This window comes from Rhodovulum kholense (assembly GCF_003053725.1).
Taxonomy (GTDB): domain Bacteria; phylum Pseudomonadota; class Alphaproteobacteria; order Rhodobacterales; family Rhodobacteraceae; genus Rhodovulum; species Rhodovulum kholense.
Genome location: NZ_QAYC01000006.1, coordinates 1 through 55514, shown reverse-complemented (window position 1 = coordinate 55514; position 55514 = coordinate 1). Strand labels below are relative to the sequence as shown.

At 67.4% G+C, this 55514-nt stretch carries 55 protein-coding genes (1 of these 55 running past the window's edge); 26 read left to right on the top strand and 29 right to left on the bottom strand.

The genetic code is table 11. The annotated features are described in order from the left end of the window. The 3 genes from C8N38_RS09610 to C8N38_RS09600 all read left to right on the top strand — a co-directional run. On the top strand, positions 1-1059 hold the 3' portion of the coding sequence (locus C8N38_RS09610) for a M48 family metalloprotease (protein WP_245895655.1). It extends 285 nt beyond the left edge of the window; the window shows 1059 of its 1344 coding nt (coding positions 286-1344); its start codon lies off the left edge, out of view; its stop codon occupies positions 1057-1059. Next, positions 1056-1790 (top strand): DsbA family protein, encoded by a 735-nt coding sequence (locus tag C8N38_RS09605; RefSeq protein ID WP_108026630.1) that lies wholly within the window; start codon positions 1056-1058, stop codon positions 1788-1790. The genes C8N38_RS09610 and C8N38_RS09605 overlap by 4 nt, the downstream gene beginning before the upstream one ends. A gap of 88 nt (positions 1791-1878) precedes the next feature. Beyond that, entirely contained in the window at positions 1879-2637 is a 759-nt protein-coding gene (locus C8N38_RS09600; RefSeq protein WP_108026627.1) for a DsbA family protein, read from the top strand. 136 nt (positions 2638-2773) lie between these two features. Here C8N38_RS09600 and ispG read toward each other — a convergent pair whose 3' ends face one another. Next, positions 2774-3910: a flavodoxin-dependent (E)-4-hydroxy-3-methylbut-2-enyl-diphosphate synthase gene (gene ispG / locus C8N38_RS09595; protein WP_108026624.1), complete on the bottom strand. Its 1137-nt coding sequence runs from the start codon at positions 3908-3910 to the stop codon at positions 2774-2776. Between the two features lie 220 nt (positions 3911-4130). Next, positions 4131-6263, bottom strand: coding sequence for a methylmalonyl-CoA mutase (gene scpA, locus C8N38_RS09590; RefSeq protein WP_108026621.1), 2133 nt, complete (start codon positions 6261-6263; stop codon positions 4131-4133). A gap of 96 nt (positions 6264-6359) precedes the next feature. Between scpA and C8N38_RS09585 the strand changes: the two genes are divergently transcribed. Then, positions 6360-6821: a DUF4174 domain-containing protein gene (locus tag C8N38_RS09585; RefSeq protein ID WP_108026617.1), complete on the top strand. Its 462-nt coding sequence runs from the start codon at positions 6360-6362 to the stop codon at positions 6819-6821. Between the two features lie 86 nt (positions 6822-6907). Here C8N38_RS09585 and C8N38_RS09580 read toward each other — a convergent pair whose 3' ends face one another. The 9 genes from C8N38_RS09580 to C8N38_RS09545 form a co-directional block, all read right to left on the bottom strand. Continuing rightward, positions 6908-7579 (bottom strand): hypothetical protein, encoded by a 672-nt coding sequence (locus C8N38_RS09580; protein WP_108026614.1) that lies wholly within the window; start codon positions 7577-7579, stop codon positions 6908-6910. Then, positions 7576-8460 carry a restriction endonuclease gene (locus C8N38_RS09575; RefSeq protein ID WP_281258222.1) on the bottom strand — a complete coding sequence of 295 codons (885 nt, stop codon included), beginning with the start codon at positions 8458-8460 and terminating at the stop codon, positions 7576-7578. Before C8N38_RS09575 ends, C8N38_RS09580 begins: the two co-directional genes overlap by 4 nt. A gap of 20 nt (positions 8461-8480) precedes the next feature. After that, positions 8481-10481 (bottom strand): acetyl-CoA carboxylase biotin carboxylase subunit, encoded by a 2001-nt coding sequence (locus tag C8N38_RS09570; RefSeq protein WP_108026609.1) that lies wholly within the window; start codon positions 10479-10481, stop codon positions 8481-8483. A 132-nt stretch (positions 10482-10613) separates the two neighbouring features. After that, the gene (locus C8N38_RS09565) at positions 10614-10817 is read right to left on the bottom strand and encodes a hypothetical protein (RefSeq protein ID WP_075785116.1); all 204 of its coding nucleotides are present in this window, start codon (positions 10815-10817) and stop codon (positions 10614-10616) included. A gap of 352 nt (positions 10818-11169) precedes the next feature. After that, positions 11170-11520, bottom strand: a complete 351-nt coding sequence (locus C8N38_RS09560; RefSeq protein WP_108026606.1) for a hypothetical protein — start codon at positions 11518-11520, stop codon at positions 11170-11172. A gap of 66 nt (positions 11521-11586) precedes the next feature. Beyond that, positions 11587-11712: a hypothetical protein gene (locus tag C8N38_RS22130; RefSeq protein WP_256359722.1), complete on the bottom strand. Its 126-nt coding sequence runs from the start codon at positions 11710-11712 to the stop codon at positions 11587-11589. 198 nt (positions 11713-11910) lie between these two features. Beyond that, positions 11911-12309: a DUF6497 family protein gene (locus C8N38_RS09555; RefSeq protein ID WP_245895652.1), complete on the bottom strand. Its 399-nt coding sequence runs from the start codon at positions 12307-12309 to the stop codon at positions 11911-11913. After that, the gene (locus tag C8N38_RS09550; protein WP_245895650.1) at positions 12309-12638 is read right to left on the bottom strand and encodes a hypothetical protein; all 330 of its coding nucleotides are present in this window, start codon (positions 12636-12638) and stop codon (positions 12309-12311) included. Before C8N38_RS09550 ends, C8N38_RS09555 begins: the two co-directional genes overlap by 1 nt. 30 nt (positions 12639-12668) lie before the next feature. Then, complete coding sequence (locus tag C8N38_RS09545) at positions 12669-14201, bottom strand: acyl-CoA carboxylase subunit beta (RefSeq protein ID WP_108026600.1); 1533 nt, start codon at positions 14199-14201, stop codon at positions 12669-12671. A gap of 188 nt (positions 14202-14389) precedes the next feature. On the opposite strand from C8N38_RS09545, the gene C8N38_RS09540 reads away from it, so the two are divergent. The 3 genes from C8N38_RS09540 (at position 14390) to C8N38_RS09530 (ending at position 17510) form a co-directional block, all read left to right on the top strand. After that, the gene (locus tag C8N38_RS09540; protein ID WP_108026597.1) at positions 14390-14743 is read left to right on the top strand and encodes a DMT family protein; all 354 of its coding nucleotides are present in this window, start codon (positions 14390-14392) and stop codon (positions 14741-14743) included. Between the two features lie 45 nt (positions 14744-14788). Continuing rightward, complete coding sequence (locus C8N38_RS09535) at positions 14789-16024, top strand: multidrug effflux MFS transporter (RefSeq protein WP_108026594.1); 1236 nt, start codon at positions 14789-14791, stop codon at positions 16022-16024. Between the two features lie 82 nt (positions 16025-16106). Then, a complete protein-coding gene (locus C8N38_RS09530) occupies positions 16107-17510 on the top strand; it encodes a helix-turn-helix domain-containing protein (protein WP_108026591.1) in 1404 nt (467 codons plus the stop codon). A gap of 10 nt (positions 17511-17520) precedes the next feature. Here the strand turns inward: C8N38_RS09530 and C8N38_RS09525 are convergent, their stop codons facing one another. The 4 genes from C8N38_RS09525 to C8N38_RS09510 form a co-directional block, all read right to left on the bottom strand. Further along, complete coding sequence (locus C8N38_RS09525) at positions 17521-17766, bottom strand: HP1242/YdcH family protein (RefSeq protein ID WP_108026588.1); 246 nt, start codon at positions 17764-17766, stop codon at positions 17521-17523. A gap of 84 nt (positions 17767-17850) precedes the next feature. Next, positions 17851-18399: a hemerythrin domain-containing protein gene (locus C8N38_RS09520; protein ID WP_158272332.1), complete on the bottom strand. Its 549-nt coding sequence runs from the start codon at positions 18397-18399 to the stop codon at positions 17851-17853. A gap of 65 nt (positions 18400-18464) precedes the next feature. Further along, positions 18465-19382 (bottom strand): DMT family transporter, encoded by a 918-nt coding sequence (locus C8N38_RS09515; protein ID WP_108026582.1) that lies wholly within the window; start codon positions 19380-19382, stop codon positions 18465-18467. Positions 19383-19459: 77 nt separating this feature from the next. Further along, positions 19460-20716, bottom strand: coding sequence for a methyl-accepting chemotaxis protein (locus C8N38_RS09510; protein ID WP_108026580.1), 1257 nt, complete (start codon positions 20714-20716; stop codon positions 19460-19462). A 175-nt stretch (positions 20717-20891) separates the two neighbouring features. Here C8N38_RS09510 and C8N38_RS09505 point away from each other — a divergent pair, with 175 nt between their 5' ends. After that, positions 20892-21182 (top strand): hypothetical protein, encoded by a 291-nt coding sequence (locus C8N38_RS09505; protein ID WP_108026577.1) that lies wholly within the window; start codon positions 20892-20894, stop codon positions 21180-21182. Between the two features lie 56 nt (positions 21183-21238). Here C8N38_RS09505 and C8N38_RS09500 read toward each other — a convergent pair whose 3' ends face one another. Next, positions 21239-21979, bottom strand: a complete 741-nt coding sequence (locus tag C8N38_RS09500; RefSeq protein WP_108026573.1) for a YebC/PmpR family DNA-binding transcriptional regulator — start codon at positions 21977-21979, stop codon at positions 21239-21241. 135 nt (positions 21980-22114) lie between these two features. Here C8N38_RS09500 and C8N38_RS09495 point away from each other — a divergent pair, with 135 nt between their 5' ends. Beyond that, the gene (locus C8N38_RS09495; RefSeq protein WP_108026569.1) at positions 22115-23896 is read left to right on the top strand and encodes an SLC13 family permease; all 1782 of its coding nucleotides are present in this window, start codon (positions 22115-22117) and stop codon (positions 23894-23896) included. 74 nt (positions 23897-23970) lie between these two features. Next, positions 23971-24915 (top strand): endonuclease/exonuclease/phosphatase family protein, encoded by a 945-nt coding sequence (locus C8N38_RS09490; protein WP_108026565.1) that lies wholly within the window; start codon positions 23971-23973, stop codon positions 24913-24915. An 18-nt stretch (positions 24916-24933) separates the two neighbouring features. Here the strand turns inward: C8N38_RS09490 and C8N38_RS09485 are convergent, their stop codons facing one another. Next, on the bottom strand, positions 24934-26133 hold the full coding sequence (locus C8N38_RS09485; RefSeq protein ID WP_108026562.1) for a pyridoxal-phosphate-dependent aminotransferase family protein: 1200 nt from the start codon (positions 26131-26133) through the stop codon (positions 24934-24936). Between the two features lie 119 nt (positions 26134-26252). On the opposite strand from C8N38_RS09485, the gene C8N38_RS09480 reads away from it, so the two are divergent. Genes C8N38_RS09480 through C8N38_RS09465 form a run of 4 tightly spaced genes read left to right on the top strand, consistent with a single transcriptional unit; the run spans position 26253 to position 30267 of the window. Beyond that, positions 26253-26933, top strand: a complete 681-nt coding sequence (locus tag C8N38_RS09480) for a tyrosine-protein phosphatase (protein ID WP_108026559.1) — start codon at positions 26253-26255, stop codon at positions 26931-26933. 1 nt (position 26934) lies between these two features. Then, entirely contained in the window at positions 26935-28677 is a 1743-nt protein-coding gene (locus tag C8N38_RS09475; RefSeq protein ID WP_108026556.1) for an ABC transporter ATP-binding protein, read from the top strand. 38 nt (positions 28678-28715) lie between these two features. Further along, positions 28716-29474, top strand: coding sequence for a CAF17-like 4Fe-4S cluster assembly/insertion protein YgfZ (ygfZ, locus tag C8N38_RS09470; protein ID WP_108026553.1), 759 nt, complete (start codon positions 28716-28718; stop codon positions 29472-29474). Further along, entirely contained in the window at positions 29467-30267 is an 801-nt protein-coding gene (locus C8N38_RS09465; RefSeq protein ID WP_108026550.1) for a fructosamine kinase family protein, read from the top strand. Before ygfZ ends, C8N38_RS09465 begins: the two co-directional genes overlap by 8 nt. A gap of 10 nt (positions 30268-30277) precedes the next feature. Here the strand turns inward: C8N38_RS09465 and efp are convergent, their stop codons facing one another. Continuing rightward, complete coding sequence (gene efp, locus C8N38_RS09460; protein WP_108026547.1) at positions 30278-30841, bottom strand: elongation factor P; 564 nt, start codon at positions 30839-30841, stop codon at positions 30278-30280. Positions 30842-31056: 215 nt separating this feature from the next. Here efp and C8N38_RS09455 point away from each other — a divergent pair, with 215 nt between their 5' ends. Continuing rightward, on the top strand, positions 31057-31377 hold the full coding sequence (locus tag C8N38_RS09455) for a DUF6280 family protein (RefSeq protein ID WP_075785094.1): 321 nt from the start codon (positions 31057-31059) through the stop codon (positions 31375-31377). A 110-nt stretch (positions 31378-31487) separates the two neighbouring features. Here the strand turns inward: C8N38_RS09455 and C8N38_RS09450 are convergent, their stop codons facing one another. From C8N38_RS09450 to C8N38_RS09440, 3 genes are all read right to left on the bottom strand, one after another. Next, on the bottom strand, positions 31488-32060 hold the full coding sequence (locus C8N38_RS09450) for a hypothetical protein (protein ID WP_108026544.1): 573 nt from the start codon (positions 32058-32060) through the stop codon (positions 31488-31490). An 85-nt stretch (positions 32061-32145) separates the two neighbouring features. Continuing rightward, a complete protein-coding gene (locus tag C8N38_RS09445) occupies positions 32146-33522 on the bottom strand; it encodes a TolC family outer membrane protein (protein ID WP_108026541.1) in 1377 nt (458 codons plus the stop codon). A gap of 75 nt (positions 33523-33597) precedes the next feature. Next, the gene (locus tag C8N38_RS09440) at positions 33598-34251 is read right to left on the bottom strand and encodes a protein-L-isoaspartate O-methyltransferase family protein (RefSeq protein ID WP_108026538.1); all 654 of its coding nucleotides are present in this window, start codon (positions 34249-34251) and stop codon (positions 33598-33600) included. A 228-nt stretch (positions 34252-34479) separates the two neighbouring features. Between C8N38_RS09440 and C8N38_RS09435 the strand changes: the two genes are divergently transcribed. Both C8N38_RS09435 and C8N38_RS09430 read left to right on the top strand, forming a co-directional pair. Beyond that, positions 34480-35787 carry a 3-deoxy-D-manno-octulosonic acid transferase gene (locus C8N38_RS09435; protein WP_245895648.1) on the top strand — a complete coding sequence of 436 codons (1308 nt, stop codon included), beginning with the start codon at positions 34480-34482 and terminating at the stop codon, positions 35785-35787. Then, complete coding sequence (locus C8N38_RS09430) at positions 35780-36760, top strand: threonine dehydratase (RefSeq protein WP_108026535.1); 981 nt, start codon at positions 35780-35782, stop codon at positions 36758-36760. The genes C8N38_RS09435 and C8N38_RS09430 overlap by 8 nt, the downstream gene beginning before the upstream one ends. Before the next feature lie 15 nt (positions 36761-36775). On the opposite strand, the gene C8N38_RS09425 is transcribed toward C8N38_RS09430, so the two are convergent. From C8N38_RS09425 to C8N38_RS09415, 3 genes are all read right to left on the bottom strand, one after another. Continuing rightward, the gene (locus C8N38_RS09425) at positions 36776-37261 is read right to left on the bottom strand and encodes a hypothetical protein (RefSeq protein WP_108026532.1); all 486 of its coding nucleotides are present in this window, start codon (positions 37259-37261) and stop codon (positions 36776-36778) included. A gap of 21 nt (positions 37262-37282) precedes the next feature. Beyond that, the gene (thpR, locus tag C8N38_RS09420; RefSeq protein WP_245895646.1) at positions 37283-37915 is read right to left on the bottom strand and encodes an RNA 2',3'-cyclic phosphodiesterase; all 633 of its coding nucleotides are present in this window, start codon (positions 37913-37915) and stop codon (positions 37283-37285) included. A 254-nt stretch (positions 37916-38169) separates the two neighbouring features. Continuing rightward, complete coding sequence (locus C8N38_RS09415; protein WP_245895644.1) at positions 38170-38694, bottom strand: glutathione peroxidase; 525 nt, start codon at positions 38692-38694, stop codon at positions 38170-38172. A 129-nt stretch (positions 38695-38823) separates the two neighbouring features. On the opposite strand from C8N38_RS09415, the gene C8N38_RS09410 reads away from it, so the two are divergent. From C8N38_RS09410 to ptsP, 4 genes are all read left to right on the top strand, one after another. Next, positions 38824-39276 carry a DUF1178 family protein gene (locus C8N38_RS09410; RefSeq protein ID WP_108026526.1) on the top strand — a complete coding sequence of 151 codons (453 nt, stop codon included), beginning with the start codon at positions 38824-38826 and terminating at the stop codon, positions 39274-39276. 11 nt (positions 39277-39287) lie between these two features. Next, the gene (locus tag C8N38_RS09405) at positions 39288-39953 is read left to right on the top strand and encodes an SDR family oxidoreductase (RefSeq protein WP_108026523.1); all 666 of its coding nucleotides are present in this window, start codon (positions 39288-39290) and stop codon (positions 39951-39953) included. Between the two features lie 68 nt (positions 39954-40021). Then, entirely contained in the window at positions 40022-41260 is a 1239-nt protein-coding gene (locus tag C8N38_RS09400; RefSeq protein ID WP_108026520.1) for an aspartate kinase, read from the top strand. Between the two features lie 11 nt (positions 41261-41271). Continuing rightward, complete coding sequence (gene ptsP / locus C8N38_RS09395) at positions 41272-43515, top strand: phosphoenolpyruvate--protein phosphotransferase (RefSeq protein WP_108026516.1); 2244 nt, start codon at positions 41272-41274, stop codon at positions 43513-43515. 299 nt (positions 43516-43814) lie between these two features. Here ptsP and C8N38_RS09390 read toward each other — a convergent pair whose 3' ends face one another. From C8N38_RS09390 to C8N38_RS09370, 5 genes are all read right to left on the bottom strand, one after another. Next, complete coding sequence (locus C8N38_RS09390) at positions 43815-45026, bottom strand: FliM/FliN family flagellar motor switch protein (protein WP_108026513.1); 1212 nt, start codon at positions 45024-45026, stop codon at positions 43815-43817. Between the two features lie 95 nt (positions 45027-45121). Beyond that, complete coding sequence (locus C8N38_RS09385) at positions 45122-47815, bottom strand: ATP-binding protein (protein ID WP_108026510.1); 2694 nt, start codon at positions 47813-47815, stop codon at positions 45122-45124. Then, positions 47812-48096 (bottom strand): hypothetical protein, encoded by a 285-nt coding sequence (locus C8N38_RS09380; RefSeq protein ID WP_108026507.1) that lies wholly within the window; start codon positions 48094-48096, stop codon positions 47812-47814. Before C8N38_RS09380 ends, C8N38_RS09385 begins: the two co-directional genes overlap by 4 nt. 1 nt (position 48097) lies before the next feature. Further along, positions 48098-48466, bottom strand: a complete 369-nt coding sequence (locus C8N38_RS09375; protein ID WP_108026504.1) for a response regulator transcription factor — start codon at positions 48464-48466, stop codon at positions 48098-48100. A gap of 89 nt (positions 48467-48555) precedes the next feature. Beyond that, positions 48556-49866: a helix-turn-helix transcriptional regulator gene (locus C8N38_RS09370; RefSeq protein WP_108026501.1), complete on the bottom strand. Its 1311-nt coding sequence runs from the start codon at positions 49864-49866 to the stop codon at positions 48556-48558. A 223-nt stretch (positions 49867-50089) separates the two neighbouring features. On the opposite strand from C8N38_RS09370, the gene C8N38_RS09365 reads away from it, so the two are divergent. The 5 genes from C8N38_RS09365 to C8N38_RS09345 all read left to right on the top strand — a co-directional run bounded on the left by C8N38_RS09365 (position 50090) and on the right by C8N38_RS09345 (position 55331). Further along, positions 50090-51439, top strand: a complete 1350-nt coding sequence (locus C8N38_RS09365) for a substrate-binding protein (protein ID WP_108027052.1) — start codon at positions 50090-50092, stop codon at positions 51437-51439. 110 nt (positions 51440-51549) lie between these two features. Continuing rightward, entirely contained in the window at positions 51550-52581 is a 1032-nt protein-coding gene (locus C8N38_RS09360) for a branched-chain amino acid ABC transporter permease (protein ID WP_108026498.1), read from the top strand. Between the two features lie 4 nt (positions 52582-52585). Next, complete coding sequence (locus tag C8N38_RS09355; RefSeq protein ID WP_108026494.1) at positions 52586-53797, top strand: branched-chain amino acid ABC transporter permease; 1212 nt, start codon at positions 52586-52588, stop codon at positions 53795-53797. Between the two features lie 12 nt (positions 53798-53809). Beyond that, complete coding sequence (locus tag C8N38_RS09350; RefSeq protein ID WP_075785075.1) at positions 53810-54565, top strand: ABC transporter ATP-binding protein; 756 nt, start codon at positions 53810-53812, stop codon at positions 54563-54565. A 10-nt stretch (positions 54566-54575) separates the two neighbouring features. Then, positions 54576-55331, top strand: coding sequence for an ABC transporter ATP-binding protein (locus C8N38_RS09345; RefSeq protein WP_108026491.1), 756 nt, complete (start codon positions 54576-54578; stop codon positions 55329-55331). The last annotated feature ends 183 nt before the right edge of the window (positions 55332-55514 follow it).

Genomic DNA, 55514 nt, shown 5'->3' with positions numbered 1-55514 from the left:
CTTCAGGCGGTGATCTCGCACGAGCTGGCCCATATCGCGAACGGCCATATCACCCGGCGGCTTGCGAATATCCGCGGCGCCGGGTCCGCCGCCGGCATGGGCCTGCTGATGTCGCTGGCCGTGGCGGCCACCGGCAATGCCGACGCGGCCGCGGGGCTGGCGATGGGCACCTCCTCGACGGCGCAGCGGCTGCTGTTCGCCCATACCCGGGCCGAAGAGAGCTCGGCCGACCAGTCGGGCGCGCGTTACATGGCGCGGGCCGGGATCTCGCCCCAGGCGATGGTCGATGTGCTCGAGATGTTTCGCGGTCAGGAGGCCCTGTCCGAGTCCCGGCAGGACCCCTATGTCCGCACCCACCCGCTGCATGCCGACCGACTGCGCAGCGTGCGCGGCTATGCCAGCGCCTACAAGGGAACGACCCAGCCCGATGCCGAGGCCGATTACTGGTTCGCCCGGGCCCGCGGCAAGCTGGGCGCCTTCCTGCAAAGCCCGCGCTATACCCTGCGCCGGGCCGAAAAGGACAAGACCGCCATCGGCATGATGCGCCGCGCCGTGGCCTGGCACCGGACGCCCGATGCGAAACGGGCCATGGCCGAGCTTGCCCGGCTGGAGGCCGCCCAGGGGGGCGACCCGTTCGTGCAAGAGCTGAAGGGCCAGATCCTGCTCGAATCCCGTCAGTTCGGCCCCGCCGCCCAGGCTTATGCGCGGGCCGTCCAGATGGCGCCGAACGAACCCCTGATCCTCGCGGGCTACGGCCGCGCACTGCTGGCGCTCGACCGTCCGGGCGAGAACCGGCGGGCGCTCGACGCGCTCGAGAAGGCCCGCGCGCGCGATCCGTTCGACCCGCGCATGCTGCGCGATCTGGCGGTGGCCTATGCCCGCACCGGCAATAACGGCATGGCCTCGGTCGCGACAGCCGAGCGCTATGCGATCATGGGGCGGATGGATACGGCGGGCGTCCATGCGCGCCGCGCCGAAGGGCTGTTGCCGCGCGGCTCGCCGGGCTGGCTGCGGGCCGACGACATCGTCGCTGCGGCGGAACGGAGCGCGCGCAAGTGAGAGCCCTGATCGTACTGACCCTTCTGGCCGCCGGAACGCCCGCCCTGGCCGCGTTGACCGCGGAAGAGCGAACCGCCTTCCGCGCCGAGCTGCGCGCCTATCTGCTGGACCATCCCGAGGTGATCCGCGAGGCGCTGGAGGGCGCCGAAGCGCGCCGGATGGCGCGCCACGCGGCCAGCGATCTCGACCTGATCGCCGCTCATGCGGATGAGCTTTTCCACGCGCCGGACGACTGGACCGGGGGCAACCCGAACGGTGACGTGACGCTGGTCAGCTTCATCGACTATCGCGCCGAAGGTGCCGCACGGGCACTGACCGCGGCGCTGGAGACAGCCGCCAAGGACGGGCGGCTGCGGCTCGTGGTCAAGGACGCGCCCGATCCCGGGAACCCGGAGGCCCTGCGCGCCGCACGCTTCGCCCAGGCGGTGCTCCGGCTTGCGGGGCCCGACGCCTATGGCGCGGCGCAGGCCGGGCTCTTTGCGGCGAAAGGGCCGCTCGACCGGGCCGCGCTGGACCGGATCGCCGGGGCGCTGGGGCTCGACCCGGCGACGGTTGCCGTCCGGATGGACGCCCCGGACATCGCGACGAAGCTTGCAGAAACCCGGGCACTGGCCGAGGCGCTCGATCTGGGGGCCTCCCCGGCCCAGGTGCTGGACCGCACGCTCGTCCGTGGCGACGTGCCCGCCGTCGCGCTGTCGCGGATGGTCGAGGCCATGCGCCGCAAGAAGTGACCGCTGCGGCCGCATTTGCCCATTGGCCCGGCACCGGGTATGTGGTCGAAGAGGGACCGACCCGCGTCCTCACGAACGGAGAGAGCCGATGACCCGCATGACCGCCGCCGCGCTGATGGCCCTTGGCCTCGCCGCTCCCCTCGCCGCCCCCGCTCAGGCGTTCGATCTCACCGACATGACCGCCGCCGACCGCGAGGCGTTCCGCGCCGAGGTGCGGTCCTATCTGATGGACAATCCCGAGGTGCTGATGGAGGCCATCGGCGTGCTCGAGCAGCGGCAGGCCGACGCCCAGGCGCAAAACGACGAGACCCTGGTCAAGGTCAATGCCAAGGACATCTTCGAGGACGGCTATTCCTGGGTCGGCGGCAATCCCGAGGGGGACGTGACCCTGGTCGAGTTCACCGATTACCGTTGCACCTATTGCCGGAAGGCCTATTCGGAAGTGACGCAACTGGTCGAGGGCGACGGAAACATCCGCTTCGTGGTGAAGGAGTTCCCGATCCTCGGCGACCAGTCGGTTCTGTCCTCGCGCTTTGCCATAGCGGTCCAACAAGTCGCGGGCGACGCAGCCTACGCCAAAGTGCATGACGCACTGATCACCTTCCGCGGCAATGTCACCGACGACTCGCTGAAGCGTCTGGCCGAGGAAAACGGGCTTGACGCAGCCGCGGTGCTCGAGCGGATGAAGGCTCCCGAGGTGGAGAAAGTCATCTCCGAGAACCACGCCCTGGCACAACGGCTGCAGATCTCGGGGACCCCGACCTTCATCCTCGGCGACCAGATGATCCGCGGCTACGTCCCCCTCGACGGCATGAAGCAACTCGTCGCGGACGTCCGCGCCGACTGAGCCCATAGCTCAGCTCCCCAGGAAAATTCGCGAATTTTCCTGGGGAGCTTTTGTCTTGGTCTTGCCAAGATACGTGCCGGGTTCCGCGCAAAATTCTTCGCAGAAGAATTTTGCGCCCCAGCGGCGACAGAATACCCTATTCCGCCGCTTCCGCTTCGGACGCCGCCCGGGCCGCCTCGATCTCGGCAGCCTTCTTCTCGACCTCCTCGACGATATGCTCGATCATCGCCTCGTTCGAGATCCGGTGGTCCTGCTTGCCCGCCAGGTAGACCATCCCGTTACCGTTGCCGCCACCGGTAAAGCCGACATCGGTCATCAGCGCCTCACCCGGCCCGTTCACCACGCAGCCGATGATCGAAAGGCTCATCGGTGTCTTGATATGCTCAAGCCGCTTCTCCAGCGTCTCGACCGTCCTGATGACGTCAAAACCCTGCCGCGCACAGGACGGACAGGAGATGATGTTGACGCCCCGATGCCGCAGCCCCAGCGCCTTGAGGATCTCGTATCCGACCTTCACCTCCTCGACCGGATCGGCCGACAGCGACACCCGCAGCGTGTCGCCGATCCCCATCCACAGAAGGTTGCCAAGCCCGATCGCCGACTTGATGGTGCCCGGCACGAAGCCGCCCGCCTCGGTGATGCCCAGGTGGATCGGCGCCTCGGTCACCTCGGCGATCCCCTGATAGGCCGCCGCCGCCAGGAACACGTCGGAGGCTTTCACCGACAGCTTGAACTCGAAGAAGTCGTTATCCTCGAGGATCCGGATATGTTCGAGCGCCGACTCGACCATCGCCTCGGGGCAAGGCTCGCCGTATTTCTCCAGCAGGTGCTTTTCCAGCGAGCCGGCATTGACCCCGATCCGCATCGAGCAGCCATGATCGCGGGCGGCCTTGATGACCTCCCTGACACGCTTTTCGTCGCCGATATTGCCGGGGTTGATCCGTAGGCAGGCAGCCCCCGCCTCGGCGGCCTCGATGCCGCGCTTGTAGTGGAAATGGATGTCGGCCACGATCGGCACCGGGCTTTCGGCGACGATCTCCTTCAGCGCGCGCGACGAGTCCTCGTCGGGCACCGAAACCCGCACGATATCCGCGCCCGCCTCGGCCGCCCGCAGGATCTGGCCAAGGGTGCCCTTCACATCGGTCGTGACCGTGTTGGTCATGGTCTGGACCGAAATCGGGGCATCGCCACCGACGGCCACGGGACCGACATGGATCTGACGGGACTTGCGACGGTCGATGCTGCGCCAGGGGCGCACGGCGTTGAGAGACATGGGTCTACCTGTCCGGGCGTTTGTGAATCCACCTTTTGGATAGAAGATTCCCCGCCTCGGCGCAACGCGCGGCCTTGCCGCGCCCCCCCACCGGCAGCGCGGCACCGGCCCGCCCGTCGACAGAACCGCGCGCCGCAAAAACGCACCGGCCCCGCCGCGCAAGGCAACGGGGCCGGTCTGGTGAACTCGCAGCCCGCGCGAACCGGCGCGGGCGCCGGGATCAGGCGCGGGCTTCGCGGATCAGCCGCAGGATGTCGTTCGCCGCGGCCGGGATGTTGGTGCCCGGCCCGAAGATCGCCTTGACCCCCGCTTTCTTGAGGAAATCGTAGTCCTGATGCGGGATCACGCCGCCGCAGATCACGATGATGTCCTCGGCGCCCTGTGCCTTCAGCGCCTCGATCAGCTTCGGCGCCAGGGTCTTGTGACCTGCCGCCAGCGACGAGATCCCGACCACATGTACGTCGTTGTCGATGGCGTCGCGCGCCGCCTCTTCGGGGGTCTGGAAAAGCGTGCCCACATCGACGTCGAAGCCGATATCGGCAAAGGCCGTCGCGATCACCTTGGCGCCGCGGTCATGCCCGTCCTGCCCCATCTTCACCACCAGCATCCGCGGCCGCCGCCCCTCTTCCTCGGCGAAATCCTCGACCGATTTCTGGATCGCGGCAAAGCCTTCGTCGCCCTCATAGGCCGCGCCATAGACGCCCGACAGCGTCTTGACCTCGGCGCGGTGTCTCCCGAACACCTTTTCCATCGCCATGCTGATTTCTCCCACCGTGGCGCGCGCCCGCGCCGCCTCGACCGCCAGCCGCAACAGGTTCCCTTCGCCGCTGGCCGCCGCCTGTTCCAGCGCCTCAAGCGCCGCCGTGCAAGCCGCCGGATCGCGGGTGGCACGGATCTTCTCGATCCGGGCGATCTGGCTGTCGCGCACCTTCATGTTGTCGACATCGAGGATGTCGATCTCGTCCTCCTTCGCGAGGCGGAACTTGTTCACGCCCACGATCACCTCTTCGCCACGGTCGACGCGGGCCTGCCAGCGGGCGGCGGCCTCCTCGATCCGGAGCTTCGGCATGCCCGAGGCCACCGCCTTGGTCATGCCACCCATCTCGTCGATTTCCTCGATGATCGCCCAGGCGGCATCCGCCAGATCGGCGGTCAGCTTCTCGACATAGTAGGAGCCCGCCAGCGGATCGACGACCTTGGTCACCTTGGTCTCGTTCTGCAGGATCAGCTGGGTGTTCCGCGCGATCCGGGCCGAGAACTCGGTGGGCAGCGCGATCGCCTCGTCGAAGGCGTTGGTATGCAGCGACTGGGTGCCGCCCAGAACCGCGCTCATCGCCTCATAGGCGGTGCGGACCACGTTGTTATAGGGGTCCTGTTCGGCGAGGCTCACGCCCGAGGTCTGGCAGTGGGTGCGCAGCATCAGAGATTTGGGGTTCTTCGGCCCGAACTCGGACATGATCCGGTGCCACAGGAAGCGCGCGGCGCGGAGCTTCGCGATCTCCATGAAGAAGTTGGTGCCGATGGCGAAGAAGAAGGACAGCCGCCCGGCGAAGGCATCGACATCGAGCCCGCGCGCCAGCGCCGTCTTCACGTATTCCTTGCCGTCGGCCAGCGTGAAGGCGAGCTCCTGCACCAGGTTCGCGCCCGCCTCCTGCATGTGGTAGCCGGAGATCGAGATCGAGTTGAAGCGCGGCATGTCGGTCGAGGTATACTCGATGATGTCCGCGATGATGCGCATCGAGGGTTCGGGCGGATATATGTAGGTGTTCCGCACCATGAACTCCTTCAGGATGTCGTTCTGGATGGTGCCCGACAGCTGCTTTCTCTCGACCCCCTGCTCTTCGCCCGCGACGATGAAGCTCGCGAGGATCGGGATCACCGCACCGTTCATCGTCATCGACACGGAAATGTCGCCCAGCGGGATGCCGTCGAAGAGGATCTTCATGTCCTCGACGCTGTCGATGGCCACACCCGCCTTGCCGACATCGCCGACGACGCGCGGGTGGTCGCTGTCATAGCCGCGGTGGGTCGCGAGGTCGAAGGCCACCGACACGCCCTGCTGCCCGGCGGCCAGCGCCTTGCGGTAGAAGGCGTTCGATTCCTCTGCCGTCGAGAAGCCCGCATATTGCCGGATCGTCCAGGGGCGGCCCGCATACATCGTGGCCTTGGGCCCGCGCGTGAAGGGCGCCTCGCCGGGGACCGAGCCCATATGGGCGAGCCCCTCGGTATCGGCCTCGGTGTAAAGCGGCTTGACCGGAATGCCCTCGGGGGTTTCCCAGGTCAGGCTGTCGAGCGGCTTGCCGCGCAGTTCCTTTTCGGCCAGAGCGGCCCAGCGTTTGGTCTTGTCCGTCATCGGATCTGTCCTTCTTCTGCTTGGCCCGCGCCGGGCGCGGGTTCAGACTTCGCTTTCCGCCCGCCTGCACCTATATCTGGGCCGACAGGAGGGCTCATGAAAAAATACCTGACGATCTTGGCATGGGCCGCGCTGGTTCCGCTGGCGGGCACCGCCGATGCGGTCAGCGAACCCGAGCCGCTGGCGCGCTGGGAAGCCGACCGCAGCGTGGTGCTGGATGCCGGAGGCGTCCGGCTGTCCGACTTCCACTGGATGGCGCGGCCGGTCGTCGTCTTTGCCGACAGCCCCGCCGACCCGCAATACCAGACCCAGATCCAGCTTCTGACCGACCGCATCGACGAGCTTGCCGAACGCGACGTGGTGGTCATCGTCGATACCGACCCCGAGGCCCAGACCGAGCTGCGCACGAAACTGCGCCCGCGCGGCTTCATGCTGGTGCTGATCGGCAAGGATGGCGGCGTGAAGTTCCGCAAGCCTCTGCCCTGGGACGTGCGCGAGATTTCCCGCTCGATCGACAAGATCCCGTTGCGCCAGCAGGAGATCCGCGACCGGCGCTGAGCCCTGCGCTTGCGCAAGGGCGCGCGCTCGCCTATACTTGGCGAGGCCTCAAAGGAGATGTTCGATGGCAAGTCCACGCAACACCCCTATTCCGGTGACCGGCCGGACCGGGCCGCGCCCGGGTTACTGATCCGCGACGCCGCCCTGGCGGCGGCGCCTGCCGTGTCGATCCCGGCCGCAATTTCCCTTGTAATACGGGCTTCTTCGTCCATCGCGCCTTTGCGGCCGTCCCTGGCAAAGGCCTCGATCATCCGCAACGCGAAATGGCCGTCATGGAAGGCCTGCACCTTCAGCGCGATGTAATCCTCGTACATCGCGATCCGCCGCTCGGGCTCGAGCGCGCGAAACCGTTCGCCGCGCATGTCGGCGATCATCGCCTCGATGGCGAAAAGCTGGCTGTAGTAGGAGACGACCGGGTCGATGGTGACGCGCGGCAGGATATGGATCTCGGCGACCAGCGCCCGGAAGACGGTATCGTTCCTTTCGCGCGGGATCAGCGGCACGAAACCCGCATCCTCCCGCATCCGTGCCGCCATCGCGTCGCGATAGGCGGCCAGAGCCTCGGGGCTTTCCAGATTGGCCAGACAGGACGCGATCTCGGCATAAAGCGCCCGATGCACGTCCCGCGTCCGTTCGGCCCGCAGCGCGGCCGCCACCCGCCGGTTCTGCCAGCCATTCACGATCCAGCCGATGGCCACGAAGGCCCCGGCAACGATCGCCTGCCAGATCCGGGCATCGAGGACGGCCGGAGGGGTCATTCGAAGTACTCCTCGTCGATCTCGTGCACGGGGAAGACCTGCCGGACCCGGCAGCCGACCTCGTAGGCGATCATCAGATCCGCCAGTCTCGGGCCATCGACCAGAACGATCCGCGCCCCAAGCTTTTCGGCCGTCGCCTCGGCCGAGGGCGAGAAGCGCGCGGTGGTCACGAAGACGCCCCGGCTGACATCCTTGAGGCTGAGCGCCCCGAAGAAGTCGCGGATCTCGCCCGACCCGACGGTCGTGCCCTCGCCATAGCGCTTGGCCTGCACATAGACCTGATCGACGCCCAGAGGGTCCTTGTCGATCACGCCATCGACGCCGTTGTCGCCGCTTCCGCCGAGGATCGCGGACCGGCCTCCGGGCCCGCCATAGCCCATGGCGATCAGCAGGTTGACGACCGTTTCCTCGAAGAACCGGGGCGATCCTTCGCGCAGCCGCCCCAACAGCTCGGAGGCAAGCCCGTCCCGGATCTCGTCATGCGCGGCCGCAAGAACCTCCTCCGGGGTGGCAGCGGCAGAGTCGCCGGGCTCTTCGGTGAGGGCCGCCTCGTCTTTCGGCCCCCTCGTGCGCGACTGAAAGTCGAGGAAGGACGGAAACCTCTTCAGATAGGCGACCGTGATGCGGTCGGGCGCTTCGGCAAGCGCTGTCCGTCCGTCTTCGGTGATCTCGAACCAGCCGCGCCGCGGAGAGCGCACCAGTCCCGCCTGCTTGAGATAGCTCCGGGCCCAATGGACCCGGTTCGCCATCCGGCTCTGCCGACCACTCGACAGCATCTCGGAACGCTCCTCGGGCGTCAGCTCGAAAAGCGCGGACATCTCTTCCACGACATCGGACACGCGCCGTTCTCCAGCCACTGCGGACTGGAGAACGGGACGCATCAATGTCTGGAAGTCGGGGATCATTCGAATTCCATGATCACTTCGTCGACGGCGAGGCTTTGGCCCGGACCGGCATTGATCCTGGCAACGATGCCCTTCTTCTCGGCGCGCAGCGTGTTCTGCATCTTCATCGCCTCGACCACGCACAACGCCTGGCCTTCCTGGACCTCCTGGCCTTCCTCGACGTCGATGGTCACGATCAGACCGGGCATCGGGCAAAGCAGCAGTTTCGAGGTATCGGGCGGCAGCTTTTCGGGCATCAGCGCGGCCAGTTCCGCCTGGCGGGGGGTGAAGACCTGCGCCTTGATCTCGGCGCCGCGGTGACGGATCACGAAGCCATGCGACGTCGGCCCGACCTTCAGCACCAGGGGCTCGCCGTCGATATGCAGCACCGCCAGCGGCTGGCCGGGACGCCAGTCCGACGTGACCCGGTGATGATCGCCACCCTCGAACTGGATCGTCGCGCCCTCGTGGTCGGCTGCCACCGTCAGCGGGAAACTTTTGCCCTGGGCCACCACAACCCACTCGCCGCCCACGGTGCGTTCGTGATTGTCCATCCGCCCCGAAATGCGCGCGCGCCGGATCTCGACCACGCGGAACATCGCGGCGGCGGCGGCGGCCACCTTGCGCAACTCGGGCTCGGGCAGCGCGACGCCCGCAAAGCCGTCGGGATATTCCTCGGCGATGAAGGCGGTCGTGATGTCGCCCGCGCAGAACTTGGGATGGTCCATCACCGCCGAGAGGAACGGCAGGTTGTGACCGATGCCCTCGACCTCGAAGGCGTCGAGCGCGGTCCGCATCTCGTCGATGGCCTGCGCCCGGGTCGGTGCCCAGGTGCAGAGCTTGGCGATCATCGGGTCGTAATACATCGAGATCTCGCCGCCTTCGTAGACGCCGGTATCGTTGCGCACGACGGCCGCGTCATGGGCGGATTCCGCCGGCGGGCGATAGCGGGTCAGCCGCCCGATCGAGGGCAGGAAATTGCGGTAGGGGTCCTCGGCGTAAAGCCGGCTTTCCATCGCCCAACCGTTGATTTTCAGGTCCTTCTGCGCGAAGGGCAGCGTCTTGCCCGCGGCGATGTTGATCATCTGTTCGACGAGGTCGATGCCGGTGATCAGCTCGGTCACCGGATGTTCCACCTGCAGACGGGTGTTCATCTCGAGGAAATAGAAGTTCTTCTGGCCGTCGACGATGAACTCGACGGTGCCCGCGCTGCAATAGCCCACGGCACGGGCCAGCGCGACCGCCTGTTCGCCCATGGCCTTGCGGGTCGCCTCGTCGAGGAAGGGCGAGGGCGCCTCTTCGATGACCTTCTGGTTCCGGCGCTGGATCGAGCATTCGCGTTCATGCAGATAGACGCAGTTGCCGTGCTTGTCGGCCAGCACCTGGATCTCGATATGGCGCGGCTGGGTGACGAATTTCTCGATGAAGATCCGGTCGTCGCCAAAGCTGTTGGCGGCCTCGTTCTTCGAGGCCTGGAAGCCCTCGCGCGCCTCCTGGTCGTTCCAGGCGATTCGCATGCCCTTGCCGCCACCGCCGGCAGAGGCCTTGATCATCACCGGATAGCCGATCTGCTGACTGATCTTCACCGCCTCGTCGGCATCCTCGATCAGGCCCATATAGCCCGGCACGGTCGAGACACCCGCCTCGGCTGCGAGCTTCTTCGAGGTGATCTTGTCGCCCATCGCCTCGATGGCGCTGGCGGGCGGGCCGATGAAGGCGACCTCGGCCTTCTCCAGCGCCTCGGCGAACAGCTTGTTCTCGGACAGGAAGCCATAGCCCGGATGCACCGCCTGGGCGCCGCTTTCCTTGATCGCGGCCATGATCTTGTCGATCACGATATAGGACTGGTTCGCGGGCGGGGGACCGATATGGATCGCCTCATCGGCCATCTGCACATGCAGCGCATGCCGGTCGGCGTCGGAATAGACCGCCACCGTCTTGATACCCATCTTGCGGGCGGTCTTGATGACCCGGCAGGCGATCTCCCCCCGGTTCGCGATCAGGATCTTGTCGAACATCTCTGTCCCTTCCAGCGTTCCGCCCGGACGAGCCCGCCCCGGCGCTTACAAAGCAAAGGGCCACCGGGGCGCGCCGCCCCGATGACCCTCACAAATTCTCGTCCGAACGGGCCAGCGGCCCGCCGGTTCAGATCAGCGGCACACGCCCGCGTCGTCGCACATGGCGCCGCCAAGCGCGCCGATCGCGGCACCGGCCGCCACGTTGGTGTCAAGCACATCCGCGATGAGCGCGCCGCCGAGGCCGCCCGCGACAGCGCGCTGGCTGTCATTGGACATGTTGCATCCGGCCAGCATGCCTGCTGCGGCCAGCAGCACGAGAAACTTTGGACTGGGCATTCTACTCCGCCTCCACGGATCTTGTTGTTGCGCGCGCAAGATACCGGCAAGCGCCGTGCGGCGAAACGAAAATGCGCAGGACTGTTGCCGCGGAACGACGCAATCGGCGCAGGAAGGCGCGCGCGGGACCGGCGTTGCGGGAGGGTCGGCCTGACCCGGAAAATTGGGTCAGGCCTGGGGGTTGGGGAAGGGTAACGGTAAAAATAAGCAGATTGCGCTAGGGGTAAATCGCCAACCTGCCGGGTATCACTGTCACCGGAACCGGAACAAAAGAAAAGCGCACAACGCAGGGGAGAGCGGGTTTGAGCAATTTCCCGCCGATCCCGAAACGCGCTGGGCAAATTCGTGCGCATCATTGCCCCCCGAAGAGCTCTGGGAAGGTCGCCATGGCCCGGTCGAGATCGACGCGCAGCAGCGCCTCGTAGCTTTCGGGATCGAACGGCTCTTCCGCCGGCACCACCTCGCGGCCCAGAAGCCAGGAGAGTCGCCCCGCATCGAGATTGCCGCGTTCGAACGGCGCGTCGCCGAACTGCTCGATCAGCGCGGCCAGAAACCCCGCATCGGCGCGGCGGTCGGCCGGGCGCCGGTCGGCGAAGCGTTCGCGCGCGATCAGGCGGGAGGCCCCGTCCTTGTTCGCGCGGCGGATGGTGAATTGAAAGTCCGTCCCGGGCAGACGGGACGGGAATCCCCGGTGTTTCAGCATGGCGCGCCTCCGTGGGGACCGGGGCGCGGCGAAGCCGGGGCGGGCCGCGCCCGCCCCTCGCCCCGATCAGTACTTGTTATAGGTCGGTTCGGGCTGAACCGGTTCGACATAGACCACTTCTTCCTTCTGGGCGCAGGCCGCAACGAAGGCGACGAGCGAGAGGGCGAAAAGGGTCTTGACGCATTTGGACATAGGACACTCCCGTCTGGTTTCGGCGCGGGCCGCGACCCGGCGCCTGACTTATGGAAGGCCGCCCGCAGGCGACCTTCGGGGAGGATAGAGCAATCTTCGGGCTTTGCACATGCCGCCCCGGCGACACGTGCCGGTTGTGGCGAAAAAGGGGCTGGCGGACACACTGCGCCGGTCGGGCGGACGGAAATCGGCATCGTCTCAGAACCCTTCCCAGATGCAGTGCCCCGCCTCGGGACGGTAGGCCTCGAAGAACTGCGTGGCCTCGGGATCGGACTGCCCGAAGGGCACCGGGCGGTCCATCAGCGTGATGACGATCTGTGCCGGCTCCGGCCCCGCCCCGGCCAGACGCGACAGCGCGAAATGCTCGCACAGATAGTCCATGTCGCCCTGGGCCTTTTCGGGCGTCAGCGTGCCCCCCTCGCGCCCGATCTCGGGGGCGAGAAACCGGAACCGCACGGTCAGCCCGGCCGGTCCGGGTTCGCCGGTGACAGTGTCGAGATGGGTCACCGACTGGCCCGACGGCACATCGACCACCGTGCCGGTGCCGCCCAGCACCAGCACCGCCGCCGCCAGAAGGAACGCGCGCCCGGCCGCCATCACGCCAGGCCTTCGATCCAGGCCCGGGCCAGCCAGCGGCTCCGGTGGACGGGGCTGGTCAACAGGGCGGCAATCCGGGCCTCGCAGTCAAGACGCGGGAAAGGGGCTGCGGCGCGACCTCCGGCGCTTACCCGCAGCCCCTGCCCCTCCTCCTCGACTCGAATGACCGGCGAGAACCCGCGCAGGTCCTGAAGCATGCGCCACAGATCCTGGCGGATCTGCAGGGCCAGCCGACCCTTGCGGGCGGGCGGGAAGGCCGCGCTTGCGCAAAGATCGAAGCGCACGGGCAGGTGCCGCGCCATCGTCAGCGCGCCCTCCTCCCGCAGCATGTGCCAGCCCCGCATCGCCATTCGTCCGGCCTAAAGCGGAATGTTGTCGTGTTTCTTCCAGGCCGTCTCGCGGCGCTTGCCCCGAAGCGAGGCAAAGGCGCGGCAGACCCGGCGGCGGGTCGAGCGGGGCTGGATCACCTCGTCGATGAAGCCGCGTTCGGCCGCCACGAAGGGGTTGGCAAAGCGGTCCTCGTAATCCTTGGTGCGCCGCGCGATCTTGTCCGGATCGCCCAGTTCGGACCGGTAGAGGATCTCGGTCGCGCCCTTGGCCCCCATCACCGCGATTTCGGCCGTGGGCCAGGCGTAGTTGAAATCGCCCCGCAGGTGTTTCGAGGACATCACGTCGTAGGCCCCGCCATAGGCCTTGCGGGTGATGACGGTCACTTTCGGCACCGTCGCCTCGCCATAGGCGAACAGCAGCTTGGCGCCGTGCTTGATGACCCCGCCATATTCCTGGCCCGTCCCCGGCAGGAAGCCCGGCACGTCGACGAAGGTCAGGATCGGGATCTCGAAGCAGTCGCAGAACCGCACGAAGCGCGCCGCCTTGCGGCTGGAATCGATGTCGAGACAGCCCGCCAGCACCATCGGCTGGTTCGCCACCACGCCGACCGTCTGGCCTTCGAGCCGGATGAAGCCGGTGATGATGTTCTTGGCGAAATCGGCCTGGATCTCGTAGAAATCGCCCTCGTCCGCGACCTTCAGGATCAGCTCCTTCATGTCGTAAGGCGTGTTCGGGTTGTCGGGGATCAGCGTGTCGAGGCTGGCATCGACCCGACCAGGCTCGTCGAAGAAGGGCCGCACCGGCGGCTTCTCGCGGTTGTTGAGCGGCAGGAAGTCGACCAGCCGACGCACCTGGTAAAGCGCCTCGACATCGTTCTCGAAGGCGCCATCGGCGACCGAGGATTTCTTCGTATGGGTCGAGGCGCCGCCCAGTTCCTCGGCGGTGACGACCTCGTTGGTGACGGTCTTCACCACATCGGGGCCCGTCACGAACATGTAGGACGAATCGCGCACCATGAAGATGAAGTCGGTCATGGCCGGGCTGTAGACCGCGCCGCCCGCGCAGGGCCCCATGATGACCGAGATCTGCGGGACCACGCCCGAGGCCTCGATATTGCGCTGGAACACCTCGGCATAGCCCGCGAGCGAGGCGACGCCTTCCTGGATGCGGGCGCCGCCAGAATCGTTCAGCCCGATCACCGGGGCGCCGTTCTGCACCGCCATGTCCATGATCTTGCAGATCTTCTGGGCGTGAGTTTCGGACAGCGACCCGCCGAACACGGTGAAATCCTGACTGAACACATAGACCATGCGGCCGTTGACCGTGCCCCAGCCGGTGACGACGCCGTCGCCATAGGGACGGCTTTCCTCCATCCCGAAATCGGTGCAGCGATGGGCGACGAACATGTCGAATTCCTCGAACGAGCCCTCGTCCAGCAGCAGTTCGATCCGCTCGCGCGCCGTCAGCTTGCCCTTGGCGTGCTGGCTTTCGATCCGCCGCTCGCCGCCGCCCAGGCGAGCGATACTGCGGCGGCGCTCGAGTTCGTTGAGGATATCTTTCATCGGCGATGCCCCTTACGGAAATTTTCGGCAACCTAGCCATGTGGTCAGCTTCATCAAAGTGTTAAACGGTAAATTTGCAAACTATTTCCCGCCTCCATGGTGCATATTGTAAATTCGCAAATGTCATGGACGGATCGCCCCTTTATGCCATATCGCCAGAGGCGCTGCCCACCCTCCGGAGCCCCCTCATGCCCGCCCTGCCGGTGCCCGTCGTCACGATCGGCCTTCTCGTCCTGTCCAATATCTTCATGACTTTCGCCTGGTACGGGCATCTCAAGTTCAAGGCGGCGCCGCTGGCCGTGGTGATCGTCGCCAGCTGGGGCATCGCCTTCTTCGAATACCTGCTTCAGGTGCCTGCGAACCGGATCGGCCACGGGCATTTCTCGGCGGCCCAGCTGAAGACGCTGCAGGAGGTCATCACCCTGACCGTCTTCAGTGGCTTCTCTGTGCTCTATCTCGGAGAAGAGCTGCATTGGAATCATGCGCTTGGCTTCGTCTTCATCGGGCTTGGCGCGTTCTTCATCTTCCACCGCTGGTCCTAGCCGATCCCGCTGGACAAGACCCGCTTTGCCCCCTACCCGGAAGTCATGATGCCGCAGCCCAAAGTCCGTTTTCTGGACCGCACCACCCCACCCCATGTGCTGACGCTGGTTTTGCTGGCCGGCCTGCCGGCCCTGACCATGAACATCTTCCTGCCGTCGCTGCCGCAGATGGCCGCGCATTTCGCCACCGACTATGGCGTGATGCAGCTGTCGGTCGCGGCCTATCTGGCAGTGAACGCGGTGCTGCAGCTGATGATCGGGCCGATCTCGGACCGCTACGGGCGGCGGCCGGTACTGCTGATCTCGACCGCGCTTTTCCTGGTCGCCACGCTGGGCTGCATGCTGGCCCCGACGATCGAGGTCTTCATGGCCTTCCGGATGGCCCAGGCGGTGATCGTGACCGGCATGGTGCTGAGCCGCGCGGTGGTGCGCGACATGGTCGCCGACAGCCAGGCGGCTTCGATGATCGGCTATGTCACCATGGGCATGGCACTGGTGCCGATGATCGGCCCGACCATCGGCGGCGTGCTGGACGAGATCTGGGGCTGGCAATCGACCTTCGCCGCCCTGGTCGTGGCCGGGCTCGGCGTGCTGGCGCTGGTCTGGGCCGATCTGGGCGAAACCGCCGCGCCGCGGGATGTCAGCCTGCTGGGCCAGTTCCGGCAGTATCCCGAACTGGTGCGGTCGCGCCGCTTCTGGGGCTATGCGCTGACCGCGGCTTTCTCGTCGGGCGCCTTCTTTGCCTATCTCGGCGGCGCGCCCTTCGTGGGCAGCCATGTCTTCGGGCTCTCTCCCTCGACGTTGGGGCTTTATTTCGGAATCGTGGCGGTCGGCTACATGGGGGGCAACTTCCTGTCGGGGCGCTACTCGGTCCGGGTCGGCATCAACGGGATGATCTTCTGGGGCACGCTGATCGCGCTGGTCGCGCCGGGCGTGTCGATGGCGCTGTTCGGCCTTGGCCTCATGCATCCGCTGGCCTTCTTCGGAGCGATGTCGCTGGTCGGGCTTGGCAATGGCATGGTGCTGCCCAATGCCATTGCCGGGACGCTGTCGGTGCGTCCGCATCTGGCGGGCACGGCCAGCGGGCTGGGCGGGGCGATCATGATCGGCGGGGGCGCGGCACTTTCGGCGCTGGCGGGCGCGTTGCTGAAACCCGGCACCGGCGCCTGGCCGCTGCTGATCATCATGGCCGCAACCTCGGCTGCCGCGGTCGTCGCCGTGCTTTACGTGCGCTGGATCGACAGCCGCGAAGGCCCCATCGCGTCGATGCCGAAAGGCTGAACCTGGATTCGAGCCCCGGCTTGCGCGACCGCTTTGCAAAGGCTACCACAACGGGTGGCAAATCCGCAAAGCGAGGCCCGCCATGGCGACACGCAAACTCTATGCCGGCGTCAAGCTGCGCGAGACGCGGACGCGGCTGGGACTGACCCAGAAGGACTTCGCGGCCCGGCTGGGGATCTCGCTGCCCTATCTGAACCAGATGGAGAACAACAACCGTCCGGTCTCGTCCTCCGTGCTGCTGGCGCTGGCCTCGGAATTCGGCTTCGACGTCACCGAACTGTCCGAAGGCGATGCCGAACGCCTGGTCAGCGACATGCGCGAGGCGCTGGCCGACCCGGTCTTCAGCGACCTGGCCCCGCCGCTGGCCGATCTCAGGCTTGCCGCCTCGAACGCCCCGGCGCTGGCCCGCGCCTTTCTGGAACTGCACCGCGCCTATCGCCAAAGCCATGAACGGCTTGCCTCACTCGACGAGGCGCTGGGGCGTGAAGATGCGTCCCTGGGGCCGTCCCCTTGGGAGGAGGTGCGCGACTTCTTTCACTATTGCGACAATTACATCGACGCCATGGACCGCGCAGCGGAACGTTTCGCACGCGGACCGGAAGGCGGCCCCGACCCGGAACAGCGCGCCCTCGCCGCATTGGAATCGCAGGGCATATCTTTGACCTTCAAGGATATTCCCGGGCTTCGTGCCTATGACGAAGACAGCCGCACGCTGACCCTGTCCAGCCATCTGCGCGGCCCGACCCGGCGGTTTCAGCTATTGCACCAGATCGCCCTTCTGACACAGTCGCAACTGCTGGAAGCCACGCTGGACCTCGCCCGGTTCCAAAGCCCGGCGGCCCGCGCCATCGCCCGGATCGGCATGGCCAATTATTTCGCGGGCGCGGCACTCCTGCCCTATAACCGCTTCCTCGAGGCGGCGCAGGAAACCCGCCACGATCTGGAACTGCTGGCGGACCGCTTCGGCGCCTCGATCGAGCAGGTGGCCCACCGGCTTTCGACCCTGCAGCGCCCCGGCGCCAAGGGGCTTCCCTTCTTCTTCGTGCGGGTCGATCAGGCCGGAACGATCACCAAGCGCCACTCGACCACGCGGCTGCAATTCGCGCGGTTCGGGGGCGCCTGCCCGCTCTGGAACGTGCATCGCGCCTTCGAGACGCCGGGACGGTTCCTGCGCCAGCTGGCCGAGACGCCGGACGGGCTGCGCTATGTCTCGCTGGCCCGCGACGTGTCGAAACCGGGGGGCGCCTGGCGTGCCCCGGTCCGCCGCTATGCCATCGGGCTGGGCTGCGAGGTGCGCCATGCCGATCAGCTGGTCTATGCCGACGATCTCGATACCGGCAATTCCGCCGCCTACGAACCCATAGGGATCTCGTGCCGGATCTGCGAACGCCGCGACTGCCACCAGCGCGCCGTGCCGCCGCTGGAACGGCGCCTGACGGTCGATGCCAACCGTCGCGGCCTCTTGCCCTACGAGGTCGCCGACTGAGGGCGCGGCGTCAGGCCGAGGCTTGATTTAGGATGCGGACCAGTTCGTCCTTCAGATGCATCCGGGTCTTGCGCATCTCGGTCAGGTGCAGGTCGTCGGTCGGTTCGACATCGCTCTCGGCCCGGTGCACCGCGCCGTTGATCTCGTGATATTCCTGAAAGAGGCGCGCGAAATGGGCGTCGCTGTCCTTCAGCGCCTCGATCAGACGCGCCTTGTCGGGAAAATCCGCGGCAAGCTCGTGCGGCGTGTGGGTCATCGCCTCCTCCTGTACTCCCATACCTGAACCGAAGCCTAGGAGCCTGGGATCTGCGCCGTCCTTGACACCGATCAAAGGGGCGGCTCAGCCGACAAGCCCTTCGCCGTGCCGCAGAAGGATCGGCACGACGATTTCTTCCTCGTCAAACAGGTGACGGTCGAGGAAGCCGCCGAACCGGTCCAGCCGCGCCTGAAGCCGCCCGGCCGCGTCGTGCTGCGCCTCGGGCTCGGCCCCGATCAGTGTGCCCACCGCCGTCGCGAGGGCGTCGAGATGCCCCTCAAGGGCGTGGTGATCGGCATCGAGGATCTCGAAGCCCGCACCCAGCCGTGGCTCGAGCGCGGCCAACTGCGGGAAGTAATGCAGATCCTCGATCTTGTGATGGCCGTAAAGTTCGCTGAGCAAGATGGCGGCCTGGCGCCGGACGGCGCGGATCGCGGGCTCCGGCGGCGCCGCACCGGCGTAAAGGTGGCGAGCCTCGTCTTCCATCTGCGCCAGAAGCGACCGGAACATGATATGCCGGTCGAGCCAGAAGCGGGTCACACCATCGGGGGGCACGGTGCTGTCCCAGAGATCGCGCGGATAGTCCGCAAGAAGGACCCTCAGCGTGTCGGGAAGCCCGGTTCTCAGGGCCAATGCCCAATCGTCTTTCATGGATCTGACGCTAGCGCGGCGGCCCGCCCGCTCAAGCCCGGCTGACGCTACGTTTCCGGCGCATGGGCCGGCGGCGTCACCGCACGCCTTTTATGGACCGCTTCGCGCCAGGTGATGAAGACGACCGATCCGATGATCATGCCTCCGCCCAGCAGCACCCAGCCATCGACCGCCTCGCCGAAGGCAAGCCAGCCGACCAGCGTGGCCCAGACCAGTTGCAGGAAGGTGATCGGCTGGGTCACGGTCAGCGGCGCGGCGCGGAAGGCGCGGGTCATGGTGTAATGCCCGGCGGTGGCGAAAAGGGCGACCAGGAACAGCCCCGCCACCTGATCCCAGCGCGGCGTGACCCAGACCGCCAACGCGACCGGCGCCAGCACGACGGTCACCGCGATCGACATCATCGCCACCACGACTGCCGCATCGTCGCGTTCGCTCAGCAGCTTGGCGGTCAGATAGGAGATACCGAAAAGGAAGGCCGTGAACAGCATCGCGACATGGCCCTCCGAGATTTCGCGAAAGCCCGGGCGCAGGATCACCAGCACCCCCAGAAAGGCGGCGGCAATGGCCAGAATGCGCCGCGCCGCCAGCCGCTCGCCGAACAGAAGCGCGGCGCCCAGGGTGACGTAGATCGGGTTGAGGTAGTTCATCGCCGTGACCTCGGCGACCGGGATCCGGGTCATCGCGAAGAACCAGCAGATCACGCCCAGCGCATGGGCCAGACCGCGCCCGCCGTACAGCATCAGCCGGCCCCGGTCCATCCGCAGGCGCAGAAGCCGCCCCAGCACCGGCAGCAGGAAGACAAGACCCAGAACATAGCGCAGAAAGGCCGATTGCGCCGCCGGGATGCCCTGCCCAGAGAGCTTCACCAGCGCGGTCACCGCCACAAAACACACCCCGGTCACCAGCATCCAGAGAATGCCCGCGACCGGGTTCTGGCCCCTTGCGGGCACCGACTGCATCGCCATGTCTTCCCGCTTGCCACGGCGGGGACCGCCTTGCAAGCGCGGCCGCGTAAGACATCGCTGGCATCGGGTCGGGCGCCTCAGACGGGGACCGAGCGCTTTTCGGGAAGGGTCGCGGGCGCGGCCTCGGCCAGATCGGGGCGCAGGCGCTGAACCAGAGTGCCGCCGGTCTCGATGATCAGCTTCATGCGTTCTTCCATGCGAACCATGTCGGCGATGGCCCCTTTCAGCGCCTCGGTCTCGTCGCCGAGCCCCGCGAGGCCTTCGAACAATCGCTGGCTGGCCGCGATCTGCGCCTCGGCATTGGCGATGACCGCAGACAGATCCGAGACCAGTTCGGCCGCCTGCGGCGCCTCGCCCGCCCGAGCGAGTGCCGCATCAAGATCGGCGACGGCCCCCCTGATCGCATCGAACCAGGCCTGCGACAGCAGCGGTTCGCGCTTGGCACTCAGCATCGCGTCGCGTTCCAGCCGCCGGACGCCCCCGACCAACCGGTCGACCTGCCCGCGCAGCGCGCCTTGCACCGAGACGATGTCGTCATTGACCCGCACCACCCGGCGCAGCACCGCGTTCAGCTCGTCGATCAACCGGCTGATGCGGTCGAGAAAGAGGTTCAGATCATGGGCGAGCGCGCCGAATTCGTCGGCGGTGCGCACCTCGGCCCGTTCGCTGAGCGTCCCGAAGGCGCGCGCAAGCCCCGCCACCGTGCCTCGCAGCCGCAAAAGCGGCTCCATCCGGGCCCGGAGGATCAGGAACAGCAGGATCGAATGCAGCACGATCTTGCCCACGGCAAGTCCCGCGCTGAGCGTCACGTCGTCAAGCCAGGCGGCGAAGTCCCGTTCCAGATAGTCCCGCACCGTGACGCGGCCCAGAACCTGCCCGACCTCGGCCTCGGCATGGCAGGTCAGGCAGAAGGTCTCGGCGGCGATCTCGACCTCGGCCTCGCGGAACCGGCCGTCGGGCCAGTCGCCAAAAGGGATCCCCTCGGGGGTAAAGCCGAACAGCGCCTCGATCGAGCGGACCGTGACCGGCGACGGCGAAATGGCGATCTTGTAGCCCAGGTCGTCCCAGTTGCGTTCGAGGATCGGGTACATGGTGCGCGCCGCCACCGGCCCGCCCTCGTTGCGCATGATGGCGCGGATGTTCTCGGCCAGATCCTCGGCCACGGCCCGCGCCTGTTCCTGCCCGCGCGTCTCGAACTTGTAATAGACAAGCGCCGCCTTCAGCGCGAATTCCAGCACCGTCACCGCCAGAAGGACCAGGAAAAAGTCCTTGATCATGTGGATCAGGAACGACTTGTCGAAACGTCCGATCGCGTGGCTCGCGGGCTCGGCCATGGACACCTCCTGCAGCGCCGAAGCCCCGGCGCGGGGTCAGTCTAGGGCCCAGCCCAAGCACACGCCAAGCGGGAAATGCGCCGGGTCAGCACATCGGATCCGCCGGAATGGATGCGGGGCGCGGCCGCGCGGGTTATGATCGGCGGGCAAAGCATCCGGGCAAGGGGGACGGGGGATGGAAATCTGGGCGATGTATCCATGGGTGATCCTGGGCGTGGCGATCAGCGTGGTGTTGCCGATCGTGCGCCATGCCCTGCCCGCAACCCCGTCCGGGACGCTGGAGGCTGCGGCCCCGCCGGTCTGGGTACGGATCTGGCGCGAGGCCCGGCCCTATCTCGCGCTGGGGCTTTTTTCCTGCATCGTCGGGCTTCTGGTGCTGGCCGCGATGGGCGAGCAGATCCTCGACTGGCGCGCCGCGCTGCTGGCGGGCTATGCCTCGGACTCGACGCTGCAGAAGCTGAAATGAAAACCGCGCGCGCCCGTCACCGGACCCGCGCGGCCTGAAACTGCGCCCCCAAGGGCTCAGAGCTGTTCCAGCACCTCGTCGCTGGCCGAGAAATTGGTGGTGACGTGCTGCACGTCGTCGTCATCCTCGAGCGCGTCGATCAGCTTCATCAGCTTCTGCATGCCCTCGAGATCCATCTCGGTCGTATTGCCGGGCTTCCAGATCAGCTTGGTGGACTCGCTTTCGCCCAGCTCGGCTTCCATCTTGGTGGCGACCTCGTTGAGGTCGGTATCGGCGGTGTAGATCACATGCTCGTCATCCGAGCTTTCCACATCCTGCGCGCCCGCCTCGATGGCGGCCATCATCACCGTGTCGGCATCGCCCGCCGAGGCCGGATAGACGATCTCGCCCATCCGCTCGAACATGAAGGCCACGGACCCGGTCTCGCCGAGATTGCCGCCATATTTGGTGAAGGTCGAGCGCACGTTCGACGCGGTCCGGTTGCGGTTGTCGGTCATCGCCTCGACGATCACCGCCACCCCGCCGGGGCCGTAGCCCTCGTAGCGGATTTCCTCGTAATTGTCGCCCTCGCCGCCGATCGCCTTCTTGATCGCGCGCTCGATATTGTCCTTGGGCATGGACTGCGCCTTGGCTTCCTTGATCGCCAGGCGCAGGCGCGGGTTCTTGTCAGGGTCCGGGTCGCCCATCTTGGCGGCAACGGTGATCTCCTTGCTGAACTTCGAGAACAGCTTGGAGCGCGCCGCATCCTGCCGCCCCTTGCGGTGCTGGATGTTCGCCCATTTGGAATGGCCTGCCATGGAACCCCACTTGGCTTTCTGAATTCGACGGGGCTCTCTATATGTCAGGCAGACGCGGACCTGCAAGCCTGCTCGGGGCGTTGGGTCGGGTGAAACCCTCCGGCGCCCGGGCGCCGGACAGCCGGGAGACCCTGATTGACCCAGGACCAGTTCATTCTGTTCTCGCTTTTCGCCACCGTCTTCGTCGCCCTGATCTGGGGCCGGTGGCGCTACGATCTGGTGGCCTTCGCGGCGCTGATGGCGGCCGTGCTGCTGGGCGTGGTGAAACCTGACCGCGCCTTCGAGGGCTTCGGCCATCCCGCGACGCTGGTGGTGGCGCTGGTGCTGGTGGTCTCGGCCGGGCTGGTGCGGTCGGGCGCGGTCTATCTGATCACCCGGACGCTGGTCGACAGCGCCCGCAGGCTCGGGCCCCATATCGCGATCATGGGGGGCATTGGCGGGCTCTTGTCTGCCTTCATGAACAATGTGGCCGCGCTGGCCCTGCTGATGCCGGTCGATATCCAGACCGCACGCAAGGCGGGCCGCGCGCCGGGGCTGAGCCTGATGCCCCTGTCCTTCGCCACCATTCTGGGCGGCATGGTCACGCTGATCGGCACGCCGCCCAACATCATCATCGCGGCCTTTCGCCAGGACGCGACCGGCCAGTCCTTCCGCATGTTCGACTTCGCTCCCGTGGGGGGCGTCGCGGCGCTGGCGGGCATCGCCTTCGTCGCACTGGTCGGCTGGCGGCTGATCCCGAAAAGCGCGGGCCTTGAGGCCTCGGCCGACCCGATGTCGGACTATTCCTCCTATATCGCCGAGCTGACGGTGCCCGAGGGCTCGAAGCTGATCGGCCAGCGGCTTGCCGATCTCGACCCCGAGGCCGAAGCCAATGACGTCGCCCTGCTGGGACTGGTCCGGGGCGGCAAGCGGCTTTACGGGCTGCAACGCGGCACCGCGCTGGCAGCGGGCGACTCGCTGGTGATCGAGGCAAGCCCCGAGGCGCTGGACGAGTTTCGCGCGGCACTCTCGCTCGATTTCGCCGAGGGCGCCAATGAGGAACGGCTGAAGGCCGAGGGCGCGGGGCTGACCGTGGTCGAGGTCGTGGTGCCCGAACAGGCGCGCATCGCCGGGCGGTCTGCCCAGCTTGTCGGGCTGGCCTGGCGGCGGCGCACGGTGCTGCTGGGGATCTCGCGGCAGGGCCGTCCGATCCGCCAGCAGATCCGCAAGACCAGAGTCCGGCCCGGCGACATCCTGCTGCTGCTGACGCCGCAGGACGTGGCGCAGGACGTGGTCGACTGGCTGGGCTGTCTGGCGCTGGCCGATCGCGGGCTGGCGGTGACCGACACCCGCAAGACCTGGGTCGCCATCGGACTCTTCGCGGCGGCGGTGGCGGCGGCAAGCGTCGGGCTGGTCGATCTGACCATCGCCATCGGCCTCGTCGTGATCGGCTATGTCGCGGCCCGGATCATCCCCATCGCCGAGGTCTATTCCCATGTCGAATGGCCGGTGGTGGTGCTGCTCGGCTCGATGATCCCGCTTGGCGTGGCGCTGGAGGAAAGCGGCGGCACCCGTCTGATCGCGGAAACGCTGGTCGGGCTGACCGGCGACATGCCGCCCTGGGTGATCCTGACCGCATTGATGGTGGCGACCATGTGCCTGTCGGATGTGCTGAACAATACCGCGACGGCGGTGGTCGCGGCCCCCGTCGGCATCCAGATGGCCCAGGCGCTGGGGGTCAGCCCCGACCCGTTCCTGATGGCGGTGGCGGTCGCGGCCTCCTGCGCCTTCCTCACCCCCATCGGCCACAAGAACAACACGCTGATCCTCGGCCCCGGCGGCTATCGCTTTGGCGACTATTGGCGGATGGGCCTGCCGCTGGAACTGATCGTGATCGCGGTCTCGGTGCCGATGATCCTTCTGGTCTGGCCGTTCTGAACCGCCCCCGCAGCCCGGGCTTGACGGCCCGCCCGCGCTCGGCCAGTCGGAAAGAGGGCAGCGGGAGGCGGGCGGTGATCTGGAAACCTCAGACGGCCGGGGCGCTGGCCATGGCATCGGCCCTGGCCCTTCTGGCAGGGACAAGCGCGCGCTTCATCCCGGGGGGCAGCGCGGCCGGGCCGCTGGCGCGCATCCTCGACGCGCTCGCGCCCTGGCTTCTGGGCGGCGCGCTGGCGCTTGCCCTGGGCGCGGCGGTGCTGGGGCTGCGCCGTGTCGGCCCCATGCTGGCGCTGGCCGCGCTGGCCGCGCTGGCCGGGCTCGGGGCGCTGCACCTGCGCCAGAGCCTGCCCGCGCTGCCCGACCGCGCCCCCGATCTGCGCATCCTCTTCTTCAACGCCTATTCCGGCAATCGCACCCCCGCCGAGACCATCATCCGCGCGGTGATCGACACGGACCCCGATATCGTCCTCTTCGCCGAAGCCGAGGCCGTTGCCGCGGGCCTGCCGCTTTTGCGAACGCACTACGCTTTCGTCTCGCCTTGCAGCCCCGGGGCCTGCCAGATCGTGCTGGCGGCGCGCACCGCGCCCAAGCGGTTCTGGGCGATGTCGCTGAACCCGGTCTGGCCCCGCCGCTATGCCGTGGCCGAGATCGAGACCGCCAGCGGCAAGCGGGTCTTTCTGGCCGGGCTCCAGCTTCTGAAACCCTGGATGTCGGGCCTGGCCGAGACCGAGCTGGGTCGGCTGACCGCCCAGCTTGGCTGGCTGCCCGACCCGGCGGTCGCCATCGGCGATTTCAACGCCGCGCCCTGGAGCCGGACACTGTCGCAGATCAATGACGCGACCGGCATGGCGACCGCGCGCCTGCCGGTCGCGACCTGGCCGGTGGCCGCGGGGCGCTTCGGGGTGCCGGTCGATCAGGTGCTGGTCGGGGGCGGCGCGCGGCTCGTGCGCCTCGCCCCCTTCGGCGCCGATCTCGGATCGAACCATCGCGGGCTTCTGGCCGAGATCGCCCTGCCCTGACCCCTGTGCCCTGACGCGTCAGCGCCCGGCGATCACCCCCGCCGCGGCCTCGAGCGCGCCCGCGCCATGGGCGACGCCCAGCGCTTTGAACCCGGCCTCCATCGTGCCAAGCGCGCCGAGGATCATATGCGCGTTCACATGGCCCATATGGCCGATCCGGAAGAACCCGTGCCAGGCCGGATCGCCCGGCGCCGCCATGCCAAGCCCGATGCCGAGGGTCACTCCCGCGGTCTCGCTCAGCCACTCGCGCAGCGCCGTGCCATGGGGCGGATCGATCCGGACCGAGGTGACGGCATGGCTGCGCAAGGCCGGATCGGTCATGTTCAGCGCGATCGGCCCGCCCTGCCCCCAGGCCTCGATCGCGGCCCAGATCGCGCGGGCCAGTCGGGCGTGGCGGTCCCAGGCCGCCTCGAGCCCCTCTTCATGCACCAGCATGTCAAGTGCGGCCCGCAGGCCGTACAGGTGATGGGTCGGCGCGGTGCCCCCGAAATACTGATAGAATTCCTGCGGGTTGGCGCGCGGCGTCCAGTCCCAGTAGGGCGTGGCCAGATCGGCGCGCGCCCGTGCCTCTTCGGCCTTCGGCCCAAGGAAGACGAAAGCCAGACCCGGCGGCACCATCAGCCCCTTCTGGCAGGCGGCAACCATCACATCGACGCCCCAGGCGTCCATCTCGAACCGGTCGCAGGCCAGCGAGGCGATGCAGTCGGCCATCAGAAGCGCCGGATGCCCGGCGGCCTCCATCGCGGCCCGTACGCCCGCGACGTCGTTCCGCACGCTGGTGGCGGTGTCCACATGGCTGACCAGAACGGCGCGGATCTGGTGGCCCGTGTCGGCCCGCAGCCGGTCTTCGACCCGGCCCAGATCGACCGTCGCGCGGTTGCCGAAATCGAGGATCTCGACCTCGGCGCCCATCGCCCGCGCGGCCTCGGCCCAGCCATGGCCAAACCGCCCGGTGGCCAGCACCAGCACCCGGTCGCCCCGCGCCAGCACGTTCGCCAGCGACGCCTCCCAGCCGCCATGGCCGTTGGCGATGTAGATCGCGACCTTGTGCCGGGTCCGCGCCACCGCCTTGAGATCGCGCACGACGCTTTCGACAAGATCGACCAGCGGGCCGCCATAGATGTTCGGGGCGGGCTGGTGCATCGCCTGCAGCACCCGGTCGGGAATGACGGACGGGCCGGGAATGGCGAGGTAGGGGCGGCCGTATCTGAGGCTCATGGGGGACTCCGCACTTGACCCAAGCTCTGTTATGCCTCGCCCGGGAACCCGTCAATTGCTTGTCAGAGGCGGGGTTTCGGGCTATCTCGCGGCCTCGTGTTTCCGCGCCAAGGCCCCAGATGTTCGACCTTCTGAAAACCCGTTTCGAGGCGTTCGAACGCCGGATGACCCGGCGCCACGGCACCGATCTGACCGCGCCCGGCGCGCGGCGGGTGGCGCTTTTGCATTTCCACCTGATGGATCACGCCTTCCTGCGCATCCTATGGACCAATCTCGAAGAGATCGCCCCCGGCGTCTGGCGGTCGAACCACCCGTCGGCCGCGCGGCTCCGGCGCTATCGCGAGATGGGCATCCGCACGGTGATTTCGCTGCGCGGACCGCGCCAGGACTCGCACCGCCTGCTGGAGGAAGAGGCCTGCGCCGCGCTGGGGCTGCGCCTTGAAACCGTGACGCTGAAGGCCCGGCGGCTGGTCCCGCGCGAGAACCTGCTGGCGCTGCTCGACCTCTTCGACCGGGCCGAACGGCCGATGGTGATGCATTGCAAGTCGGGCTCGGACCGGGCTGGCTTTGCCTCGGCGCTGTATCTCATCCACGCCGAGGGCGCGCCCGTCGCAAGGGCGCGGGAGATGCTGTCCTGGCGCTTCCTGCATTCGCGCCGCTCGAAGGCGGGGGTGCTCGACGCGGTGCTGGACCGCCTTGAGGCGGATACCGCCGAGGTGCCCATGACCCTGCGCGACTGGATCGCCAGCCGCTACGACCCCGCCGCCATCGAAGCCGCCTTCCGGGCGGGGCGGCGCTAGCATGGCGGGCGGCGGACAGATCTTCGGCTGGCTCTGGCGCGGCTACCTGCGCCGCCATTCGGCCACCATCGGCATCGCACTCGCGCTGATGACGGTCGAGGGCGCCTCGCTCGGGCTGCTCAGCTACAGCTTCAAGCCGATGTTCGACCGGATCTTCGTCGCCGGAGACCGGGGCGCGATCCCGATCGTGGCGGGCGCGGTGCTGGCGATCTTCCTGGCCCGCGCGCTCAGCGGCTTCGGCCAGCGGGTGCTGATGGCCCGCGCCGGGCTGGCGATCACCGGCGATCTGCAGAAGGACATGGTCGATCACCTGCTCGACCTCGACGGGTCCTATTTCCAGCGAAACCCGCCGGGCGGGCTTCTTGAGAGGGTGCGCGGCGACACCACGGCCGCGGCCAATGTCTGGAACACGGTGCTGACCGCGGCGGGCCGGGACCTGGTCTCGCTGGTGTCGCTGCTGGCGGTGGCGCTGTCCATCGACTGGGTCTGGACCGCCATCACCATGGCGGGCGTACCGCTGCTGGTGGTTCCGCTGATGATGCTGCAACGCTGGATCCGGCGCACCGCCCGCAGCGCGCGCGAAGAGGCCGCGCGGATCGCCGGGCGGCTCGACGAGATGTTTCACGGCATCGTCACCATCAAGCTGAACCGCATGGAACGCCGCGAGAAGGGCCGCTTCGGAGATACCGTCTCGCGCTTCATCGACGTGCAGCTGCGCGCACAGGCCGGTCAGGCGGGCATGCCGGCGCTGGTCGATCTGGTCGGCGGCGTGGGCTTTGCCGCGGTTCTGGTCTTCGGCGGGCTGCAGATCATCGACGGCGGCAAGACCGTTGGCGATTTCATGGCCTTCTTCACCGCCATCGCGCTGGTCTTCGAACCGCTCCGGCGGCTCGGCAATGTCTCGGGCGCCTGGCAGGCGGCGCTGGCGAGCCTCGAGCGCATCCACGCGGTCTTTTCCGAACGCGCCACCATCCTGCCCCCCGCGCGGCCGAAATCCCTGCCCGCCCCGGCGCCAAGCTGCGACGTGGTGCTGGAGAACGTGCATCTGTCCTATGGCGAGACGCCGGTGCTGCGCGGGCTGAGCCTGACCGCCAAAGCGGGTGAAACGACCGCGCTGGTCGGGCCTTCGGGCGCGGGCAAGTCGACCGTCTTCAACCTGCTGACCCGGCTCGTCGAGCCGCAATCGGGCCGTGTCACCGTGGGCGGGGTCGAGGTTCGCGACCTGGCGCTGACCGAACTGCGCGATCTCTTCTCGGTCGTCACCCAGGACGCGCCGATGTTCGACGACAGCCTGCGCGACAACATCTGCCTTGGCCGCGACGTGCCCGAGCCGCGGCTGCGCGAGGTGATCGAGGCGGCCCATATCGACGAGTTCCTGCCGGGCCTGCCCGCCGGGCTCGACAGCCCGGCCGGGCCGCGCGGCTCGAACCTGTCGGGCGGCCAGCGCCAGCGCGTGGCCATCGCCCGGGCGCTGCTGCGCGATGCGCCGATCCTGCTGATGGACGAGGCGACCTCGGCGCTGGACGCGCAATCCGAACGCGCGGTGCAGGAGGCGCTGAGCCATCTGGCCAAGGGCCGCACCACACTGGTGATCGCCCACCGGCTGGCCACCGTTCGCGACGCTGCCCGGATCGTGGTCATGGAGGCCGGTCAGGTGCGCGAAGACGGGCGCCACGAGGACTTGCTGGCGCAAGGCGGGCTTTATGCGGGGCTCTACCGCTTGCAATTCGCCGCCGAGTCCTGACACCTTCGGGCCGGAAACGGCATAGCGGGAGGCGGACCATGACGGGCGAGCAGGCGGCGGACAGGACGGTTCTGAAGATCACCGGCGCGGATCGCGCGAAGTTCCTGCAGGGGCTGGTCACGAACGACGTCTCGGCGCTGGAGGGGCGGCTTGTCTATGCCGCGATGCTCAGCCCGCAGGGCAAGTATCTGGCCGATTTCCTGCTGACCGAACGCGACGGGGCGATCCTGCTGGACGTCAGCGCGCAGATCGCCGAGGCGCTGGCCCGGCGGCTTTCGATGTACAAGCTGCGCGCCGACGTGCAGATCGCGCCTTCGGGTCTGAACGTGCTGCGCGGGCTTGGCCCCGCCCCCGACGGCGCCCTGCCCGACCCGCGCCACGAGGCGCTGGGCTGGCGCGCCTATTCCGACACGCCCGGCACCCCGCCCGTCACCGACTGGGACGCGATCCGCGTGGCGCACTGCATCCCCGAGACCGGGATCGAGTTGATCCCCGACGCCAGCTATATCCTCGAGGCCGGGTTCGAGCGGCTGCATGGCGTCGATTTCCGCAAGGGCTGCTATGTCGGCCAGGAGGTCACCGCGCGGATGAAGCACAAGACCGAATTGCGCAAGGGGCTCGCGACCGTCGGCATCGAGGGCACGGCCCCGCCTGGCACGCCGATCGAGGCGAATGGCAAGGAGGCCGGTACGCTCTTCACCCGCGCTGGCGATCTGGCGATTGCGCATCTGCGCTTCGACCGGGTGGCGCCCCGGATGACGGCGGGAACGGCGACGGTGCTTTGGCCGGATGGCTGACCGCGCGGCGCTCGAGGCGCTGCTGGGCGCCCCTGTCGCCCGGGTCACACCGCTGCAGGGTGGCGATCTGTCCGAGGTGGTCCGGGTCGCCCTGAGTGACGGCCGGCAGGTTGTGGCCAAGACCGGCCCGCGGGTCGCGACCGAGGCCCGGATGCTGGCGGCCATCGCCGCGACCGGCGCGCCCGCGCCGCAGGTCATCGCGGCGACCGAGGGGCTTCTGGTCTTGGAGCACTTAAGCGAAACCCGCGCCACGCCCGACGGCTGGGCGGCCCTGGGCGACGGGCTCGCCCGGCTCCATGCGACGACGGGCGCGGCCTATGGCTGGCCCGAGGTCTATGCCTTCGGCCCGGCCGCGATCCCCAACGGTGCCTCAGGCGACTGGCCGGGCTTCTGGGCCGAGCGGAGGCTTCTGGCCTGGCCCGAGGCGCTGCCCGCCGACATCGCCCGCAGGGTCGAAGCGCTGGCCCTGCGGCTGAGCGGCCTGGTCCCGGCAAACCCTCCGGCCTCGCTCCTGCATGGCGATCTGTGGTCTGGCAACGTGCTGTTCACCGGGGAAGGCGCGGCACTGATCGACCCCGCCTGCTATCATGGCGATGCCGAGGTCGATCTGGCGATGCTGGATCTGTTCGGCCCCCCGCACCCGGCCTTCCGAGAGCGTTATGGCGCCCCTGCACCGGGCTGGCCCACGCGGCGGGCGGCCTATCAGCTTTGGCCCGCGCTGGTGCATATGCGGCTGTTCGGCGGTGGTTATCGCAGCTTGGTCGAACGCTGCCTGACCGCGCTGGGCGCGTAAGCCAGCGCCCTCAGGCCCGGGCGGAATATTCCATGGTTTCGGTGTTGACGATGATCTCTTCGCCCGGCCCCACGAAGGGCGGAACCATCACCCGCACGCCGTTCTCCAGCAGCGCGGGCTTGAAGCTTTTCGCCGCGGTCTGGCCGTTCACCACCGGCTCGGTCTCGGCGATCCGGCAGGTGACCTTGGGCGGCAGCGTGGCGTTCAGCGCCTCGGCCTCGTAATATTCGACGACCACGGTCATGCCGTCCTGCAGGAACGGACGGCGGTCGCCCAGAAGATCGGCGGGCAGTTCGGTCTGTTCGTAGCTGTCGGTATCCATCACCACCAGCATGCCCTCGGATTCATAGAGGAACTGCTGGTCCTTCCGCTCCAGCTCGACCCGGTCGACCTTGTCGGCGCTGCGGAAGCGTTCGTTCAGCTTGGTGCCGATGCGCAGGTTGCGCAGCTCGACCTGTGCGAAGGCCCCGCCCTTGCCGGGCTTGACATGGTCCACCTTCACCGCGGCCCAAAGCCCGCCGTCATGGTCCAGAATGTAACCGGGACGGATTTCGTTGCCGTTGATCTTGGCCATGCGGGAACTCTTAAGAGAAGGTTGATCGCCATTCGGCGGCACCTATATCTTGTCGGTGTCGAGCTGGCAAGGCGACTAGATCCGGTCTCTTCTGCGCGCGAGCCATGCGCTGAGTGCATGGCCGGTCTGCCAAATGGAGAATACCGAATCGCAGCAAAAGCGTCATATTCGGCCGCACGCCCGAAATGCAAGAGCAAGAATAAAAGGACGACGAGATGGTCGATTTCGTTGATGGCACGGCGTTCAATCACGAACAGGGGCATCGTGCCCGGAAATTGTTCGCTGCTGTGGTGCTCGCCGCGTTGGATGACGCAATCGCGGACGACAAGAAATATGGCAACGGCCCCGAGCAGATCGCCCGCTGGGCGCGGTCTCGCGACGGTCGCGAAGTCCTGTCCTGCGCCGGGATCGATCCGAATGAACGGGTCGTTCGCGGTCTGATGGAATTCGTGTCGCGCGGCGTTCGGACCTCTGTTGCCTTGTCGCGCGAAGAAAGCGAACGCCGTCACAGCCAGGAGCAGGCCGAAGCCGCCTGACCCGCCGATGCCGGTTTACACCGAAATGCGCGCCCAAAAGGGTGCGTTTTTCGTTTTCGGGGATCTGTGATCCGCGCCGCCATCCGCGGCGTGCAGGGGCAGAGACCTGGCTAGTCGAGATCGCGTTCAGCCAAAGCCCGGGCGATTTCGCGGCGCACCATCTTGCGCAGATTGCGGCTGATGCCCTCGCCCAGCGCCCCGCGCAGTTCCTGCCGGACAACCTCGGCGACCAGCGCCCGGACCGCAGCCGCATCGGCCAGAGCCCCCTCGGACTGCCCCGCCGCGCCCGGCACGGGGCCGGGACGGGCCCATCCGGCATCGAGCCAGCCCTCGTCGGTCTCGGGATCTTCCCAATCGGCCTCGACCCCCGCCATTGCCGCCTCCAGCTCGGCGATCCGGCGTTCCAGCGAAGCCGCCTCGCGCCGGTTGGCCTCGGCCAGATCGGCCACGGCAGCGGTGCGCTTGCGCGCGGCGCCCGGGTCCACATCGGGCGCCGTCTCGCAGGCCAGCGGCCCGCGCAGCAGGACCGGAACCGGGCGTGCCGATCCGGAGGTCTCGGTTTCGGCCCGCACGCGGAGGTTGGGGGTCAGCACCAGGCGCCCCAGACGGGGGCGCGACGGCTCCTGGGCCATTGCCGTTGGCCGAAGACTGGCGGGATCGACGATGCTGCGCGTTTCGGCCATGGAACGGCTCCGTACCGGAAAGACGGTTAACCTTACGGGGCGAAAGCCTAGCCCCTTCGCCCCCCGGACACAACCGGCGGGCGCGTCAGTTGCGGCCGATGCTTTGCAGAACGCGGTCGAGCTTGCCGCCCTGAAGGCTTTTCGGCGGCGCCGAACTGACCGCGTTGTAATAGGCATTCGGATCGTAGGTCGGAATGCCAAGCCCCAGATGCTTGGCGGTCAGCAGGCCCATCGAGGACAGCACGCTGTAGACGGCCGTGTACTGGTCGGCCTCGGCCTGCACCCGTGCGGTGCGGGCGTCGAGCAGATCCTGTTCGGCGTCCAGCACGTCCAGCGTGGTGCGAGCCCCCAGCCGGGCTTCTTCCTTGGTCCCGTCGAAGGCAAGCTGCGCCGCCTCGATCCGCTGGTCGCTGGCGCCAAGCTGGGCCCGCGCCACGGCCAGACCCGACCAGGCATTGCCCACGTCAAGCTCGACCAGCCGCACGGTCTGCAACAGCCCGGCCCGGTTCGCCTGCACATTGGCCATGGCCTGACGCTCGGCCGCATAAAGCCGGCCGCCGGCATAGATCGTCTGGGACAGCTTGACCTGGCCGGTCACGCCTTCATCGGAATTGTCATCGCGCTGGTAGCCCACCGAGGCGGTCACGCTGGGTCCCTGCGCGGCCTTGGCGCGCGCGAGGTTCAGCTCGGCCACTGTGACGTTGTGCTGAGCCTGGATGATGTCGGGATGGGTCTGCACGGCCACCGCACGCGCGGCCTCGGGCGAGGTGGGCACGCTGGGCAGGTTCGGGATGCCGCTGAGCGTGTCCGGATAATGGCCCACCGCCAGCTTGTAGGATTCGCGCGCCGTCGCCAGCGCGCCCTGGGCCGCAACGAGGTTCGACCGCGCCTCGGCCAAAGCCGACTGCGCCAGCGACACATCGGTGCGGGTCACTTCGCCGACCTCGAACCGGTCCTCGGTGGCGCGCAGCTCTTCCGAGATCAGCCGGGTGTTGTTCTCGGCAAGGCTGACATTCTGCAGCGCCGCGAACACGTCCATATAGGCCTGAACCGCCGAGAGCAGAACGTCCTGTTCGATCCCGATCAGCGCCGAGCGCGTGGCCAGCACGGTTTCCTTGGTGGCATCAAGCGCCAGCCGGTTCTGCCCGCCGTCGAACACTGTCAGCGTCGCCGTCAGTTCGGCCGAGGCGCTGGTATTCTGGCCTCCGTTGGCCGCCGAGGCCGGGTCGGTATAGGCCCCCGACATCGCGAAGGCGAGCACCGGGCGCAGGGTCGCCAACGCCTGGGCAACATCCTCGTCCGCCGCGCGCAAGAGCGCCCGGTTCTGGTCAAGCAGATGCGAATTCTTGTAGGCCGCGATCAGGGCGTCGGTCAGGGTCTCGGCCTGGGCCGCCCCGCACGCCCAGAGCGACAGAGAGGCCGACAGAGCCGTGCCGGCGAAATATCGAAGGAAACTGCTCATATCCGTGCCTCGTTTGGCTTTTTGCCTTTGTCAGGCCGCCCTTCTTCGATGCGGCTCTTTTATGTCTCCCACGTGTCAGAACTGAAATTCCGTCGCGCGGATAAACCCCGGCATCACCGGGGCGCTTGCATTGAACAGAAACCGCCAGCTCAGCGCGCCTTCGACCTTCCAGGCGATGCGCACCACGCCCAGGGCGCCTTCCATGAAGACCGCGACGATGCGGCCGCCCTCCTTCAGCTGATCGACAATGGCCTGGGGCAATTCCTCGATGGCCCCCTCGACCACGATGACGTCATAGGGGCCATGCTTGGGCGCGCCCTCGGTCAGCGGGCCGACCTCGACCGCAACATTGTCGACGCCCAGTTCGGCCAGGGTCGCCTCGGCCTCGCGCGCCATGGTGCCGTCTTCTTCCAGCGCCACCACCGCATCGGCCATCCGCGCCATCACTGCCGCCGAATAGCCAAGGCCCGTGCCCAGATCGAGCACCAGATCGCCGTCCGTAAGATCGACCGCCTCAAGCATCTTGGCGAAGGTGCGCGGGTCGAGCAGCACGCGGTCATGGGCCAGGGGAAGGTTCTCGCCGATATAGGCGGCCTCGCTCAGGCGGGCGGGCACGAAGGCCTCGCGGGGCACGGCCAGCATCGCCTCGATGATCGGCAGACGGGTGACGTCCGCGGGGCGGACCTGAGTATCGACCATCGCTTCGCGGCGGGCAGCGTAATCGGCCATGCGGCTGAACTCTCCAGTTCGAAATCTTCCAGATCCGGTGATGCCACAGAAGTCTGCGCGCGGCAATGGCCTGACACCCCATGGCCGGGAAGGTATGGCAAGAGGGAAACAGGCCGCACGCGCGGTGCCTTGCCAGTCCGGCATCGGGCACGTAACCCTTTGCACACCGACCCGTATCGCCCTGTTCCTGCTGTCCCAGGCACCCCAACCGTCCGCTCCGGAGGCCTCGTGTCGCCCCCCGCCCGCCCCTCTCGATCCGTCGCCTTCCAGGGCTACCGGCTGCTTCTGATGCTTGCGGCCCCGGTGCTTGCGCTGCGGCTCTGGCGCGAGGGCGCGCAGGCAAGTGACCGGCTTGGGCTGGCCGGGCCGCGCGGGGCGCGCACGCCGACGGTCTGGCTGCATGGGGCTTCGAATGGCGAACTGGCCTCGGCCCGGCCGGTGATCGAACGGCTGCTGGCGCGTCGGCCCGACCTGGCGCTGGTGGTGACCTGCAACACCCTGACCGGCCGCGCGCTGGTCGCGGGCTGGGACTTGCCCCGGGTCGCGGTGCGGCTTGCCCCTTACGACTATCTTTGGACTCTGCGGCGTTTCGCGGCCCGCTGGCAGCCGCGCGCGCTGATCCTGATCGAAAGCGAGCTTTGGCCGAACCGCCTGTCCGAGATGGCGCGGCAGGGCCGCCCGGTGCTGGTGGCGGGCGCACGACTGTCGGCGCGCAGCGCCGCGCGCTGGGAGCGGCTGCCAGGGCTCGCGCGGCGGCTGACCGGGGCGATCAGCTATCTGTCGGCGCAGGATGCCGGGTCGCGCGACCGCTTTGCCGCCCTTGGCCTGCCCGCCGACCGGATCGGCCCGGTAATCGACCTCAAGGCCTTTGCGCCCGCCCCGGTGCCCGATCCGGACGCGCTGGCACGTCTTGCGCCGCTGCTGCCCCGGGCGCAGACATTGCTGGCGGCCTCGACCCATGAGGGCGAAGAGGCCCCCGTGCTGGCCGCCTTCGCCGCACGGTACCGCGCCGATCCCGGCGCCCGCCTGATCCTGGTCCCGCGCCATCCGCGCCGCGCGCCCGAGATCGCCGCGTTGATCGCCCGGGCCGGGCTCGATCATGCCACACGTTCCAAAGGCGACCCCCCCGGCCCGGCGCGGCCGGTGCTGCTGGCCGACACGATGGGCGAGATGGCGCTTTGGGTCGCGCTGGCCGGGACCAGCTTCGTCGGCGGGTCGCTGGTGCCGAAGGGCGGTCATACCCCCTTCGAGCCCGCGGCCGGGGGCTCGGCGATCCTGCACGGCCCCCATGTCGCGAATTTCGCCGACACCTATGCCGCGCTCGACCGCGCGGGCGCCGCGATCCCGGTCGCCGGGGCCGAAGATCTGGCCGCCGCGCTGGCCGCGCTTGACGGTGCCGAACAGACCCGCCGCGCCGCCCTTGCCCAACGCACGATCGCGGCGCTCAGGGCCGAGGCCCCCGGCCCCGATACGCTGGTCGATGCGCTCGACCGCCTGCTGACTGCCTCTGATGCAAAGGACACCTGCGATGGCTGACCCGCTCTTTTCGCTCGACGACCTGGAAGAGGCCGCCCGGCTCGTCCATGCCCGGATGCAGCCGACGCCACAGTATGCATGGCCGCTGCTGGCCGAGGCGACAGGCACCGAGGTCTGGGTCAAGCACGAGAACCACACACCCACCGGTGCCTTCAAGCTGCGCGGCGCGATCACCTTCATCGACTGGCTGGCCCGCACGCAACCCGACTGCCCCGGCATCGTCACCGCGACCCGCGGCAATCACGGACAGGGTCAGGCGCTGGCCGCCCGCGCCGCCGGCATGACCGCGCGGATCTACGTGCCCGAGGGCAATTCGGTCGAAAAGAACGCCGCGATGCGGGCCTTCGGCGCCGATCTGCGGATCTTCGGCGCCGATTTCGACACCGCCCGCGAAGAGGCCTTTCGCGTCGCAGAAACCGAAGGGCTGATCCCGGTGCCGCCCTTCCACCGCGAGCTGGTGCGCGGCGTCGCGACCTATGCGCTGGAACTGTTCACCGCCCAGCCCGACCTGCACACCGTCTATGTGCCGATCGGCTGCGGGTCGGGCATCTGCGGCACCATCGCGGCGCGCGATGCGCTGGGGCTGTCGACCCGGATCGTCGGCGTGGTGTCGGAAAACGCCGATTGCGTGCTGCGCTCGATGGCCGCGAGCGATCTGGTCGAGACCCCCACCGCGCGCACCTTCGCCGACGGGCTGGCGGTGCGAGTGCCTGTGGCCGAAGCTTTCGCGATCTATTCGGCGGGCGCCGAACGCATCGTCGCGGTCTCGGACGAAGAGATCGCCGACGCGATCAGGCTATATTTCCGGGCGACCCATAACGTGGCCGAGGGCGCGGGTGCCGCGCCCCTGGCCGCGCTGATGCAGGAACGCGAGATGATGGCGGGCCGCCGGGTCGGCGTGATCCTCTGCGGCGGGAATATCGACAGCGCCTGGTTCGCCGAGGTGCTGGGGGGCGGCGTCCCCCAGCCCTGAGCCGCGACCTGTCCGCTAGAGAAAGCTCACCAGCTCGTGCTCTGTCTCGCAGGACAGGCCGCAGGCGCCGGGCATGTAGATCGTCACGCTCCGCTCGTCGTGATATTCGGCGTCGGGACGGAAGAAGCACTTGTCATGCGCGTCGAAGAACCCGCCCAGCAGCAGGCCCGCCTTGGGAAAGCACAGCTGTTCCTGGCAAAGCTGGGCGGCCCCCAGCCGGGTTTCCATCAGCCGCACGATGGCCTCGGGATCGGTGTCGAAGATGTTCGTTCCCTGAAACCTGACCCCCGCCACCTTGCGTCCGGCGATGATGCAATTCAGCCCTCCGGGGCCGTATTCGCAGATTGGCACGGCAAGGCCACGATATTCCATGACCCGGCCGCGGCTGCCGCGATAGACATGCCCGGGCCTGCCAAGGCCCGGCTGCGCTTTCACGTCTTCGGGGGTCATCCCAAAGGACAATGACCCGAGCCCGTGCCCGGGGTGAACGGTCCAGAACATGTCTCCTCCCTTTTTACGGTATTATGGCTCAGGAAATGCAAGCTGCGAAGAGAATAACGCATATTGGGCCAATTCCGTGTGAACCGCCCCATTTCGCCCAAGCTCGGACCGATAAAGTCCGAAAGACTCGACCGGAAAGGGCCCGGCCCGAAAGTCCGAACCTGCAATCACGGCCCGTTCCAGTCGCCCCGGATCGCCCTGCCCCGGCCGCAGCGTGGCCAGCGTGACATGCGGGGAAAAGCGCCGCCGTTCCGGCGACGCGCCCGCGCGTCGCGCAGCCGTTTCCAGCCGCGCCTGCAAATGGCAAAGCGCTACGCTTTCGGCCAGGCAGGCATGCAGATTGCGCGGTCGCGCCCCGCCGAAAAGCCCCAGCCCCGACAGCGTCATATCGAACCGCTCGGCCCGGATTGCGGCAAAGGCCAGATGAACGTCCTCAAGCACCGGCTCGGGCAGCTCGCCGAGAAAAACAAGTGTGAGATGCAGGTTTTCCGGCGGCACCGGGCGCCCCGAAGGCAGCCCGGCCTGTAGCCGCACGAGGCTTTCGCGGATCTCTGGCGGCAAGGCGATTGCGGCAAAGGCGCGGATCATGCGAAGGCTCCGGGAACGGTCAAATCGGCACTCGCGAAAGATGGCCTCCAAAGCGCCGCATTTCAACCCGCGCGTGTTTCTCAACCTGCCCGCGCCTATTACGATTTACCTTTCAGGGTCATGTGTTGCAGGTCGAAACGGAATTTCTTCCCGATAACCGACGCAATCATGAAACCGTACTTAAAACCGCTCCAAACACCCCTGCAAAGACGGCACGCCGGAAGACCCAATCGACGACGGGGCGCTTCGCGTTCGGCGCCGCGCCTCGATTTCTGACAGTTTTACGACAGCCATTACGGCGGTCGGCCACCGTTTCGATCCTATTCCGGCAAAAGGCTTTCGATCCGCGCGGTCAGCTCCGCCGATTTCGGCGTCGTGAACGCGCCATAGGTCGCGACCGGGTGGCCTTCGCCGTCCAGCAGCACCTTGTTGAAGTTCCAGCCGGGGGTGAACCCGTGCGCCTCTGCCATCCAGCGGTAGAAGGGATGCGCCTCGGGGCCCTTCACATGGGTGATCTCGGTCATCGGCAGGGTCAGCCCGAAATTGACCTCGCAGAACTCCTTGACCGCGGCCTCGTCGGCCAGTTCCTGTTTGAAATCATCCGAAGGCACCGCCAGCACCACCAGCCCGCGCGGGCCGTACCGGTCCTGAAGCGCCTGCAACCCGTCATATTGCGGGGTGAAGCCGCATTGCGAGGCGGTGTTGACCACCAGCACCGGCTGCCCATGAAAGGCCGCAAGATCGATCTCGCCACCGTCGATCGAGGCGAACCGAAAGCCGTCTGCCGCGCCCGGACCGACGCACAGGAGAACAGCCGCGACAACCGGAAGCATGGTGGGACGCATCAGGGATCATCCATGTGCTGTATTCGTTCGAAACTGCACCTATTCCGTCGCGCCCTCGGGTCAAGCGCGGCGTTGCAATCCCGGCCCGGGCGCATAAGTATCGCCCTGTCCTGCCAACAGGATTTTCGAATGATCCGCTATGCTCTCACCTGTGCCGACGGGCACCGCTTCGAAAGCTGGTTCCAGTCGGCCTCGGCCTTCGACACGCTGCTGTCCGGCGGCCATGTGACCTGTGCGGTCTGCGGCAATGGCACCGTCTCGAAGGCATTGATGGCGCCGAACGTCGCGACCGACCGGCCCGGGGCCGACCCCGCCCCACCCGAACGGACGCAATCGGCGCCGACGCTTTCGGCCCCGGCTCACCCGGCCGAACAGGCCCTGGCGGATCTGCGCAAACGCATCGAGGAAAAATCCGACTATGTCGGGCTTCGCTTCGTGCAGGAGGCGCGCGACATGCATGCCGGTCTCAGCCCCGAACGCCCGATCCATGGCGAAGCCCGCGCCGACGAGGCGCTGCGGCTGATCGAGGACGGGATCCCGGTCGCCCCCCTGCCCTTCCTGCCCCGCCGCAAGACCAATTGAAGGACCCCGCCATGACCCCCCTGATCACCGGCGCCAACCGGGGCATCGGCCTCGGACTGCTTCAGCTTTACGCCGAACGCGGCCTCGCACCCATCGGCACCGCCAGGACCGAAGATCCGCCCCGGGTCGAGGGCGCGCGCTGGATGCCGCTCGATGTGACCGACCCCAAGGCGCAGCGCGGGCTGGTCGAAAGCCTGGGCGACGCCGCGCTCGACCTTCTGGTCTGCAACGCGGGCGCCTTTCTTGACCGCAACCAGACGCCGGACGACGGCTATCCGCCCGAGATGTGGGCGCAGATGTTCGCCACCAACGTGACCGGCGTCTTCCTGACCGTGCAGGCGATGCTGCCCCTGCTAAACCGGTCGGACCGGCCGCGGATCGCCATCATCTCATCGCAGATGGCCTCGGACGAACGTGCGCCCGGCGGGTCCTATATCTATCGCGCCTCGAAGGCGGCCGCGCTCAATCTCGGGCGCAACCTCGCCGCCGACCTGAAACCGCGCGGCATCGCCGTCGGAATCTACCATCCGGGATGGGTGCGCACCGACATGGGCGGCGAAGGCGGTGATATCTCGGCCGATGAAGCGGCAGAGGGGCTGGCCGCCCGGTTCGAGGCGCTGAGCCTCGAGACGACCGGCTGTTTCGAGACCTGGGACGGGCGCCCCCATCCCTATTGATCTTGCCCTCCGGCGCGCCTTCCCATAGAGCATCCCGGAACGAAAGCGCAGGGACGAGACGGGCGACGATGCCGGTTCTGGTGATGAAATTCGGGGGCACCTCGGTGGCCGATCTCGCGCGGATCAGGAATGCCGCCGAGAAGGTCAAACGCGAGGTCGAGCAGGGCTATGACGTGATCGTCGTGGTCTCGGCCATGTCCGGCAAGACGAACGAGCTGGTCGGCTGGGTCGAACAGACCTCGCCGCTGTTCGACGCACGCGAATACGATGCCGTCGTGAGTTCCGGCGAGAACGTGACCGCCGGGCTGATGGCGCTGACGCTGCAGGAAATGGACGTGCCCGCGCGCAGCTGGCAGGGCTGGCAGGTGCCGCTGAAAACCACCTCGGCGCATTCGGCGGCGCGAATCGAGGCCATTCCGCGCGACAATATCGACCAGAAATTCGCCGAGGGCATGAAGGTCGCCGTGGTCGCGGGCTTTCAGGGCATCAGCTCCGAGGGCCGCATCACCACGCTGGGCCGGGGCGGGTCGGACACCACGGCCGTGGCCTTCGCCGCCGCCTTCGACGCGGTGCGCTGCGACATCTATACCGATGTCGACGGGGTTTACACCACCGACCCGCGCATCGAGGACAAGGCGCGCAAGCTCGACCGTATCGCCTTCGAAGAGATGCTGGAACTCGCGAGCCTCGGCGCCAAGGTACTGCAGACCCGCTCGGTCGAGCTGGCGATGCGCTACAAGGTGAAATTGCGGGTGCTTTCCAGTTTCGAGGACACCGACGAAAACTCGGGCACGCTCGTCTGCGACGAGGAGGATATTGTGGAACAGAACGTGGTTTCCGGCGTCGCCTATTCGCGCGACGAGGCCAAGATGACACTGATCTCGGTGGCCGACCGCCCCGGCATTGCCGCCGCGATCTTCGGGCCGCTGGCCAAGGCGGGCGTCAATGTCGACATGATCGTGCAGAACATCTCGGAAGAGGGGCGCACCGACATGACCTTCTCTTGTCCGGTCAATCAGGTCGCGCGCGCCCGCGAGGCCATGAACAAGACCAAGGACGCGGGCGAGGTCAATTTCCGCGAGCTGGTGGCCGATACCGATGTCGCCAAGGTGTCGGTCGTCGGCATCGGGATGCGCAGCCATGCGGGCGTCGCCTCGACCATGTTCGATGCGCTCGCCGCCGAAGGAATAAACATCCGGGTCATTACAACTTCCGAGATTAAGATTTCCGTCCTGATCGACCGGAAATATATGGAACTTGCCGTGCAAGCTCTCCATGATGCGTTCAAATTGGAAAACGCAGGCTAATACGGGGGCAAATGCCCGACCCGACTGAAAGCGCAAGCCGTAGGCTGCTTGTTCGCCTGCGCGAAACCCTCGCCGAGCCGGCGGCGGGCCAGGAACGGCTTGACCGGATCACGGCGCTGATCGCCGAGCAGATGGGTACCCATGTCTGCTCGATCTATCTGTTTCGCGATGCCGACACCCTGGAACTGTGCGCCACCGAGGGCCTGAAACCCGAATCGGTGCACCAGACCCGGCTGCGCGTCGGCGAGGGTCTGGTGGGCCGCGTCGCCAAGACCGCCCGCCCGATCAACACCGGCAACGCGCCCCAGGAACGCGGCTTTCGCTACATGCCCGAGACCGGCGAGGAAATCTTCTCGGCCTTCCTCGGCGTGCCGATCCAGCGGCTGGGCGAACGGCTGGGCGTGCTGGTCGTGCAGTCGAAGGAAGCCCGGCAATATTCCGACGACGAAGTCTATGCGCTGGAAGTCGTGGCCATGGTGCTGGCCGAGATGACCGAGCTTGGCGCCTTCGTCGGCGAGGGCGAGGCGCTGGCCGCGCTGCACCAGCGCCCGGTGATGTTCCAGGGCACGGTCGGTCAGGAGGGCGTGGCGGTCGGCCATGTCTGGCTGCACGAGCCGCGCGTCGTCATCGCCAACCCCATCGCCGACGACTTCGAGACCGAGATGCGGCGTCTACACGAGGCCGTAGACCGGCTGCGCGTCACCGTTGACGAAATGCTGAACGCGGCGCCCAGCGGCGACAAGGACCAGCTGCAGGTGCTGGAAGCCTACCGCATGTTCGCCAATTCCCGCGGCTGGAAGCGGCGGATGGAAGAAGACATCGCCCGCGGCCTGTCGGCCGAGGCGGCGGTGGAAAAGGAACAGTCGGCCGCGCGCGCACGGATGCAGACCGTGCCCGACCCCTATCTGCGCGAGCGGCTGCACGATCTCGACGACCTGTCGAACCGGCTGTTGCGCATCCTGACCGGCCAGGGCGAACATACCGGCGCCGAGCGCCCCGCCGACCCGATCCTGATCGCGCGCAATATCGGGCCGGGCGAATTGCTGGATTACGGCCGGTCGCTGCGCGGCGTGGTGCTGGAAGAGGGCTCGGTCGGCAGCCATGCCGCCGTCGTCGCCCGCGCGCTGGCGATCCCGCTGATCGTCAATGCCCAGCGGATCACCACCGAGGCGCTGAACGGCGACCCGATCCTCGTCGATGGCGAACAGGGCATCGTGCATCTGCGGCCCGAGGAAACCGTCGCGACCGCCTTCAACGACAAGATCGCGATGCAGGCCAAGGCGCAGCAGCGCTATGCCACGATCCGCAAGGAACCGGCGCTGACGCTGTGCGGCCAGCGGATCGCGCTGCACATGAATGCGGGCCTGATGGCCGACCTGCCCTCGCTGGAAAGTTCGGGCGCCGAGGGCGTTGGCCTCTTCCGCACCGAATTGCAGTTTCTCGTCCGCTCGAAAGTGCCGAAGCGCAGCGAGGTCGCGGCGCTTTATGCCCGGGTGATGGATGCGGCCGAGGACAAGCGCGTGGTGTTTCGCACGCTCGATATCGGGTCGGACAAGGTGCTGTCCTACATGAAGCCGCAGGACGAACCGAACCCCGCGCTTGGCTGGCGCGCGATCCGGGTGGGGCTGGACCGGCCCGGCGTGCTGCGGATGCAGCTGCAGGCGCTGATCCGGGCCGCGAACGGGCGGCCGCTGTCGGTGATGTTCCCCTTCGTCGCGCAGCTCGAAGAATTCCGCATCGCGCGCGACCACCTGATGTGCGAGATCGACCGCGAGGGGCGGCTGGGACGCCCGCTGCCCGAAAAGGTCGAGATCGGCGCGATGCTGGAAACGCCCTCGATGGCGTTCTCGCCCAGGCAATTCTACGAAGAGGCCGACTTCATCTCGATCGGCGGCAACGACCTGAAACAGTTCTTCTTCGCCGCCGACCGCGAGAACGAGCGGGTGCGGCGCCGGTACGACACGCTGAATGTGAGCTTCCTGAGCTTCCTCGAACAGATCGTGAAGCGCTGCGAAGATACCGGCACACCGCTGTCCTTCTGCGGCGAGGATGCGGGCCGGCCGGTCGAGGCGCTGTGTTTCGCGGCCATCGGCCTGCGGTCGCTGTCGATGCGCCCGGCCTCGATTGGCCCGGTCAAGCACATGCTGAGGCGCAGCAACCTGGCCGAGGCCCGCGCGGTGATCGACACGGCGCGCGCCAGCGGGGCGCAATCGGTCCGCCCGGCGATCATGGACTGGCTGAGACGCCGCGACTGATCCGGACCGCTCAAGGGATTGCCCCCCGGCCCCGCGCCGACGGGACGCTACCGATACACCGGCACCGGCATGGACGGGCCTCTTCGGGCGGTCGAGATCGCGCGGAGCGCCTTCGGAGCTCGCGCGGTGGGCGACCCGGGCCAGTGATGGCCGTCGCGGCAGGGCAATCCGACGCCGTTACCGCTGACGGACGCTGCGCGCCGCTGACCAGGCGCGCGCACGGGGCAATCCGGGCCGGTTCGGAGAGGCGCGCGGCGCTTCCGATCGCTGCGGGGCATCACCGGAGACCAAAGCGCGATCTAGGCCGAAGCGGCGGGGAATTCCTCGGACAGATCGAGCGGCGCCGAACCGAACCCGCTCAGGTCGAGGTCGTTCTGCAGCGCGTTTTCCAGATCGCTGTCGAGCCCGCCCGGGTCGAACGGGAACTCTTCGCCGCCCAGGTCGAACCCTCCGGCGCCCCCCGCCTCGGCCGCGAAGTCGAGCCCCCCCTCTTCGGCCGCCTCGCCGAAGGGAAAACCGCCATCCTCCATCGGCAGGTCGGACCCAATCTGCAGCGGATCGCCCCCGGGCAGACCCGTGCCCAATCCGCCCTGATCCGGCATGCCGCCCCCGAAGCCGGGATCGTCTGCCGCACCGGCCTCGCTGTCGAGCTTGATCGCGCGGTCGCCATGGGCCTGACCGAGCCGCCCGCCCGCGACCACCACGCCCCCCGGCCCTTCAAGCTGGACCGCGCCCAGCGCCGCAGCGGGCAGCGACAGCAGAGCACCGGGCTTGAGCCGCGCAACCCCGGCCGCCGACATCCGGGTCCGCCAGAGCACCGCGTTCAGCGACAACTCGGCCCCCAGCACACCGGCGCGCAGCGCTTCGGGCCAGGGTCGAGCGATCTTTTCGGCCGCCTTCGGTCGCGCCACCGGCGCCGCCTCGGGCAAGGCGATGATCAGGCCGCCGCTGCGCCCGCGCCCGGCCAACAGTTTCAGCCGGTACAGCCGGTAGCGCCCGGCCGCCATGAGCAAGGGCACATGACGCGGGTCGTCGATCCGCGCGCCCTGGGCAAAGCCGCTGGCCCAGTCGGCGCCGCTGGCCTCTTTCATGGCGCGCGCGAAGCGGGTAAGGATCGGGTCGGTCAGGTCGGCCAGCACCGCCGCGTCGGTGGCGGTCAGCGCGCGGGCGGGCGGCGCGGTTTCGGACAGGAAGCCCACCAGACGCCATTCCAGAAGCGCCATCGCCAGATCGGCGGAATAGACCACGAGGCCAAGCCGCCCGTCGGGGCCGCGCAGCAGGATCGCCAGCGAGTCGTCGGTCACTTCGGCCTCGATCTCCGGCAAGCCGGTCCGTTCGGCCTTGCATTCCTCGACCAGGGCGGTCAGCCCGAAGGACTCGCGCGTGGCGCGTGCCGTTTCGAGCCGGAGTGCTGCGACCCCATCGCTGCCGCCGCCCCGCGCCCCGCCAAGCGACACCCGGTCTTCACCGAGGATTCGCCGCAGGATTGCCTGATGTCCGTTCTCTGCCATGTCGCGCCCGTTCTCGATCGCCGTTCCCGAAGGGTTCTTCCCGGTGATAGACCGCTCAAGGTTTAGAAAGGGTTGCCTCTAAAATGCGACCGATTTCAGGCCGCCTCGGCACAGCGGCTCGGAAGCGTCACGCGGAAGGCCGCCCCGCCCCGACCCGGCAGATAGACGATGGACCCGCCGAGCCGCACCATGATCTCGCGGCAGATCGCAAGCCCCAGCCCCGCGCCGCCCGCCTTGCGCGGATCGGACAGGCGCGAGAATTTCTCGAAGATGATCGACTGGCTGCGATCAGGGATGCCGCTGCCATTGTCGACGAAATCGACCGCTACGCGGCCCTCGACCTCGGTCACCGAAATGGTCAGGACCGGATCGGCGGCATCGCAATATTTCTGCGCGTTCGACACGAGGTTGATGAAGACCTGGCTCAGCCGGTCGCCATCGGTGACCAGATCTACCCGCTCGGCCGCCGGATCGCGGCGGATCGCCATCGGCGCCCGGCCCGACCGCCCCCCTGCCGCCGCGACAGACCGGTCCAAGAGATCGGACAGGCTGACTGGCTGCGGATGCAGCGACACCTGGCCGTTCTCCAGCACCGACAGATCCAGCAGATCGTCAAGCAGCCGCGTCAGCCGCATGCTTTCCTGATGGATGATCCGCGAGTAGTCGGCCAGACGCTCGGGCGGCAGCGCATCGTCTTCCATCAGGATCTCGGAGAATGCCCGGATCGAGGTCATCGGCGTGCGCAGCTCGTGGCTGATCTGGCTGAGAAAGGCATCCTTCTGCACAGAAAGCTCGGTCAGCTTTTCGTTGACCTCGCGTAGCTGCCGCGCGGTGCGGGCCAGTTCCTCGGACTTGGCTTCGAGCTGGCTGGAATATTCCATCATCTGTGCGGTTTCGTCGGCGACCTTCATCAGATCCTCGACAGAGACCGACGACCGCCCGACGATCTGGCCGACCATCGCATGGGCCGTGGCCGCCCCCACCGACCCGGCCAGCTTGCGTTCCAGCCCGCGCAGGAATTCGGGGGTCGTGTCGGGCAGATAGCCCTGCTTGCCCTGATCGGCCGCGGCGCGCTGGAACAGCCTTTGCGCATCGTCCGCGCCAAGGATGCGTTGCGCCATCAACAGCAGGTCCTCGGCCTCGGCGCGGCCCTGGCTCCAGCCCTGCCCGGCGGGCGAATGGTCGAACACGTTGACGAACTGCGCCGCCTGCAGCCGCTCCATCGGGCCGGGGAAATCGAACAGCGAAACCAGCGTGAAGGCCAGCGCATTGGCCCCCATCGAGAACACCACCGCATGGACCAGCGGATCGAGCCCGTCGAGCCCGAAAAGCCCCTGCGGCCGCAGCCAGCCGATGCCCCAGGGGCCGTCGGCCAGCAGCCCCGCGCTCATCACCGCGCCCTCGCCGAAGCTGGGCAGGAACAGCGTATAGGCCCAAAGCGAAAACCCGACGGTCAGCCCGGCCAGCGCCCCGGCCCGGGTCGCGCCGCGCCACAGGATGCCGCCCAGAAGCGCGGGCAGCACCTGGGCCACGCCCGCAAACGAGATCAGCCCGATCTCGGCCAGCGCCTCGCTGCCGCCGGTCAGCCGGTAGTAAAGATAGCCCAGCAGCAGCACCCCCCCGATCGAGAGCCGCCGCGCGCGCAGCACCAGCGTGCGGACATCGCCCGACATGGTGGCGCCCGACCGTGTCCAGTGCAGGAAAAGCGGCATGACGATATGGTTCGAGACCATGGTCGACAGCGCGATGGCGGCCACGATCACCATCGAGGTGGCCGACGAGAACCCGCCCAGGAAGGCCAGCGTCGCCAGCCCGTCCCGGCCCTGCGCCAGCGGCAGGGTCAGAACGAAAAGATCGGGATTGGCACCGGGCGGCATCTCGGCCAGCCCGATCGCGGCGATGGGCACCACGAAGAGGCTCATCAGGAAGACATAGCCCGGAAAGGCCCAGGCGGCGGTCGCCAGATGGCGTTCGTCCTCGTTCTCGACCACCAGCACCTGGAACATCCGGGGCAACGTCAGGATCGCGGCGCCCGCAAGGAAGGTCAGCCCGATCCAGCGCCCCGGCGCCACCGGCATGCCCGCCAGCGGCGAGGCCTCGATCCGGTCCAGTGTCGCCTGTGCACCGCCGCCGATGCCCCAGACCACGAAGATGCCGACCGCCAATAGCGCGATCAGCTTGACCACCGCCTCGACCGCGATGGCGGTGACGACGCCGTGATGGCGTTCGTTGGCATCGAGATTGCGGGTGCCGAAGAAGACGGTGAAGACCGCAAGCCCGATGGCGACGCTGAAGGCCGCGGCGTTCAGGTCGACCAGCTGCCACGGCCCCGGCGCACCGGCGGCGGCAAAGACCGCGAAGGATAGCGTCACCGATTGCAGCTGCAGTGCGATATAGGGCGTCGTGCCCACGACCGCGATCAGGGTGACAATCACCCCCAGCATGTTCGACTTGCCGTAGCGCGACGAGATCAGGTCGGCGATCGAGGTGATCCGCTGGGTCTTGCCGATCCGAACCAGCTTTCTGAGCGTCCACCACCAGCCGATCAGCACCAGCGTCGGCCCCAGATAGATGGTGACGAATTCCAGCCCCGAACGCGCCGCGTAGCCGACCGCACCGTAGAAGGTCCAGGCGGTGCAGTAGACCGACAGCGACAGCGTGTAGACCAGAGGCGAGCGCAGCCAGGCATTGCTGCCGCGCCTGCCGCCGCGCTCGGCCAGGAAGGCCACGCCGAAGAGGATCGCCACATAGAAAAGACAGATCGCGACGAGCATGTCGAAGGCGATCATGACGCCTCCTCGGGCGGTTCGGCGGCGGGCTCGGCGGAGGGGTCCGCGCCCTCGGACGGGGCCGCGCGCGCAAGCCGGGCAGACACGAAGGCCGAGGCGAGGATCAGTCCGAACCAGGCGCTGAACAGATAGATCAGCATGCCCGACCCGAGCCCGTCGCGGGCATCGAGCGCGGGCACCAGGAACAGCGCCGCTCCCAGCACCGGCAACAGCCGCGCCATGTCCGCGAGCCGCCGCCGCCGATACCCCTCGCGGGCCAGGAACAGCGGCGCGCGGGCCATCTCAGGCGCCCGTCAGTTCCCGCACCGAGGCCAGAACCTCGGTGTTCGAGAAGGGCTTGGCCATGAAGCGGCTCGCCCCCATGCGTTCGGCCAGATCGCGGTCCTTGACCTGCCCCTTGGCGGTCAGCATCAGCACCGGCAACCCGCCAAGCCCGGCATCCGCGCGAATGTCGCGCAGGATATCGAAGCCCGACCGGCCGGGCAGCATCACGTCGAGAATGACGATATCTGGCCGGGTCTCGGCGACCCGGTCGAAGGCGGTGGTGCCGTCGGCATGGGTATCGACGCGCCAGCCGTCGCGGGCGAGGATGAACCGGATCGCCTCGATGATGTTCGGTTCGTCCTCGATCAGCAGGACACGCTTGTCCATCCCCGGTCTCTCCCCTCCCCGTGCGGGCGTTCGTGCCCCGCTTGTCTGTCGACTATCATCCCAAAGCCTGTCCCTGTCAAAACCCGACATCAGAAGCCGTCGGCCAGGATCGAGGGCTCGCGCCGCGCGACGCAGCCGCGGCGCGGGCAGATCCGGCAGGAGGTGCCGACCGGCTGCGCCGCCATCCGCGGCAGGGCGACGGTGCCCTCGGGCAGGATCAGCATCGCCGCCTCCAGCACCTGCGGCCCGTCGAATCCCGCCGCCAGAACCGGCTGGCAGATCGCATAGGTCAGGAAGCGTTGCGGCGTCGCGCCGCCCAGCTCGACCACCGCGCGGACCGGCGCCATCGGCCGCGACAGCGCCTGATAAAGCGGCCAGAGCGGACAGGCCGCGCCGAAGCGGGGCAGCGAAAACCCCTCGACCGGCTTGCGGAAGGTCAGCGTGCCCGAGCCGTCGCAGGCCACCAGCCCCACGGACCCGCCCGCGCGATCCTCGGGCAGCGCGGCCAGCCGCCGGAACGCCGCCCCCGGATCGACCCCGAAAGCCTGGGCCAGCGCGCCCGGGTCGAGTGCCGCCCCCCGCGCCGCCTCGGAAAACCGCTGAAGCGGCATCAGCTCGGCATCGCGCCGGTAGCGTTTCAGATGCGCCAGCGCCAGTTCCCGCGCGGGCCCCGAGGTCAGCTCGCGCGCCTCGGCCACGATCCGCGCCGGATCGGGCGGCAGGCTGCGTTCCAGTTCCGGCATGTGCCAGTCGCGGGCGCGCAGGAAGGCCTCGACCTCCTCCTGCGGCGAGGATTGCACGCCCGGATCTTCGGTGCCCTCGTCGAGATAGGCGACGAGCGCCTGCGCGCCTTCGGCCAGACGGCGGCTGTCGTCGCTGAGGTTGCGGTGAAAGCGGCGCTGCCAGTCAGGGTCGATATCCTCGGTATCGGCCAGGATCGCCGCGGTCGAGCGGATCGCGGTCACGGCCGAGATCACCTCGTGCAGCGAGGCCGACAGGAACGGGTCATGGGTCATGCGGTCGGTCAGCATCTCGACCGTGCGTTCGAGCTCGCGCACGCGGCGGTGCCTCTCGGCGATCAGCCCGGCCCAGCCCGGAAACCGGCCCGCGAATTCCTCGAGCCGCGGCAGGTCGGCTTCGGCCTCGCCATGGCCCGCGGCGGCCTCGCGCAGGGTCTCGATCAGGGCGGCGCCCGCGCCCTCGGTCAGCGCCGAGGCCTCGACGCCCAGGTTGCGAGCCAGCTCGACCAGAAGCTTTCCGCCGATTCTGCGACGATTGTGCTCGATGAGATTCAGATAGGACGGGGATATTCCGGCGAGACGGGCCAGATCGGCCTGGCGCATGCCGATCATCGTGCGGCGTTCGCGAATCCGGGTGCCGGTCAGCGCGCTGCGGGGCATCGCGATTTCCTGTTGCCCGACAAGGGCTTTCTGCACCTGCAAGACAATTAATTGACTCCCCTCCCAAGGCCCCTGTGTAATTGTTTACAAAAAAATCCTGCGGGGAAAAGCAGTTGTTGCCTTATTTTCGCGACACCCCCGATACTGAATGTGCTTTGTAAAGCGCTGGGCTCCGGCAAGAGGAGGCAGGGGCCCGACATTCAAGCATCACGGGAGGATGCCCATGACGAAATCGACCCTGACACGCCGCGGCGTGATCAAGACAGGTGCGTATGCCGGCGCCGGACTGGCGCTGCCCACCATCTTCACCTCGCGGGCCCGGGCCTTCACCAACGCCCCGAGCGGAAACACCGTCACCTTCGGCTTCAACGTGCCGCAGACCGGCCCTTATGCCGACGAAGGCCTTGACGAGCTGCGCGCCCAGGAACTGGCGGTCGAGCATCTGAACGGCATGGGCGACGGCGGCATGCTGAACACCTTCAGCTCCAAGGCGCTGGACGGCACCGGCATCCTCGGCAAGCAGGTCGAATACGTGACCGGCGATACCCAGACCAAATCGGACGCCGCCCGCGCCTCGGCCAAGGCGATGATCGAGAAGGACGGCGTCGTCATGATCAACGGCGGTTCGTCCTCGGGCGTCGCCGTCGCGGTGCAGGGCCTCTGCCAGGAAGCCGGCATCATCTTCATGGCGGGTCTCACCCATTCCAACGACACCACCGGCAAGGACCGCAAGAAGAACGGCTTTCGCCATTTCTTCAACGCCTACATGTCGGGCGCGGCGCTCGCGCCGGTGCTGGAAAAGGCCTATGGCACCGACCGGCGCGCCTATCACCTGACCGCCGATTACACCTGGGGCTACACCCAGCAGGAATCGATCCAGGCCTCGACCGAGGCGATCGGCTGGGAGACCGTCAACAACGTGCTGACCCCGGTCGGCGCGGGCGATTTCTCGTCCTATATCGCGCCGGTGCTGAACTCGGGCGCCGATGTGCTGGTCCTGAACCATTACGGCGGCGACATGATCAACTCGATCACCCAGGCGGTGCAGTTCGGCCTGCGCGACAAGCAGGTCAACGGCAAGCAGTTCGAGATCGTCGTGCCGCTTTATTCCGAACTGATGGCCGAGGGCGCGGGCGACAACATCAAGGGCGTCTACGGCTCGATGAACTGGAACTGGCAGCTGTCCGATCCGGGCACCAAGGCCTTCGTCAAGTCCTTCGGCGAGAAATACGGCCGTCCGCCGTCGAACTCGGCCCATACCTGCTACGTGCAGACGCTGCTTTACGCGGATGCCGTGGCGCGGGCGGGGTCGTTCGACCCTTGCGCTGTGGCCGAGGCGCTGGAAGGCTTCGAATTCGACGGCATGGGCAACGGTCCCGTCCTCTACCGCGCCGAGGATCACCAGTGCTTCAAGGACGTGCTGGTCATGAAGGGCAAGGAAAACCCGTCGACCAAGTACGACATCCTCGAGATCGTCGAGGTCACCCCGGTCGATCACGTCACCTATCCGCCGGATCACCCGATGTTCGGCGGCGCCGAGGCGACCCTCGGCCAGTGCAACAACGGCGCCTGAGCGCGCGCCCTCTTGCCTGACATACCGGCCGGGCCGCGCCTTTCCCGCGCGGCCCGGACCGCGCCCCGGACCCGGCGGGTCCGACGCTCCCTCAATGCACGGATGGGACCATGGACGCCATTATCCTTCAAATCCTGAACGGGCTCGACAAGGGCTCGGCCTATGCGCTGATCGCGCTGGGGCTTACGCTGATTTTCGGCACGCTGGGGGTCGTGAACTTCGCCCATGGCGCGCTGTTCATGATCGGCGCCTTCTGCGCCGTGACGATGCAGCGCCTGCTGAGCCTGTCCTATGAAGAGATCGACCCGACCCGCACCGACTTTCTGGGCAATCCGCTGAAGGTCGAGGTGCCCTATGTCGAACACTGGTTCGGCCCCGATCTGGGGGGCGCAATCGTCGACTGGTCCGTGCCCCTGGGCATCCTGCTGGCCATTCCGGTGATGATCGGGCTCGGCTTTGCGATGGAGCGCGGGCTGATCAAGCATTTCTACAAGCGGCCCCATGCCGACCAGATCCTGGTGACCTTCGGGCTGGCCATCGTGCTGCAGGAGATCATCAAGTATTTCTTCGGCGCCAATCCGATCCAGACCGGGGCGCCCTCGGCCTTTTCCGGCAGCTTCGATTTCGGCACGCTGCTGGGCTTCGATCCCAACGTGATCATCTATCCCTACTGGCGGATGGTCTATTTCCTGTTCTCGCTGGTGATCATCGGCGGCGTCTTCGCCTTTTTGCAATTCACCACCTTCGGCATGGTCGTGCGCGCGGGCATGGCCGACCGCGAGACGGTGGGCCTGCTGGGCATCGACATCGACCGCCGCTTTACCCTGATGTTCGGGCTCGCGGCCGCCGTGGCGGGGCTGGCGGGCGTGATGTACACGCCGATCCTCGCGCCGAATTATCACATGGGGATGGATTTCCTCGTGCTCAGCTTCGTCGTCGTCGTCGTCGGCGGCATGGGCTCGCTGCCCGGCGCGGTGCTGGCCGGGTTCCTGCTGGGCATCCTGCAGAGCTTTGCCTCGATGAACGAGGTCAAAAGCCTGATCCCCGGCATCGACCAGGTGATCATCTACCTCGTGGCAATCGTGATCCTGCTGACCCGCCCGCGCGGGCTGATGGGCCGCAAGGGCGTGATGGAGGACTGACCCAATGTTCGGACTGAGTGCCAGAGATACCCGTTTCCTGCTGATCGTGATCGCGCTGACCCTGCTGACCCCGATCCTTCTGCAACCCTTCCCTGAAGGCTCGAGCCTTGCACAGTTCAACGCGGGCTATCCCGACCTGATGCAGAAATTCGCGATCTTCGGGATCTTCGCCATCGGCTTCAACATCCTGTTCGGGCTGACCGGATACCTGTCCTTCGGCCATGCCGCCTTCCTGGGGGTGGGCTCATATACAGTCGTCTGGATGTACAAGCTGCTGGGCTACAACGTGTTGCCGGGGCTTTTGCTGTCGGTGGTGATCTCGGCCGCCTTCGCATTGCTGATCGGCTTCATCTCGCTCCGCCGCTCGGGCATCTATTTCTCGATCCTGACGCTGGCCTTCGCGCAGATGAGCTATAACCTCGCCTATTCGGTGCTGACGCCAATCACCAATGGCGAGACCGGGCTGCAGGTCTATGCCAGCGACCCGCAGATCCTGGCGGGCAGCGGCGCGCCGACCAGCCCGCATCTGTTCGGTCTGGTGATGCGCAACTCGGCCCAGGTCGATCTGGGCGGCTGGGTCTTCACCTTCAACGTGGGCTATTATTTCTGCGCGGTGATGGCGATCCTGGCCTTCTATATCAGCCTCAGGATCTTCCGCTCGCCCTTCGGGATGATGCTGCGCGCGATCAAGACCAACCAGACGCGCATGAACTATACCGGGCTCAACTCGCGCCCCTATACGCTGGCGGCCTTCGTGATCTCGGGCATGTATGCCGGGCTTGCGGGCGGGCTGCTGGCGGCGATGGACCCGCTGGCGGGCGCCGAGCGGATGCAGTGGACCGCCTCGGGCGAGGTCGTGCTGATGACCATCCTCGGCGGCGCGGGCACCCTGATGGGACCGGTGCTGGGCGCGGGCTTCATCAAGTATTTCGAGAACATCTTCTCGAAGATCAACGACGGCATCCTGCATGGCTGGTTCGCCTTCCTGCCCGATGGGCTTGAGGATTTCATCGTCGCCTGCTTCCACCCCTTCGTGGGCAAGGGCTGGCATCTGACGCTGGGCATCCTGTTCATGCTGGTGGTGATCTTCCTGCCCGGCGGGCTGGTCGAGGGGATGCAGCGGATCTGGCGGCTGGTGCGGCGGCGCAAGTCCGGCGGGCCCAAGCGCAAGGACCCCGAACACCGCCCGACCGCCGCCCCGCACATGGCCGAATGAGGAGAACGAGCGATGGGCATTCTTGAAGTCAAGGGCGTCAACAAGCGCTTCGGAGGCTTGCAGGCGCTGGGCGACGTGAACCTCTCGGTCGCCGAGAACACCGTGCATGCGATCATCGGGCCGAACGGCGCGGGCAAGTCGACGCTGCTGAACTGCCTCGTCGGCAAGCTGATCCCCGATACCGGATCGGTGATGTTCGACGGCCAGTCGGTGCTGGGGCGCAAGCCGCACGAGATCAACCAGCTGGGCATTTCCCGGGTGTTCCAGACGCCCGAGATCTTCGGCGATCTGACGGTTCTGGAAAACGTCCTGATCCCCTGTTTCGCCAAGCGCGACGGGGCGTTCCGGATGCATGCCTTCGAAACCGTGGCCCATGAACGGGATATCGTGGCCCGGGCCGAACAGATGCTGGACGACGTCAACATGCTCGACAAGGCGGGCATGCAGGCCTCGAGCCTCTCGCGCGGCGACAAGCGGCGGCTGGAAATGGCGATGTGCCTCGTGCAGGAGCCCAAACTGTTGCTGCTGGACGAACCCACCGCCGGGATGGCGCGGGCCGATACCAACAACACCATCGACCTGCTGAAGGACATCAAGGCCACGCGCAACATCACCATGGCGATCATCGAACATGACATGCATGTCGTGTTCAGCCTGGCCGACCGGATCACGGTTCTGGCCCAGGGAACGCCGCTGGTCGAGGATGTGCCCGAAAAGATCAAGGGCCATCCGAAGGTGCAGGAAGCCTATCTGGGCCAGGCGCATTGAGGGGGATCAGATGAACGTCAAACCCGACTTCAACAAGAACGCCAACCAGGCCGCCACGGCACCGGCCTTTCTGTCGGTCTACGATCTGCATGCCTATTACGGCGAAAGCTACATCGTGCAGGGCGTCAGCTTCAACGTCCACGAGGGCGAGATCCTGGCGCTGCTGGGCCGGAACGGCGCGGGCAAGACCTCGACCCTGCGCGCCATCGCCCGGCTGGCAAGCCCGCAGGTCACCTATGGCGAGATCTGGCTGGACCATGCGCCCCTGCACACGATGGCCGCCCACCAGGCCAGCGCGGCGGGCCTGGGGCTGGTGCCCGAGGACCGGCGGATCATTCCGGGCCTCACCGTCGAGGAAAACCTGCAACTTGCCCAGATCGTGCCGCCCGTGGGCTGGTCGCTCGAGCGGCTTTACGATCTTTTCCCCCGGCTCGGCGAACGCCGCAAACAGGAAGGCGTGACGCTCTCGGGCGGCGAACAGCAGATGCTGGCCATCGCCCGGGCGCTGGCACGCGATATCAAGGTGCTTCTTCTCGACGAACCCTATGAAGGGCTCGCCCCGGTGATTGTCGACGAAATCGAGAAAACGCTGGTTCATATCAAGGAACAGGGCATCACCACCGTGATTGTCGAACAGAACGCGATCCGGGCCTTGGAACTTTCCGACCGGGCCGTCATACTCGATACGGGCCAGATCGTTTTCGACGGCAGCGCCGCCGAGGTTCTGAAGAACGACGCCCTCAGGGCAGAATACCTGGCCATCTGAAATGGCGACCTGCCGACACAAGGCGGGCGCAGGAGAAGACGGTATTACTCCAGTCAGAGGGATCACGGAGATGACTGAGCATATCTACCCGCCGGATCCGGATTTTGTGTCCGGGGCTCATATTGACGCTGCGGCGTATGAGGCGATGTACCGGCAATCGGTCGAGGACCCGGAAGGGTTCTG

Excerpts from the sequence above, each read along its gene's own strand:
- C8N38_RS09600 (WP_108026627.1), top strand. The coding sequence starts at position 1,879 with ATGACCCGCATGACCGCCGCCGCGCTGATGGCCCTTGGCCTCGCCGCT.
- ispG (WP_108026624.1), bottom strand. The coding sequence starts at position 3,910 with ATGTCTCTCAACGCCGTGCGCCCCTGGCGCAGCATCGACCGTCGCAAG.
- scpA (WP_108026621.1), bottom strand. The coding sequence starts at position 6,263 with ATGACGGACAAGACCAAACGCTGGGCCGCTCTGGCCGAAAAGGAACTG.
- C8N38_RS09585 (WP_108026617.1), top strand. The coding sequence starts at position 6,360 with ATGAAAAAATACCTGACGATCTTGGCATGGGCCGCGCTGGTTCCGCTG.
- C8N38_RS09580 (WP_108026614.1), bottom strand. The coding sequence starts at position 7,579 with ATGACCCCTCCGGCCGTCCTCGATGCCCGGATCTGGCAGGCGATCGTT.
- C8N38_RS09575 (WP_281258222.1), bottom strand. The coding sequence starts at position 8,460 with ATGCGTCCCGTTCTCCAGTCCGCAGTGGCTGGAGAACGGCGCGTGTCC.
- C8N38_RS09570 (WP_108026609.1), bottom strand. The coding sequence starts at position 10,481 with ATGTTCGACAAGATCCTGATCGCGAACCGGGGGGAGATCGCCTGCCGG.
- C8N38_RS09565 (WP_075785116.1), bottom strand. The coding sequence starts at position 10,817 with ATGCCCAGTCCAAAGTTTCTCGTGCTGCTGGCCGCAGCAGGCATGCTG.
- C8N38_RS09560 (WP_108026606.1), bottom strand. The coding sequence starts at position 11,520 with ATGCTGAAACACCGGGGATTCCCGTCCCGTCTGCCCGGGACGGACTTT.
- C8N38_RS22130 (WP_256359722.1), bottom strand. The coding sequence starts at position 11,712 with ATGTCCAAATGCGTCAAGACCCTTTTCGCCCTCTCGCTCGTCGCCTTC.
- C8N38_RS09555 (WP_245895652.1), bottom strand. The coding sequence starts at position 12,309 with ATGGCGGCCGGGCGCGCGTTCCTTCTGGCGGCGGCGGTGCTGGTGCTG.
- C8N38_RS09550 (WP_245895650.1), bottom strand. The coding sequence starts at position 12,638 with ATGCTGCGGGAGGAGGGCGCGCTGACGATGGCGCGGCACCTGCCCGTG.
- C8N38_RS09545 (WP_108026600.1), bottom strand. The coding sequence starts at position 14,201 with ATGAAAGATATCCTCAACGAACTCGAGCGCCGCCGCAGTATCGCTCGC.
- C8N38_RS09540 (WP_108026597.1), top strand. The coding sequence starts at position 14,390 with ATGCCCGCCCTGCCGGTGCCCGTCGTCACGATCGGCCTTCTCGTCCTG.
- C8N38_RS09535 (WP_108026594.1), top strand. The coding sequence starts at position 14,789 with ATGATGCCGCAGCCCAAAGTCCGTTTTCTGGACCGCACCACCCCACCC.
- C8N38_RS09530 (WP_108026591.1), top strand. The coding sequence starts at position 16,107 with ATGGCGACACGCAAACTCTATGCCGGCGTCAAGCTGCGCGAGACGCGG.
- C8N38_RS09525 (WP_108026588.1), bottom strand. The coding sequence starts at position 17,766 with ATGACCCACACGCCGCACGAGCTTGCCGCGGATTTTCCCGACAAGGCG.
- C8N38_RS09515 (WP_108026582.1), bottom strand. The coding sequence starts at position 19,382 with ATGGCGATGCAGTCGGTGCCCGCAAGGGGCCAGAACCCGGTCGCGGGC.
- C8N38_RS09510 (WP_108026580.1), bottom strand. The coding sequence starts at position 20,716 with ATGGCCGAGCCCGCGAGCCACGCGATCGGACGTTTCGACAAGTCGTTC.
- C8N38_RS09505 (WP_108026577.1), top strand. The coding sequence starts at position 20,892 with ATGGAAATCTGGGCGATGTATCCATGGGTGATCCTGGGCGTGGCGATC.
- C8N38_RS09500 (WP_108026573.1), bottom strand. The coding sequence starts at position 21,979 with ATGGCAGGCCATTCCAAATGGGCGAACATCCAGCACCGCAAGGGGCGG.
- C8N38_RS09485 (WP_108026562.1), bottom strand. The coding sequence starts at position 26,133 with ATGAGCCTCAGATACGGCCGCCCCTACCTCGCCATTCCCGGCCCGTCC.
- C8N38_RS09480 (WP_108026559.1), top strand. The coding sequence starts at position 26,253 with ATGTTCGACCTTCTGAAAACCCGTTTCGAGGCGTTCGAACGCCGGATG.
- C8N38_RS09475 (WP_108026556.1), top strand. The coding sequence starts at position 26,935 with ATGGCGGGCGGCGGACAGATCTTCGGCTGGCTCTGGCGCGGCTACCTG.
- ygfZ (WP_108026553.1), top strand. The coding sequence starts at position 28,716 with ATGACGGGCGAGCAGGCGGCGGACAGGACGGTTCTGAAGATCACCGGC.
- C8N38_RS09465 (WP_108026550.1), top strand. The coding sequence starts at position 29,467 with ATGGCTGACCGCGCGGCGCTCGAGGCGCTGCTGGGCGCCCCTGTCGCC.
- efp (WP_108026547.1), bottom strand. The coding sequence starts at position 30,841 with ATGGCCAAGATCAACGGCAACGAAATCCGTCCCGGTTACATTCTGGAC.
- C8N38_RS09455 (WP_075785094.1), top strand. The coding sequence starts at position 31,057 with ATGGTCGATTTCGTTGATGGCACGGCGTTCAATCACGAACAGGGGCAT.
- C8N38_RS09450 (WP_108026544.1), bottom strand. The coding sequence starts at position 32,060 with ATGGCCGAAACGCGCAGCATCGTCGATCCCGCCAGTCTTCGGCCAACG.
- C8N38_RS09445 (WP_108026541.1), bottom strand. The coding sequence starts at position 33,522 with ATGAGCAGTTTCCTTCGATATTTCGCCGGCACGGCTCTGTCGGCCTCT.
- C8N38_RS09440 (WP_108026538.1), bottom strand. The coding sequence starts at position 34,251 with ATGGCCGATTACGCTGCCCGCCGCGAAGCGATGGTCGATACTCAGGTC.
- C8N38_RS09430 (WP_108026535.1), top strand. The coding sequence starts at position 35,780 with ATGGCTGACCCGCTCTTTTCGCTCGACGACCTGGAAGAGGCCGCCCGG.
- C8N38_RS09425 (WP_108026532.1), bottom strand. The coding sequence starts at position 37,261 with ATGTTCTGGACCGTTCACCCCGGGCACGGGCTCGGGTCATTGTCCTTT.
- C8N38_RS09415 (WP_245895644.1), bottom strand. The coding sequence starts at position 38,694 with ATGCGTCCCACCATGCTTCCGGTTGTCGCGGCTGTTCTCCTGTGCGTC.
- C8N38_RS09410 (WP_108026526.1), top strand. The coding sequence starts at position 38,824 with ATGATCCGCTATGCTCTCACCTGTGCCGACGGGCACCGCTTCGAAAGC.
- C8N38_RS09405 (WP_108026523.1), top strand. The coding sequence starts at position 39,288 with ATGACCCCCCTGATCACCGGCGCCAACCGGGGCATCGGCCTCGGACTG.
- C8N38_RS09400 (WP_108026520.1), top strand. The coding sequence starts at position 40,022 with ATGCCGGTTCTGGTGATGAAATTCGGGGGCACCTCGGTGGCCGATCTC.
- ptsP (WP_108026516.1), top strand. The coding sequence starts at position 41,272 with ATGCCCGACCCGACTGAAAGCGCAAGCCGTAGGCTGCTTGTTCGCCTG.
- C8N38_RS09390 (WP_108026513.1), bottom strand. The coding sequence starts at position 45,026 with ATGGCAGAGAACGGACATCAGGCAATCCTGCGGCGAATCCTCGGTGAA.
- C8N38_RS09385 (WP_108026510.1), bottom strand. The coding sequence starts at position 47,815 with ATGATCGCCTTCGACATGCTCGTCGCGATCTGTCTTTTCTATGTGGCG.
- C8N38_RS09380 (WP_108026507.1), bottom strand. The coding sequence starts at position 48,096 with ATGGCCCGCGCGCCGCTGTTCCTGGCCCGCGAGGGGTATCGGCGGCGG.
- C8N38_RS09375 (WP_108026504.1), bottom strand. The coding sequence starts at position 48,466 with ATGGACAAGCGTGTCCTGCTGATCGAGGACGAACCGAACATCATCGAG.
- C8N38_RS09370 (WP_108026501.1), bottom strand. The coding sequence starts at position 49,866 with ATGCCCCGCAGCGCGCTGACCGGCACCCGGATTCGCGAACGCCGCACG.
- C8N38_RS09365 (WP_108027052.1), top strand. The coding sequence starts at position 50,090 with ATGACGAAATCGACCCTGACACGCCGCGGCGTGATCAAGACAGGTGCG.
- C8N38_RS09360 (WP_108026498.1), top strand. The coding sequence starts at position 51,550 with ATGGACGCCATTATCCTTCAAATCCTGAACGGGCTCGACAAGGGCTCG.
- C8N38_RS09355 (WP_108026494.1), top strand. The coding sequence starts at position 52,586 with ATGTTCGGACTGAGTGCCAGAGATACCCGTTTCCTGCTGATCGTGATC.
- C8N38_RS09350 (WP_075785075.1), top strand. The coding sequence starts at position 53,810 with ATGGGCATTCTTGAAGTCAAGGGCGTCAACAAGCGCTTCGGAGGCTTG.
- C8N38_RS09345 (WP_108026491.1), top strand. The coding sequence starts at position 54,576 with ATGAACGTCAAACCCGACTTCAACAAGAACGCCAACCAGGCCGCCACG.